Below are 55,507 nucleotides of genomic sequence, written 5' to 3'. Positions count from 1 at the left end.
CCGCCCAGATGCTGGGGACTGCCCTGCCCGATCCAGCTGCCCCAGCGCCGAGTACGCGGTGAACTGGCCCAACGTGCCCTGGAAGAAGGCCGCCGCCATCGGCGGTGCGGTGATGATCAGTGTGGTCAAGACCAAGCCCAATCCTCCCTGTTGTAGCGCCATGCTGCTGATGCCTTCGCCTGTGAAGCCATTCATCACCCACTTGGCAACGAAGGCGGCGCCTACTGCGCCGACAATCTTGGTCGCCAGGCTCACAGTGAAGATCAAGACAGACAACGAAAATACAGGGCACAGTCCATCCGGTCACGATGCGGTAGCCCTGGATGAGAGTTACAGTCATAGATCAACGCATCCAAGCCTGGAACCGAGGCCATCGAGATGGCCTCGGCGTGCGCTTTACTCCAGCGTACAAAGCAAAAACTCATTACATCGACATCGCAGGCGAAGCGACCTGTTGTGTCTGGGCCTGCGATTGCATCTGCGCTGTTTGACGCTGATTTTCTTCTGCGACCTGACGGCTGCTCTGTTCCAGCGGCTGGTTCTGCGCCTGATCGCGGTCCACGAACACACGCCGCATCGCTGGGTCGGTCATCTCACCCTGCACCGCGAAGAAGCCGTCACCGCTCTTGTTCGGCACTACATGGTCGATGCGCTGCAGACCGCTGACCTTGGCCTCGAATACAAGCTGCCCTGCTGCCTGTTCGAGTTCCTTGCGGCTGGCAAAGCCACCGCGCTCGCCCAGGGCCTCCAGCTTGCCTACTGCACCGACGAACATGCCATTGTCGGGGTGGCGAGGATCGGAGAGCAACGGAGAACCCGATGTGGCTGGTGCCGGAGCAACCTGAGCATTGCTCTGCTCGGGCTGTTTAGTCGTCTGCTGCGCCAATGCTTTCCCGAGTGCCGCCTGGGTCTGCCCTCCCACTACGCCATCGACCTGCAGACCATGTGTGCGTTGGAACTGCTCCACCGCAAACTTGGTATTGCCGCCAAAATCGCCATCGGCCTGCAGCGGCTTGCCGTCGCGGCCGGTTACACCGAGTTGAGCGAGTTGGCTTTGCAGTTGTTTCACGGACTCACCGCGCTCGCCGTGTTCCAGTTTGCCGTCATTGGACTTCGAAACTTGATGAGATGTCGAATCAGGCGTCACGCTGTGCTTGAGATCGACACCATCGCGTTTGACACTTTCGATCAGATCGGGAACGCGACGCTCCCAATTACCCGCATACTCCTCGCATTCTTTGGCTGCCTTTACGCTCCAGGGTTTGCTAGGTGTAACTCCGTTGACCACCCGCCGCGCGTTGTATACGTCATGGCTATCATTATCGATATATCGATCAAGAGGCTTACCTGTAAATAAGCCGTCGCGCATACCGACAACCAGAACCTTCGCAGCGATTTCTGGTTGCTTGGCCATGTCCGGGTTGCGGATCATTTCGCCATTCAAGTCGAGCAACTTGTCGAACTTTGCATAATTGTAGTCGTGCGTAAGATGCACGTAGCCACGGCCATAAAATTCTTCACCGCCGCTGTATCCGAGCTTGCGCGCTTGGCTGCGTCCGAAATCCTCTTCAGGCGCCTGAAAATTACGCGTCTCATGCTGAGCCGTCGCCAACATGTACGATATTTGCTTTGGATCAGTCACACCGTTCTCAAGAGCGGTTTTGACGATCAACCTAACAGAAGACTCCCGATCCACACCAAAGCCTTCGGTGCTTCGACCACGTCCATCACTCATAGCATTCTCCGTACGTGCATATCATTAGAATTTGTTGTTGCATCATCGGCATTGCAGACCCGAAGATGCGTTGCATGTACTCACTACAAATTACCAATCGCTTCCTAGTTGGACACCTCCTTCATTTCGCCATCTTGAAGCCGCTCGATCTTTTTCTTCGGATTGACCGGATCATTCGTGTCTTCGGTTAACCGCTCTATCAGCACTACCTCGTTATTTTTTAGCTCGTAGGTATCGAAGACGTGGATACAACATCCATCACCAGAAGTAGACGTCAGCATATTTCCTTTCACGGAGAATAGGCCGTTGGCCATTACCGTGATATCGGAAAGCGCCTGATTGAAGACAAGGCGTTTCTGCGCAGCATCGAAAAGATAAATACTGTAAGAGGGGCCGCCGTAATTACCCTCTTTTCCAGACCACACCACTACATCTTCGTGTCCATCGCCATTGATATCGGTCAGAATGATTGAGTGGCGATTTTTTTTGTAAGTGTCGTCTAGCGGACCATGGTAGAACGTGGAATTACTATCCACGTACAATGCTTCAGGCTCCAGTGCAATCGGCTTGGCTCCGGGAAATATCACCTCCACGACCGGCGAACGGTTACATAGCATGATCCCTGGGCCATCTTCGCTACAGCCCTGCGACTTGATTGAAATAGCAATGCCACTGATATCTGCGTTTATCTCACCCTGGTCATTGAGCTTGGCATTGACAGCAGATGGCATTTTCAATTCCTTTTGCGGCGAGGATTCAAGCTTTTTGCCAGTTTGATCTTGGGCGGATAATTTCGCTTCGTCAGCCTCTGCGGACGGAGTATTGCCAGGACTGCACGCTGTAATCGAGATGACGCAAGCTAAATACATCGCCCCCACGATCGTTCTTGCTAGTGCACGTTCCACCATAGAAAACCCTTCCAATTCAAATCAATATTAGAAAAATCAGAATTTCCTAAAGATGGGATCGCTGCAAGTTGACATTGCAATTTTACAACCCCCTCCCGAATTCTTCTCGCAAGTTTTCGTTGCTCTGGATTCCACATCATTCAAGGATGGGCCTCCAGTTATCGCCCCCTTACCACGACTAGAAGTCGGCGACGCAATGGCCGCACACTGATTATGAAAACTCAACGCGATAGTACATTGCATGCCAGCCAATTTTTGGCAGTTTTGCAGGGCGGCATCCTCAGCCTCTTCGCTAGTGAGACGCCCCTTAGTGTAACCAGCATCACCATTGTCAGCGATGGCAATGGCACCCCATGTTTTTATCCACTCACCCGTAGGCCGCGGCGGCGGAGCAGGAATGTCTCCTCTTGACGTCCCAGAATCAGGCCCACATTGTGGACTGCCAGGCGCAACACCAACTGGACACGCCGTTTGCGCAAACGCGAATACAGGAATAACCGCCAATGATAAAATAATTTTACGCATTTTAGCCCCGCTGCCTATCGACGTTATTAGCGTTGCCCATTTTACCGCTTGCGGTTTGGCTAGAATTGGACTCATCGCCCGAAACTCGGCCACTCACTTGAGGGACAGGAGTAATTTCAGAACGTTGATTATCCCTAGCCGGCGCCCCCGGCTCATAAGGCCGCCCAGATGCTGGGGACTGCCCTGCCCGATCCAGCTGCCCCAGCGCCGAGTACGCGGTGAACTGGCCCAGCGTGCCCTGGAAGAAGGCCGCCGCCATCGGCGGTGCGGTGATGATCAATGTGGTCATGACCAAACCCAATCCTCCCTGTTGTAGCGCCATGCTGCTGATGCCTTCGCCTGTGAAGCCATTCATCACCCACTTGGCAACGAAGGCGGCGCCTACTGCGCCGACAATCTTGGTCGCCAGGCTCACAGTGAAGGTCAAGACAGACAACGAAAATACAGTGCCCAATCCGTATAGCAGCCACTTGCTGAACAAGGACTTTGTTGCCTGAAACAGCAGACACAGGATGAACAGAGGCCCAAATCCCACAACCAGCGCCATTGCCAGTTTGTTGAGCAGCAACATCGAGCCGGCGACGACGCCTGGACCGGCCATTCCGAGGCCGGTAAACCACCGGGCCCGGTCTTTTTCGTCTTTGCTTTCCTCATCACCGCCCGTCTTGATCTGATCCAGCGCCGACATCGCCACCTGCATCAGCATCAAGTTCTTGTCGATTGCCTCGTACGGACTCTTCGAGCTGCCCGTCACCGTTTTGGTGATCGCCGCGCTGATCCCATCGGTCAGCGTCCAGTACAAGCGACCCGAGCCTTGCGCCATGCTGGTCGCCAACCCGATGATCAGCGCCGCGCGAAGCGCGGTGACCACCAAGCCCATCGCCGCCTCGCGCGACTGACCGGTCACGATGCGATAACCCTGGATAAAGATCCAAAGCGTCAACACCGTCAAGGACACGATACCCACCCAAGCCGTCGTTCGCTGCAACAGCTCCCATTGAAAGATCGCGATCTCGTCGCGCAGAAATCTGTTGATCAGACGAAAGAATTCGTAGTTGGCGATGTTCGTCAGAAAATCCATATGTCACCACATCCACTGGACGGCTGCGCCGTGGGACAGTCGCTGTCCCTAGGTTGAGTATGTTGCTTGTGCAGGTCTTCCAACCGCATCAGTTCTTGTCGATCTCCAGCGTTTCCATGTCGCCAGGCTTATCGGATTTGATGGCCTCAAGCGCACCCTTCATCACCGCGCCGGCGACGAGTGTCTGACCGATGCTCAACAGATCGGCTGGAATCCAGGATGGCAGCCACGAACCAGTTCCATCTCCCTTCGGCGGTTCCTTACCCGCCATGGCGGCTTTCGCAGCTCCGGTTTGCAGCTCGGTCAAGAACGCCAAGCGCTTTTCGTAAGCAAACATCGCCGACTCCATCTGCTGCCGGTCGATATCCATCATCGCCTTCAGCGCCAACAGCTTATTGGTGTTGCTTTCCAGCTCGCCAATCTTCTGGTCGCCGATCTTCTTGCGCTCTTCCTCGATCGTTCGCAGACGCTCCAGGCGTTTGGTCGTGATCTCGTACATCGCCACCATGTAGTTGTACTGGGAATTGCGCGTACGTTGGATCAGCTCACACGATTGCTTCTGCGAATCAGAGACAGGTGTACCGGAGGTGGACGCCGAGCAGGCGGCTACCCCCTGATCATCGGCAACCTTCTTCAAGGCCTCCTTCGGCTTCTCGACCTCCTTGCCGCTGGATTCCTTGCCGTCGCCATTCTTGATGGTCTGGTTCTTGCGGATCTGCTCGACTTTATCGTTGAGATCCTTGTCCACCACCTCCCACTGCGCACTGGCGGCTCCGGCCATGCAGAGCAGCACCAGTCCCGTGCACACGCGAGAAAAATGTCTGAACTTGATTGCCATGGTGTATTCGCCTCCTGACACAGATGAATATGGTGTTCGATGGATCCGCTTGCCGTGGGTGGTACTACGCATCTTCGACCTCCTTGTCCTTGACCGACTTGCGCTTGCCCGAGCCCTTGCGGTTGGCGTAGAAGTCCGCCAGCCACTGTTCGGGCGTCAGCTGGTCGACGGTGACGCCCAGCTTGCCGGCCTTGCCGGACAGGACCTGATGCATGATCTCGATATTGTCGGTGGACGAGGAAATCACCGAGAGCGCGTCGTCCATGCCGCGCAGGTTGAGCTGGCACACCGCCGACGCGTGGCCTTGCTTGACCAGGAAGCAGCGCGAGCGCTCGTCCAGCGAGACCACCACCTGGTACTCGGCGTCGGTCAGCTTGAGACCATCGATGTAGTCGTCGCGGCTGGCATTGGGGTTGGGCAGCAACACCATCGTGGCGGTCTGCTCGATCAGTGCCGCGGCGATGTCGCTGGCCAGCGCGTCTTCCGGGCTTTGCGTGGCGAAAATGCCCAGGCCGTTCTGCTTACGGATGGTCTTCTGCTTGTTCTTGGCGAACTCCTTCAGCCCGCCCTTGCCGTCGAGGATCTTCCAGAACTCGTCCATCACGTAGATCAGCGGGCGCCCGTCGATCAATGCTTCCAGCCGGTGCAGCAGGTAGTTGATCACCGGTACGCGCACTTCGGCGTTGTCGATCACGTCGGTGTAGTCGAAGCCGATGATGGAGGCGCGGGTCAGGTCGATCGTGTCGACCGGGTTGTCGAACACCCAACCCAGCGAATTGCCCGCCGTCCAGCGACGCAGCCGGGCATACAGGCCGTCGTCGCCCATGTTGGGCAGGCTCTTGCGGAAGTTGCTCATGCTGCGCAGGTGCATGGGCGTGTCCAGCATGCCCTCCACTGCACGGTAGATATCCTCTTCCTCGCGGGCGCTGTACTCGGCCTTGCCGCCCAGCACCTTGATCAACTCGGCCAGGAACTGCGTGTTGGCTTCGTTGCGCTCGCACTGGAACGGGTTGAACCCGGTCGGCACGCCGTTTTCCAGGGCCAGATAATTGCCGCCGCAGGCGCGCACGAAGATCTCCGCGCCGCGGTCCTTGTCGAAGAAGAAGATCGTCGGCACCGGATCGAACTTCTGCACCTGGCTCAACAGGAAGTTGATCAGCGCCGTCTTGCCGGTACCGGACTTGCCGATGACCATGGTATTGCCGATCGCCTTCTCGCCGAGCGAATTCTCGGCCGGGTGCGTGGCGTGGAAATTGAAGTAGTACGGCTGGCCGTTGGTGGTCTGTAGCGTGGTGACGCAATCGCCCCATGGATTGTTATGCGGCTTACCCTGGGCAAAATTGTGCAGCGGCGACAGGCCCAGGAAATTGAGCGAACTCAGATTGGCGATACGCGTGCGGAAGCGCCAGTTGCCCGGCAGCTGCGCGTAGAACGACGAGGCGATCGCCAGATCTTCCTTGGCCGAAACGAAACCGGCGTTGGACAGCTCGGCGCGGGTCGTCGCGATCTGACGCGCCAGCTTCTCCTGGCTGTCGGCGTAGACCGCCAGGGTGAAGTGGTATTCGCCCAGCACGAAATTGCCGGACGCCACGTCGTCCATGGCCAGATCCAGATCGCGGATCTGGCTGGACGACTTGTCGCCCGAGGAAATCATCATGCCCTTGGTGCGTTCCAGCACCTTCAGCGCATCGTGGCGGCCGACCGGGCTGAAGGAGTGGGTCATGACGTACTCGAAATCGAGGTACTTCAGGCCATTGAGAATGCCCGGATAGGTGCCGTCGGCATACTCCTTGATATTGAGGATCGCGCCGAAGTGATTGATGCCATCCGGGGTACGAATGACGAAGTCGCCCGTCTTGTTGGCGAACATGTGCTTGCTGACCGGCAGATACGCAGGCACCGGCGCCTGCAGCACGGGTACCGGCTCGTCGATGCGATTGAGCAGGTAGCCGAGAAACTCCAGGGTTTCGGAAAACACCACCCCGTTCTTGGCTTCGTACATGCCAAGGCGGTACGGCGAATAATCCTTGAGGACCGCTTCCACATTGGTGGCCAGTTCGACGACCTTGGCCACGGCCTGCTCTTCTTCGGCACGGATCTTGTCGGGGTTGGCGGACTTTTCGACCAGGCGGCGCCCGGTCACCACCGGCCGATAGATCATGCTGAAGTACAGTTCGTTCTGCATGATCTTCTGCGACGACAGCGCGGCGTAGTACTCGTCGGACAGCGTCTGATTGAAGGATTGCCTGAAACGCCCGCCGGTGCCGATCCTGCGCCTGCGGCGCACATCGTGGACCCAGAATGCGACGTTGGCGAAGTCCGGAGCGCGTAGCGTCTGCAACAGGCGGTTGAAGGTGTTGTGCCGTTGCTCGAGCTCGAACTCGTCGCGCCCCACGAACGGCAGGCCAGCCAGATGCCAGATCAGCAGGTAGTCGCCAGCGGTGGTCTTGACGACCGACGGCGCAACATGTGACGAGACGGAAACGAATTCGCTGATCGGGCTGTCTGGACTGAACATGGTGTTACCAGATTAAGAGGAAAGCATTACGTGGATAACCGCTACAAACACCGTCCCCACGCGCATCGCGCATGGGGACGGTTGAGAGCCCTTCAGCTGTTCATCGCGGTTTCCCGGGGGGGCCCTTGCGATACTCGTTGGGTGAGAACACCCACATGCCCGAATAACGTTCGCGGTTTCGTGCACGCATCCGGAACAGCCAACGCAACCCGAGCAACCTGAAAATCATCTCGTCGCGCTTGGCCATCTGTTGCATGACGAAGATGATGACGGGGATGCTCAACAGGAACCAGAGATTGAAGTACATGCTCGACAGCAAGCCACCGCCCGCACCGATGAAGAACGGGATGTAAGGCACCCCGAGAAACATGGCCGGGCGGGTGCAACCGCGGAAGAGCACATCTTTATGCATAGTATTGAGCGAACTGCACCAGCGAAGCGCCAATCCCGGAGCAGTCGCCGGCGGAATTCGCATCGTTGTTCTTGAGGATCATGTTGGCGATCTGCCCGGCCGCGCCGATCAATACACCGCCGATGAGGATGGGGGAAACCTCGGAAATGCGCTTGTGCGCGAAGGCGATCTGATAACCGGCGACGATGACGGCGATGGTGACCACGGCGATCGAGCCCATGTTCAGCAGCTTGGTCACGTTGTTCAGGAATCCACAGACGCGGGTGTCGGTACCACCCAAGTCGTTACCGCCAGTGGTCGCGCCAGCGCCGCCAGCCACCACCAACAACGAAGTGAACAGCAGCGCCTTCACTGCCTGCGTACCGATCATCTTGGCATCGGCAACCGTTTTCTTGTCGATTTCAAACTTCATGTCTAACTCCTTGGGAACAGAGGGGGTCCAGCAGCCAGCATCCTTGGCGATCTTCCTTCCTAAAAAACAAACGCAGTGTCGACCTGCGGGGCAGCTTGCGCAGCGGGCAATGCCGGAACGGCGCCCGCGGGTCGATCATTCGAAACTTGCGCCTGCGGCGCAACGGCCGGCATCGCCACGCCGCGCCCCTGCCCCGTCGCCTTCACCACGTACAGCTCGTCGTCCGATGCGGGCGCGGTGGGTACCGCGCGCACGGGCGCAGAGGATGGCGCAGGAGGCAGCGATAGCATAGGTGCCGACGGTGAAGCCGTTGTGGTGCGCGCACCGGCCAAATCCTGAATACGACGGGCAACGATGGCGTCCGCCAGTTCGGCAGCCGCCTGCTTCACCGGATTGGCCGGCCGGAGCTGAACCTGGCGGGTCGGGACCACCGCAATGGGCTCCGCGCCCGCCGCTGCCGCCACCGACTGGCGGATGGAGGCGTAGATCTTCTGCACGTAGCCGTGCTTGAAACCGGTTTCGAAATTGCCGGAGTAGTAGCAACTGAACGACTTGCCCCAGTTGGCGCCAGACCGCGAATGGCACTCGGCGAGAATCCGCGAGGCGGCAACCAGATTGGGACACTTGTCGAACGCCATTTCGTAGCTGGTCAGGCCGTACTTCTGCAGGTTGTAGCGATTGACCTGGCCCAGGCCCAGCGAGAAGTTGTAGCCCTTCTGCTCGAGCATCTTGGCGGTGGCGACAGCCTCGGCCAGACCGCGCGGCTCACGCACCAGCCGCCCCCCGACCACGCCGATGGCATAGGGATTGCGCGAGGACTCGACCCGGACGACGTGCTGCATCACCTCGCCGGGGACGGCGAGTCCAGAGCACCCCATCAGTTCCATGCCAGGCAACATGTCATTTCTCCTCCAGACCAGATCACCGCACTTGCAAATGCCGACTCAACCGCCGCGCAAGGTTCGCAGGGGATCGAAGTCGATTCCCGTGATGAACCGCCGCCCGGCATGCGCCTTGATGTGGACCACGATGTCGATGGTCATTCGCAGCAGGCGCTTGATCACCTCGAATTCCAGGCCAGAGCCCTCGCTCGACGCCTTCACCATCAGCGCCAGCTGATCCCAGGTCTGCTCGACACTGCCGGCGTGGCAACTGGTGATCGAGCCGGGGTGGCCGGATGCGCAATTGCGGATGAAATAGAACGATTCATCGCCCCGCAACTCGGCCAGGATGATGCGATCGGGCTTCATGCGCAGGCAGGCCTCCATACAACTCTTGGCGGTGACGTTGCTGGTGCTCTGTCCGCCCTTCGAGTACAGCAGGTGCACGGAGTTCGGCTGACTGATGAACAGCTCGCGCGCGTCCTCGATGGTCACCAGGCGCTCTTCGCTGGGGATATGGTTGACCAAAGCCTTCATGAAGGTGGTTTTGCCGCTGCCGGTCGCGCCGGCCACCACGACGTTCTTCTTGTACAACACCGATTTCTTGAAGAACTCCGCGTAATCGCGCTTGCGACGCAGTTCGAGCAACTCCTGATCGTGATCGCTGACGTCTGCCGACTGTTCCAGCACCTCATCGAAGAACCCGTCGTGCTTGTACTGCTCGAGCGACTTGGTGTGCTTGGAGGGAAGCCGGATGGTGATCGACACCTTGCCGGCATCGCAGGCCGGCGGCATCACGAACTGCGCACGCTGCCCGGTCGGGAAGGTCAACGACACCACCGGGTCCGCATCGGTGATGCGTTGACCGGTGTTGCTCTCATTGACCACCGCGGTGCAGAACTGCCGCGCACGGTCGTACGTCAACGACGGCACATCGACCCGCTGCCAGCCGTGGATGGTTTCCAGATACAGCTCGCCAGGCCGATTGATACAGATTTCGGTCACGTCAGGCGAGTTCAGGTAATCCAGGATTCCCAGCACCGAGTACTGGTAATCCAGGAAGTCGTTCGAAATACGCGCTGTCGGAGAATCGTCGATCGTCATGGCGGTCACTGCATTCACTTCGGCAGGACAGCCGAGAAATCGACGTCCTTGGCAACGTAGACGTTCAGCACCGTGCCTTGATTGATCGTCAAGGTGGCAGGGCGACGTCCGGACTGTTCCACGGCCTGCTCCGCAAGCTGCTGCATGCTGCGCGCGGTATTACTTTCGAAGGGCCGCTGGGTGACGATTCCCGACCCCACGCCAATCGTGGTGGTTTCCGGGCCGTATTCCGCCGCTGCGTACTTGAAGGCATCGCTCAGCAGGCTGATGAACAGCGCCGATGCGATCTTGTTGCCCCAATGCGCATTGTACTGGCCAGGATGACCGGCGCTGCCCAGCGTGTCGATACCGGGGCCTTCCAGCGTGACATCCAGCCCGGTCGGCGTGGTCACACGATCCCACACCACCTGCATCCGCCGGCTGGTCGGTTCGGCTGCGCCATACTGGCCGAGCATCTTCGATCCCTTGGGCAGGAGCAGATTGTGTCCGTTGATCGAATACACCGGCTCGGTGACGATGCACGAGGTGTATCCACCGAAATCGGAAATGATCCGTGTCTCGAGGATGCAACGGATGTAGGTGCCGCGCACCATCAAGCCGTCCGGGTTGCTGATGGGCTTGGCCAGCAGCACCTGGCTTTCATCCTGGGCAGCCGCCGGCTGTGCACCGGGCTGACCAGGCATGCCGGGGACACCGGCACCGGTGTTGGCGGACTGCTCGGCCAGGATGCGGCGCTCCAGCAAGGTCGGACCACGCGGGCGCTCTGGTGCAGAGCTGCCCTCGTCCTCCTCGTCGGTGGGCATCGGCGGCAACGGTGGCAGGCTCGGTTGCTGTGCCAACGGCACCGGCGGCTCTTCCACGGGCGCGGTCATGTTCTGCGGCAGCGCTGGCGCCACCACGGTTTCGGTACGCGGCTTCGGCGGGGCGTCATCGTCCCCGCTCTGCGTCGCCAGCCAGAAGATCACGAGGATCAACAGGGCTGCGATGCCCGCCAGGAAGACCAGCGCCTTGCGGTTGAGACGCTTGATGTCGCTGGAACGCAACACCGGCTCGTTGGCGTCGAGGTCTGGCTCGGCGCTCGCCTGCTGCCGCGCGAAATACGGATTATTGCGCTCGTTGTAGTCGCCGTTGCGCTGTTCCTCCCCGCGGTTGCTCGGGGAGTGCTCATCTGGGCTGTTTGGAATATTCGAGTTCACTTTTGCTTGTTCCTTCGCAGACCGACGACGTTATCGCCATGGCGAACCACCAGGAAAGGATAGGTCCCGTGCACGATCAGGGTGTTGCCTTCCACCGTCGTATTGACGAGGAAATCCTCTGCGTGTTCCTTCTCGCGGCCGAACACCGCAGGGAAGTTACCGGTGGGGAAGCGCGTCAGGTCCATGTTGATGTAGGTGAACTTTCCGTCGTCGTAAACCCGGCTTGGAATCAACCAGGACTTCTTGGTACGCGTCGCGTAGTCGTAATCGTAGTAATAGCGGCGATCCTTCAGGATCTTTGCATTCAATAGCGGGCCGGTCTTGGAAGTATCCGCATCGGCGACGTTGTTGAAGCTGGTGTCCTTCGGATAGCTGAACACCACTTTGTACTGGACACCGGCCTGTTTGGCCTGCTCGAGCCGCTGCCAGTCGGTTGCGACGACCTTGAGCTCGAGAATGTAGGAATGCGTGGCGGTACGAATCATCATGTTCGTATCGACATCGACATTCTTCGGCTTCAGATAGAACACATTCTCGCGCCGGGTGAGTTCCCAGCCGCCGGTGAAGCCGGTGCTGTAGTCGAGAATCTTTTCGTTCGGGCTCAGCTCGATCTGGGTGGTGATACCCAGGCCGGTGCGCACCTGGTAAATGCGATCGGGCGCGTACTCGTATTCCTGGACCACCTGAGCGGCCGCGGAGAAGGTGCATAGTGCAAGTGGTAGCGCTGAAAACAACGCAGCCCTGTACCGATTAAAGAGTTTCATCGACCGCTTGCTCCATTGACATTGTTCGGCGTCCCTTGGGGTTGGATCGCGGGCTGCATTTGCGGCTGGCCCGCCGGCTGCATCTGATCGGGGAAGGCAGGCTGCGCCGATTGCGGCGGGATGCCGCCTTGCGGCTGCATCCCTGGCTGCAACGGAACACCGCCCTGCGGCGCGACGCCGTTCATGGCGGCGGCATTGGGATCGATCACTCCCGCCTGCGGCTGGACGACCGCCTGCGGCTGGGAGTTGATGGCCGTCCCTGCCGCGGGAGCCACCGGCAACGCGGAATAGTCGTTGTCGACGCGATAATCGGTGACCCGGAAACCCAGTGGATTTTCGACGCGCAGGCTGTCGCTCATCTCGAGATTGTCCTGATAGACGAACCCCAGGGTGGCGATCTTGTTGTCCAGCAGTGTGGAGACCGTCGAGTTCTTGTCGTAGACCGTCCGCTGGAAACGGACGGTCGCCCCGGTGTAGGGCTTGCCGTTCCCGCCGATCAGCGTGATGCTGAGGATGTTGACACGGATGGCGCGCAGCCTGCCGTATGTCGTCAAGGGCCGCTGCGGATTATTGGCCGAGTGCAGTGCGCGATACTCGCTTACGACGTTGGTTGCGCCCATGGCCGAAACGGTGTTCCAGTCGCGCTGGCCGATGATGGAAAGATCGAACGATTCGCGCGCGATGATGAAGCGGGCGATGTTGCTGCGCGCGAGCGCTTCGCTCGTGCTGACCGTGCGTCCACCGAAATTCGCCTCGAGCTTGGCGATCGTGCTGGTTCCGGAGTACGCGTCCGCCATCACCAGATAAGGCACTTTCTCCTTCAGCGGCAGCATGTAGTAGTAGCCGCCAGCCGTCATGACCGTAACGACCATCGACAGCGTGGCCACGATCCAGGCACGCTTTTCACTGCGGCGCGCGAGGTCGGCAATGCTCACCTCGTAGTTCACCGCCTTCTGCACGGCCGCGCCCACTTGAGCAGACCCGTCCTTTTCACTGACCTTCTTACGCAACATATCTAGATCCGTCACAGTGGGGCCTTGTCAGGCCTAGAACCATCGCCGCGACCAAACGCGGATACTTGAAACACGCCGAGCGCTTCGCGGCCGGGCGACAGTTGGCGCCCGCGTGCGTTGCGCCCGTTACTTGGCCCCAGACGACACCGGCACCGGCTGCACCAACAGTTTGTTCGCGGCAACGGAGACCGAAACACCTTGAGCGGCATAGACAGCGCTCAACTCGGTGGCGGCTTGCTGGACGCTGGTGGTGCTGATGTTCGACACCGGCCCGATCAAGGTGTAGTCCGACGGAAGGTTGTAGGCCAGCTGCATATTGGAATCTGCTGCCCAACGCTCCAGCATGGTCTTCAGGGTGCCGTCCATCGGGGTGGCCTGATAGGTGTAGGAGGTGTAGAGCGGAATTTCGATGGGTGCTTCATCGAAGTGATTGACATGCCTCCAACGCCCGCCGAAATCCGGGGCAGGCTTGGTCGCGCAGGCGCCCGCCAACGCGGCAATGGCTAACACCAACGAAAGCTTGAGCACATACATCGGATTCACTCTGACCTCTCCAACTCATGAAAAACGGGCTTGAACCACGGACAGCACCAGACTCCGCTCACCCAGAGGTGACGGAGCAAAAGAGCCGCTGAAATTTCGTTGCGCGCGGGCGCATGCGATCGGCACACCGCAGGGGCGCATCGCACTTGAACACCGAAAAAGATGAATACGTCATGAAACCATCCATAGCCTGACTCCTGATACGGCCCCGTCCGGCGCCGCTCCCCCTGAACAAACTCTGATTACCCGCAGTCGCCGAAACTTTGCTCCCTGCGCCAACCTGAGTCAACAATTACGGCGCTTCCCCGCATTATTTATGCGAACACCATCACGTTTTGATGGAAAGCGTTTTCACTTCCGTCTTTGGCAGAAGACGTGCCGTGAAGTGACGATCTTCGTAGTAGCGGATCTTGTCGCACTTCACCGGGTGCGGAATGCCCTCGTACAGGAACACTTCCTTGTCGCTGCCCATCGCCTTGAGTTCCTGGGGAAGCATCAGCGCCCGGCGTTCTTCGGAGATGCTGCGCGTGGTCTCGCGACCGCGGGTGATGTTCTTCTTCTTGATGGTCGTGTAACCCAGCATTTCAGAGTAGTCGTTCGCATCCTGCTGCTCGCGTGGGGCGTAGAGGATCTGCAGGGCGTGATTGGTGATGATGGTGCGCGACAGGTCCTTGCCGTAGGTCGCATCCAGCTGCGCCATGCTCTGGATGATCGGCAGCAAGCGGATGTTGTAGCCGGCCATGTAGGCCACCGCGGTGGCGATGATGTCCACCTTGCCGATCGAGGTGAATTCGTCCATCAACAGCAAGCATTGGTACTTCAGCTCGGGATTGGACTTGGGCAGCTCGCGGGTGTTGAGGTTGATGATCTGACTGAAGAGCAGATTGATGATCAGGCGGCTTTCGGCCAGCTTGTTGGGCTGGATGCCGATGTAGATCGTCATCTTCTTCTTGCGCAGATCGGTCAGCAGGAAATCATCGGCACTGGTCGCAGCGTCCAGTACCGGGTTGATCCATGCATTGAGCGGCTCTTTCAAGGTTCCCATGATCGACGCAAAGGTCTCATCGGCCTGTGACAGCATGTTGGCAAATGCCGAGCGCGCGTTGCCGCTGAGGAACCGCCGTTCGGACAGCGACTTCAGGTACTTCTTGAGGTCGGTGCCATCACCCGACGACAGGCGATAGATACCCCCCAGCGTGGGCGCGCCCGCGCCGCCCGGAAACCCGAGCTCCAGTTCCTCATCCCGGTTCTCGAACAGGTAGAGGGCAAAGGCCATGAATGCGTTGCGCGCCTGGCTGACCCAGAACTTCTGGTCGTCCGAGCCATCCGGGTACAGCATCGCAGCGATGCTCATCAGATCCGAGACGCGAAATGCCGGATCGTTGGACACGTAAGTCAGCGGGTTCCAGCGATGGGTCCGCCGATCTTCCGCGAACGGATTGAACAGGAACACCTCGTGCCCCTGGCTGGCACGCCAGCCGCTGGTGAGATCGAAATTTTCCTGCTTGATGTCCAGAACGACCACCGACTCCTGATACTCGAGCAGGTTCGGGATGACCACGCCCACACCCTTACCCGAACGCGTTGGCGCCGCGAGGATCACGAACTGCTGCCCACTCAGGCGCACCAGCTTGCCGTTGAACTTGCCCACGACGATACCGTTGCCGCTGGGCTTGAACAGGCCGTGCTTGGACAGATCGCCAGCGCCGGCGAAACGCGCATCGCCGTGCAGCGCGCGCGCCTTCGGCTTGACGATCAGCGCAACCGCGATCAGCCAGACGAGTGCAGGCACGCCGAAGCCAATGATGCCTGCCATCTTGATCTTGGTGGCATAGGGCGCGACCTGCGGCAGGCCGAGCGCGGCGAAGTAACGGTAGTACGTATCCCAGGCATACAGGCCCTGGTCCATCCGCAACAGCAGCAAGGTCAGGTAGCCCGACAGCAGGTATCCGGCGAGCAAGGCCACCAGCGTCGCTGGCACGATCATTTTGAGCTTGGACATTCGCCCGTCTCCTTAGGCTTCTATCTCAATGGCGATCTAACGACGAACGCCCGGCTTGTGTTCGATCGGATCGGCGCGGCGGCCTCCGCTCTCGCTTTCGACCAGCGAGTCGACCCATAGCCTGGCCTGGTCCAATGAGAGGTCCGGCGTGATCCGCGTTCCGGCATCGGTCACCACCGCATACGCCACGACCGCATCGGGTGCGTACACCTCATCACGCGTGATCGCCACGACCCGATACCCGCCCCTGCTCAGCACGGTGTGCTGATACTCGTCCATCGCCAGCCTTCCTTTCCGTCAGCGCGCTGGCGATGCTAAAGCAAGACGTGTGAGGGAGAAAGCAGTTTCAGCAGCTGCACGGCCAGGATCAGCCGAGGTGGCGGAAGCCATGGTGTGTAGCGCTGCAGTCGATGCGATTCGTGCCCAAGAGCAGGCGGCGACCATCGCGCCCCGGCTGCGCCGGCCCCTGCGCGGGAGGTACCGAGACCACTCGGCCGCCATGCCGCGGACACGCAGGAGCGCGATGCAACGCTGGACCTGTCGTCCCTTGGCAAAGCCCGCGAAGCAGTGGAGTTGATCGTGGAAGACTTCACCCAGGACCTGTCGCAGGCTACGGGAGCCGGGGTCAGAACGGGGTGAGTCGATGCCGATGCGGGAAATCGCATATCGGCTGAAAATACTGCGCCACTTGCGTTGCAAGTGGTGGGCGGTACAGGGTTCGAACCTGTGACCCCTACCATGTCAAGGTAGTGCTCTACCGCTGAGCTAACCGCCCGGTGCCTGCGACTGCGTTGCGCTGTGCAGGGCGCGCATTCTAGCGCAGGGTACGAACGACCACAAGCCCTCTGCCAAGCAGGCACACCTCCCTGCCCTACCCCAGGCTGGCGGCCTTCAGTTTCTGGATCTGGTCGCGGATCTGCGCTGCCGCCTCGAACTCCAGATCCTTGGCATGCTGATACATCTGCTGCTCCAGGCTCTTGAGCTTGCCAGCGATCTCCGCCGGCTTCATGGCGCGATAGTCGGGTGCCTCCTCGGCGACCTGGCGCGATTTCGACCGCCCCTTGCCGGCCTTCTTCTCTGCTGCATCTTCGCGCGCGCCTTCCATGATGTCTTCGATCGGACGCGCCACCGACTTGGGCGTGATGCCGTGTTCGAGGTTGTACTCGACCTGCTTCTCGCGACGGCGATCGGTTTCGTCGATCGCCGCCTGCATCGAACGGGTGATCTTGTCGGCATACAGGATCGCCTTGCCACGCAGATTGCGCGCGGCGCGGCCGATGGTCTGGATCAGTGAGCCGGTCGAACGCAGGAAGCCTTCCTTGTCCGCATCCAGGATCGCCACCAGCGATACCTCCGGCATATCCAGACCTTCGCGCAGCAGGTTGATGCCGACCAGCACGTCGAACTTGCCCAGGCGCAGGTCGCGAATGATTTCCACACGCTCGACCGTGTCGATGTCCGAGTGCAGGTAGCGCACGCGAATGCCGTGCTCGCCCAGATACTCGGTGAGGTTCTCGGCCATGCGCTTGGTCAACGTGGTCACCAGCACGCGATCGCCCAGCTTGATGCGTTCGTTCACCTCGGACATCAGGTCGTCGACCTGAGTGGCGACCGGGCGAATCTCGACCACCGGATCGATCAGGCCGGTAGGGCGCACCACCAGCTCGGTGACCTCGCCTGCCGATTCACGCATCTCGTACGGGCCTGGCGTTGCCGAGACATAGATGCTGCGCGGCGAGCGCGCTTCCCACTCCTCGAAGCGCAGCGGTCGGTTGTCCAGCGCCGACGGCAGCCGGAAACCGAATTCCACCAGCGTTTCCTTGCGCGAGCGATCGCCTTTGTACATCGCGCCAATCTGCGGGATGGTCACGTGGGATTCGTCGATGACCAGGAGCGCATCCGGTGGCAGGTAGTCGAACAGGGTCGGCGGCGGCTCCCCGGGCGCCTTGCCGGTGAGATGCCGCGAGTAGTTCTCGATGCCGTTGCAGAAGCCGACTTCGGCCATCATCTCCAGATCGAACTGGGTGCGCTGCGCCAGTCGCTGCGCTTCCACCAGCTTGTTCTGGGAATACAGCTGCTCCAGCCGCTCCTTCAACTCGTCCTTGATGGTATCGACAGCGCTGAGCGTGCGCTCGCGTGTCGTGGCGTAGTGCGTTTTCGGATACACGGTGTAACGCTGCAGCTTGCGCAGGGTCTCGCCGGTCAACGGATCGAACAAGGTGAGTTGCTCCACATCGCCGTCGAACAGCTCGATGCGTAGCGCCTCGGTATCGGACTCGGCCGGAAACACATCGACCACTTCGCCGCGCACGCGGAACGCGCCACGGGTGAGTTCGAATTCATTGCGGGTGTATTGCAAATCAGTGAGATGCCGGATCAGCTGGCGCTGGTCGATATGCTCGCCGATCGACAGGATCAGGCGCAGCGACAGATAGTCCTCCGGCGCGCCCAGACCATAGATCGCCGACACAGTGGCAACCACCAGCGAGTCGCGACGCGACAGCAGGGTCTTGGTCGCCGACAGGCGCATCTGCTCGATGTGCTCGTTGATCGAACTGTCCTTCTCGATGAAGGTGTCCGACGACGGTACGTAGGCCTCGGGCTGGTAATAGTCGTAGTAACTGACGAAGTACTCGACCGCATTGTTCGGGAAGAACGACTTGAACTCGCCGTACAACTGCGCCGCCAGCGTCTTGTTGGGCGCCATCACCAGGGTCGGCTTCTGCACCTGCTGGACCACATTGGCAATGGTGTAGGTCTTGCCCGAGCCCGTTACACCCAACAAGGTCTGCTTGGCCAGCCCAGCCTCGAAGTTGGCCACCAGCTTCTCGATGGCAGCGGGCTGGTCGCCGGCTGGAGAGTAAGAGGATACGAGCTCAAAGCGGTCGGTCATGGAGCAGATCTCGGGGGGAAGGCGGTACGAAATCCCGCAGGTCGTTGCCGGTAAAAACCTGACGTTTGCTTCAGTGAAGCAGACGTTTCCTGGCATGCGACCAACACGGAGACTGCTCGCTCGACCTCAAGGAGAAGCGCGATGGGAGCAGTCACTCATTCGAGCGTCAGAGGGTACACCGCAGTGCAGCTGCTGGTCGTGATGGCAATCATCGCCATCACGTCGGCCATCGGCCTGCCGAGCTTCCAAAGCGTTCTAGAGTGGCAGCGAGCGACGACCCGCGTACATCTGTTGACAAGCCATCTCGCGATGGCACGAAGTCTGGCTGTCACGCAGCGCATGCCTGTGAGCGTGTGCCCATCGGCCGATGGTTCGAGCTGCCGAACGGACGGCGACTGGAGCCGTGGCTGGCTCCTGTTCGAAGATCCGAGCCGCAGCGGGCAGCCAACGGATGCGTCATCGATCCTGAGGGTCGAACACTACGCAGCGACCGACGGTATCGAAGCCACGGCCACGCTTGGCAGACCTCTCGTGCGGTTCCTGCCCAGCGGGCTAAACAGCGGCACCAACATCACCATCAGCCTCTGCAGCAACGCCCGAAGGCTTGCCGACGTCGTGGTGAACAACGCGGGACGCACACGAACCGTGCGCTACCCCGCGCCCCCCAGCTGCCGATCACGCTGAAGCCAAAAAACGAAAAAACCGCGACATGTCGCGGCTTTTTCAACATCTTGGCGCCCGAAGTTGGACTCGAACCAACGACCCCCTGATTAACAGTTAGCGCTACTAAGCTTACTAATCAGCAATTTGCCTCACTTATTTTTCCCAGCGGCTGACGCCGCAGGCCTATTGCGCGCGTAGGCTTCCTGCCAATTTTCCCGACCCTTGCGGCCACCGGGCTCGCCCTAAATGGCTCAGGAATGCGTCCCCGGGCTGCCATCTCGGCTCGGATCCCGGCCTCATGGCGCACTGCCCACATGCCTGTGCCACGTCGCCCCTGGTCGAAGCTGCTGCAGCCACGCCGGACAAAGGGCGTGAAGAGTTCGCCAGGCGGCACCGGCATTTGGCGCTCCAGCAGCACGTACCAATCGCCAGTGAGTCTCTGCACCAACCTGGCCACCTCTTCACCCTCGAAGCAAGCGCTATCGGTGACCCCATCGCGCTTTGCCAAGGCCTGTCCCAGCGGAAGCCGGTTGGCAGCGCAGGCTCATCGCCGGCATCGATCGGGCTCATACGGCAGTGACCGACATATATATAAGGTGTGCTGCTGACCACTCTGCTTACTGGTCAACTGGCTTCCGCGCTAGAGCATGGCCACGGCCTGGTCTACTGTCCACCAGCGCTTCCCGCCCGCCGCGTCGACGGGATCGAGGTTTGCCTGCAGAGCATCGCTGGTCAGCGACATTGCAGGGACCCGGTCATAGCGAGTGGCGTGGCGCCCCTCCGTATCGCGCCCCAATCTCAATTTTTCAGATGACCACGGGAAAGAGGTAATCCAGGTAATCCAACTCCATAAACGCACACATTTCTATATTTATCAATTACTTATAGAAAAATATCAAAGGTAATTAAAGGGTAATTGAGAGGTAATGGGATTACCTTTTAGGAAGGTAATTTCACCGTCATAAAATACCCTTAAATTTCAATCACATAACTTTTCTATGGGGCGCCGATTACCTAAAATCACTCCAAAAGGTAATTCAAAATTTACTTTTGATATCAATCACTTATATCCACTTTTGGCTTGCGGATTACCGATTACTTGGTTCCGATGGTCATTTGCCGAAACGCACTCGGAAGGCCTGGCCCGGAACGAGGCTGCGCCCCGCCCGCTGAGCCTCACAGGCGCGCAGGGATCTGCAGGGAAGAGACGTCCCCGTGACTTCCACGGATCGCTAGCTGCAGCGGGGCCTAGGCCCACCGTGCAGGGGTGCAGCGAAAACCGTGCATGAAGGCCGCAGGCGTGGCGGGGCGACGATTGCGCGCGCCAGGGCCGGCGCTGCCCAGATGCGTCGGGGTTTTCCTACTGCAGCAGTCGACGAAGACGGGCAAGATGGGAAGCCGCGTCCCGTTCTAACAGGGGCCGCAGCATGCCCAGCATTCGCCGCCGGCCCCGCCTCCACAGTTGGCGGTCAAGCGCAGAGGCGGGCATTTGACGGGGAGGCAGCGAAGCGACTCGCTCGTGGACGCCTATCCCATGCGTGTTGGATTGTTGAGAGTAAGCACCTATGAAAGACGCAAAAGAAGCCCACGGAATACTTGACAATGCACCTCAGGAAGGTGAGTTCTACATCCTTAGGCCTGATGTGCGCGGTGGCGGGTCTGTACATGGGGTGGTCTTCGAAAACGAGAAGGCGCTCCGTCCAGCAGGTAGGGGAATCATTCGGCCGACGGACGGTGGGTTCCCACCTCTCAAAGAAGCTCCACGCCTTCGATATGACGAAAGCCGAGGGCGGATGCCGAATGATCTGCAAGGTGGCTTCAGTGGGTACTGGCTGACCTCGGACCCATTGAAAAAATTGCTTGAATCGATCGATTCTGAAGGATTCGAGTTCGTACCCTGCGATTTTATTTTGGAAGACGGATCGCAAGGCCCAGCACATTATTTGTGTGATGTTGCCAGAGTGATTGATGCGATCGACGAGCATGCATCAACGGTCAAGGTTCTAACGGAGGGATACTCGAAAGGCAAATACTTCGATCTGACTGGCGGCGCCAGCTTGGCTTTTAATAAAGAAGTCATTGCATCGGCCCACGTCTTTCGGACGCCTTACACGGCAGACGCTTTCTGCGATCGCTTTTTACGTGATGCGCTGATCGAAAATGGATTTGGAAGATCACCAAGGACACGTGGGGTCCGACTTATCGACGCTTCGGCTTACTGATTGCCTATTGCGAACGAAGAGCAAAAAAGCATGCCTGCCAGTCAAGTCATTCTTCATAGCCACCATGTAATCGAGCAAGATATTTTCAGTAATAATCTCTTGCTCAAGAAACTGATTGAACATGGCATGATTGATGAACATTCATCCGCAAATCGCTTATATTTACCAGTAGACGGAAAACTGGCCGACGCACTTGAAACATCGCCTCATCGGGGGCGGACTCGAAGTTCTTATACAGATGGCATATCAGACTTTCTGAATAGACTTGAGGGAAGTGACATCGGCCAGGCAGCTTTGGACGATGATCCAGTAGCACTGAGAAAAATTGCCACTCAAGTGCACGACCTGCGAGACACGCTAAAGGTCGCCCTCATCAATGGCGACGCATTTGCAACTACTCCGGATCGCCTGACCAAGGCCGAGACCAACGCACAAAACCGCAGCACCCTCTCCGAGATTGATCAATACCGCGCTGCCCACGCCGACCAGGTGAAGACGCTGCGCGCCATGAGCAATGTTGAATCCGAATGGGCTGCGATCACCCACTCCGAGCAGCGGATCGCAAAAGTGATCGATGTCGCACGCACAACGGGGCGCAATTTGGTTGGGGTACCACGTGAACCCAATGTCCTCGCCCGCGAAATCGCCGGCCGCGAGGAATTTCGCATGGCCATCGCGCACGCCGAGGACGCCGGCCGTGTGAGGTTATCCGAGTCCAATGCGGCATTGGTCCAGCAGGTACTGGACGACACGCCGACAACCATCGGCGGTGCTGCGCGCAGCATCCGTCAAGGCGCGGGCGCTACACCGCATCCGTCGTACACACCGCTATCGCAACGCGGCTTCGCCACAGCAGAGCTACTGGCCGGCGATCTGTCCGCAAGCCAGGCGCTGCGCACCGCCGGCCTGCTCGCCACCGCCGCCGACACCGTGGTGACAGGCCAACGCGCCACGCACTTGCTCGGCCAGGACAACCCGCTGGCCGCGCAATCGGAGCTGGCGCATTTCGCCGGGCGCAATGTCGGTGGCTGGGCCGGCGGCACGACGGCCGCCTACGCGCTGGGAAGCTCGGGCGCCGGGCCGATGGTACTGATCGCCGCCGATGCTTACTTCATGAGCGTGGCCGGCGAGAAGGCCGCCGCGCTGCTCGACAACCGCGCCATCTATACCCAGACCGATCGCGATGGCACGCAGTGGTCGTTCGATGGCCGCGCCTGGGCGCGCGAGGGCAAGGCCGACACCACTGCCGATGGCGTGGACAACCCCACCGCCACGCCGATCGTCGCCAGCTACGCCAAGGCCCGCGAACTCAACTTCCAAGCGACCAATGTCGCTGCAGCACTGGCGCTGAAAGACGCACCCGATCCGGTCGATCCCTATCGACAGCCGGCCAACGCTACCGATCGCCCCAGCCTGAGCCCTGCCGACTGGAAGCGCGACCCAGCAAACGGCCAGTGGCACCGCCTGGTCAAGACCGAGATCTCCGGCGGGAATGATCGCGGCAGCTACGTGCAGGAAACCGCCTTGCCACCACGCGCGGCGGAACTGGAGGCGCAGGCGCAGGCCACCATCGCCCGCAACATCGCCAACAGTCCCGGTGCGATCGCCGCGCGCTATGAACTGGCCTACCACCGCAGCGGCTGGGCCGCCGAGGGCTTGCCGATGTCGCCGGCGGTCCAGCAGGCATTGCCGGATCAGGATGCCTTGACCGCCTCGAACGGCCAGCGGTACTACCGCAACATGGAGGGCCAGTGGACCGGCCACGGCACTCCGCCCGATGCCAACCGGGTGCTGGAGCTGGAGACCACGCGCGCGATGCTGCAGCCGGCGCTCGCCGAGCAGGCCCAGGCGATTGCCGCCATCCAGCAATCGCCGCCGTCGCCGCAGGACGTGCAGCGCGAGCAGACGCTGTACCAGTACCGCATCGTGGGCACGGAACTGCAGCCGCAATGGCGCGAAGCGATCGAGCTGGCGACCCAGCGCACCCGCGAAGCGCAAGGACTCGCAGGCGATGGCGCCATGCAGCTGCAGCGCGGGCCAGGCGGTCAGTACGGCGCCGACAGCCCGATCGCCCATCTGCAGCGAGGTGCCGATGGCGTGGAGCGCATTGCAGCAGTTACCGGCACCGAGGACATCCGTCAGGCGCTGCAGGAGCTGCAGGCACGTCAGCAGCCGGCCGCGTCGATGCAGCATCTGGCCTTCGCGCCGCCTTCGCCCGAAGGCTCCACAGATGCGGACACGTCCGGGTCACCGCCCTCCAATCAGCATGCGCTCGATGTGCAGGCCCAGGGCCAGGCCGCCAGCGCCGCGCAGGAGCACCAGCAGCGGCAGCAGGAGGAGCGGCAGGCGCAAGACCAGCAGTTGGCACGGGCGCAGGCGCACGCGCTGCAGGACCAGGCCTCACGTGAGGACCGGACGCAGACGAGCCAAGCAATGCAGGCGCATGCCGTGCTGGAAGCGCGGCAGCAAGCGCAGCGTCTGGAGCAAGAAGAACGCCAAGCGCAGGACACTCACCAACGCGAGCAGGAGCAGCGGCAGGCACACGACACGCGGCAGCGCGAACAAGCAAAACAGCAAAGTGAGCAGCAGGCGCGCCAGGCCCTGGACGCCCAACACAGCGAACAACACCGCCTACAGGTGCAAGAAGCGCAGCTGGCAGAGCAGACGCCGGTGCAGCAGGGCCAGGATGCTCCGGGGCGCGAACAAGCAGCTGAGCGCACCGCCGATGGCATTGCCCATGCGCCACCAACTCTCCACGCCCAGGACACTGCGCAACGCGAGGCGGAACAGCGCCCTGACCAAGACCCCGGTGCACACCAGCCCCAGCAGCAGGCCGCCCAGCATGAGCAGGCGCAGGCAGCAGAGGTGGCGCGGCAAACGCAGCACACGGTGGACCACCAGGCACAGGTTGAGCGCGCACACCAGGCCGACCAGCAAGCAGCGATCACGCAAGCGTCTGCGGCAATTAGGCAACAGGAAGTGGAAACGCGCGGCCAACAGACCTTCGTGCAGTCAGCAACCGCGCGCGACGAGACGCCAGCACCAGGCGCGGAGGTACCTGCCGACGCGCGCACAGCTCAGTCGATGGAGGCACCGTCGATACGATTGTTCGCTATACCGGTCGTTGCGGACCGCCTCGATGAGGAAAACGCGCCCACACCACAACTCCCGGTGCCGAACGCGCATGCAGCGCCACCCACAGCGGCCCTCGTCACCGATGCAGCCGGACCGGCCCATGGCGCGCCCACCCCAGAGCCTCCCGCCGATCACTCAGAACATGCCGCCACATCGAACCGCCCCACGTCGGTATCGGACGCGCGGAAGCAAGCGCCGGAGCAAGCCGACCGCGCCAACGTTGCGGCTACAGATCCCGATTCATGGGCAGAGATAGCGCGCTCTGCGCGTGCGCTCCGCATCCAGGCCGAACAGGATCTCGACATAGAAAACCGCATCGCAGATGCACGGCAAGCGCGCATGGCTCGCGGTGAGCCGCCGTTTACCGAGCGGGAATTGCGCGATGGTTACGACCCCGATGGTCCCTCGGCAATGAGACGACCACCGAGCATCTTGGCAGGCACCGCCTTGCAGCAACGCCTGGGTGCACCACCGGCGCAAACCGATGTTGCGCAGGACGATCGACCGCCGCCCAAGCGCAAGAGCATCACCGGCGATCCGGACGTGGATGATCTGCTCTACGCGCTGGACTCCAAGAACGATCTGGCTATCGAACAAGCCCTGAAGCGTGTCGGCAATAGCGCCCACAGCGCGGCGTTGGCACAGCAAGGTCATGAGCATCTGGACGCCAAGGCCCAGCAGGAAGCCCAGGAACAGGTGACGACGCGCCAGGCGTTGGGAATGGACGTGGCAGCAGAGGTGCAGACCAGCCGTGGGCCGGTAATGGTGCTGACGCTGCCGCAGTTCGCCAACGGGCCAATGATGCAAGGCGCAGGCCCGCCAGGTGATGGAGGGGGTGGCGACGGAGGCGGAAGTGGCGGCGGCGGTGGTGGTGGTGGTGGCGGATAGCCAGAACGCAACAAACGCATTGAACCTACAAGAGAGCACGATGGACATGCAGGACACCTCAACGCTGCCGGGCGGCGGTGAATCGCACCAGGCGATGACGGACTCGATCAAGGCCATGACGGCAGTCATCGCGGCGATGCAGCGGCGAGAGCAAACCCTTGAGGATCTCGTACGTCATCAAATGCAGCTTCTACAGGTGGCAGTGAACAGCGCCGATCGACGCGTCACCCGGGTGGTGGAGAGCGCGCTTCCCCGGCTAACGCAGTTGAGCAACCAGGCATTGACGCAAACGCTGGAACCGGGGGCCGAGCGATTCAACAAGAAGATGGTCCAAGCGGAAAGGACGCTTGAGCAGGCGACGGCGCGCTATGCACGGGCGCAGCAATCGCTGGAAGCCACCGTCACCCGGCGCAGCTGGGCCGGCCTCGCCGCGCTGTTGGTCGGCACGCTCCTGTGCCTGGCTGCAGTCGGCTACGCCGTCCAGGGCGCCAGGCCAGTGCTGGCAGAAGCTTCGCAGCGCCGCGCGGAGATCGCCTTTCTGGACCGTGTGGCACGCGCGGACCTGTTTCCCTGCGGCGAGGACAGGCTCTGCGTCACGCTTGACAAGGCAGGGCCGCGCTACGGCAAGCGCGGGCAGTATCGCGTTGTGGCCTTGCGCCAACCACCCGCACAATGAAAGCCGAACCGCCACGCAGGCAGCTCGGCTTCATGACCTACAGGGCGGTCAGCCGATCGCGCGTGACCGCTGCGTACTGATCGGTCATCTCGATGCCGACAGCCTGAAAGCCCTCCAGCTGGGCAGCGACCAACGTGGTACCGGATCCGGCGAACGGATCCAGCACGCGCCCGCCTGACTCGCAGATCCGCACCAGCTGCCGCATCAATTCGGTGGGCTTACCGGTCAGGTGATGCTTGTCGGCCTTGCGCACCGACTCACGGATGACGCCGGGCAACACGGGTGCGCGGCGATCCAGCGGCATGTTGCCCTTGCTGCCCCATACGATGTATTCGGCCTGGTTGCGGAAGCGGCCCAGCTGCGGCCGCACGCCTTCGGTCTTGTCCCAGACGGTGATGCCGCGCCAGGTGAAGCCCGCGATCTGCAGCGCGTCGGTGGTTAACGGCAGCTGCCGCCAGTCGGTGAACAGCAGCACCGGCGCGCCTTCCTTGAGTACGCGCGCGCACTCGGACAACCACAGGTGCATCCACTTCAGATGCGAGCGTTGGTCGCGTTCGTCGCCAACGAAGTCGGCATGTCCGCCATCCCGGCAGTACTTGGTCGACGGCGGCCGTGCCCGGGCAGCAGCGGTCAGACCGCCACTCGCATACGGCGGATCAGTGATCAGTGCGTCGAACGAGTTCGCTTCGAGCGTGGGCAGGATGGTCAGGGCGTCGCCCTGCAGGAGCTGGTTTTTCATGGTGAGAGCCTTCTTGGATTCGCTCGCGGCGATCGGAGGTGAGGCTCTCGGCCTTCAGGTGATTGAGCGTGCCGCAACGCGGGCACTTGATCTGGATTTCATCGAAGGCGCCGGCCTTGCACAGCAGGCGGGCGCATTCGCCACAGCGGAGGTTCTTGAGCATTGCGTGGTCTTGCAGGGGGAAAGGATTACGCAGCCGCTGGCGGCGCGTAGGGGGTGAAGGCGATCACCTCATCGCCCACCCAGTCGTTGATCTTCAGCATGCGCGCCTGCAGCGGTTCCAGCTCGTTGGCGGCCCACACGGCAGCGGCCTCACGGATTGAGCCGAAGCCGCCGGCGTTCTGCGGCACGATGCCCATCAGTTGAGGCGGGATCCGCAGCGCAGCCAGCATGTCGTCGCGGGTGATGCCCTTGATGCCGCTGAACTCATCCTTGGCCGCCACCTCGCTGACCGGGATCAGCTTCAGTCCATCCTTGTTGCCGCCCGGCGAGTACAGGAACAGGTTGCGGAAGTTGCCCGGCCCCTTGGCGCCCTTCATGGCGGTGCGCAGCGCATCCACATCTTCCTGGCTCTGCTGCGGGTCGGTCAGGTACAGGATGAAGCCGGCATGCGAGCCGTTGTTGTAATACTTGCGGCGGAACAGCGTGGCCGACTCGTTGAGCAGCGCCGACTGCATCGCCGGCATCCACTCGGGCAGGCCGTAGAGCTCCTGATCGACATCGGCTTCGCGCAGCTGGAACACGCTGCCCGGCTCGAACACGTGCTCGTCGTGCCAGGTGCGGACCTGGAAGTACTCGCCCTCGGCAACGCCGCGCCGCACATACTTGGACAGTGGCGCAACCAGCGACAACGGGCCGCCCAGGCGATTGCGGCGGCGCTCAAGGTAGCCATTGCCCAGGGTGATCCAGTCCAGCGCCAGCTGCTCGAAGGCCTCCCGCGTCAGCAGCCGGTGCGGCTTGAAGGTGCGCGCCAGCATGTTGCGCTTGAAGATCAGCCCAGACTGCAGGAACGGATTGCTGCGTGTGGTCTTGGACAGGCCGTCCAGCGCCACCGGCGGCTCGTACCAGCGCCCGTTCTGCCAGCACTCCAGATAGTCCAGCACGCCGCGCCCATCAAGCACCGGCGTCGGGTCGCCAAAGGTGAAGGCCTCGGCGCGTGCGGGCACGGCAGGCGCTGCAGGCGTGGTGGCGGGCAGCTGGTCGGTCAACATCAAGAGATCTCCATGAAGCCGGAGTTGCGCGCGGTGCGCCCTTCCAGCGGTTCGTTCTGCAGGGCGTGGAATAGCGCCCACGCCAGGTCCGCGTGGCCGGTCTCTTCCGAGCGACCCGCGGTGAAGGTGGATTGCCGGCCGCTGGCCGTCATGGTCTTGCGGATGGCCATCAACGACTGCGCCACGTCGATCCAGCCGGCATCGAACTCCAGCCGGCCGTTGTGGATCACGTCGAACGCCTTGAGCACCAGGCGGGTTTTGACCTCGGGCGAGTAGCTGAAGGTGACCAGATTCGGGAAGAACTGCTTCACCAACTGCGCCACGCCGCTGCCCATGCCGGTGGTGTCGATGCCGATGTAGGTCACCCAGTAGCGGCGCGTGATGCGCTCGATCTCGGCCGCCTGCTTGGCAAAATCCATGCCCCGAAACTGGATCCGCTCCAGCAGACGGAACTTGCCGCCCGGCTGCTGCGGAGGCGCCACCACGACCAGGCCGGCGGTGTCGCCGGTCTCGGCCGGGTCATAACCGATCCACACCGCGCGATCGCCGTAGGGGCGCAGGGCGAAGGGCTTGTAGTCCTGGCCCCACTCGACCCAGCTGTCGACCATGCACGGCTGCAGCATCGCCAGCGGGAAGATGCTGGCACCGTCATCGACGAAGTCGCACATCAACAGGTTGGCGAAGGCGTCCGGGCTGTATTCCTCGCGCAGCTCGTCGATGTCGAACAGGTCGCAGCCCCGCCGCTGGGCGTCGAGGATGTTGACGATCTGACGCCACGCCCGGTCCTGGCAGCGGCGGCCACCGGCCAGCGCCTCGTGCGAGACATCGATCTGGATGCGCTGGGCAGCCGGCTTGCCCTTGTTGCGGCGCTCGCCGGTCCAGAAGGTGTAGGCCTCGTGCGCCATGCTCGACGGCGTGCTGAAGTAGGTCTTGCGCCACTTCTTGTGCATCGCCATGCCGCTGGCGACCTTGTTCAACTCATTGAATCCGTAGGTCCAGAAGAATTCGTCGAAGTAGAAATTGCCGTGGTAGCCCTGCGCGGTGCGCGCATTGGTGCCCAGGAAGAACAACTCGGCGCCGTTGGGGAACACGATGGTGTCGCCGCCGGACAGTGTCTCGTCGATCGTCTCGCGCACGAACTGCTGCATGTAGCCGCGGAACAGGTGCGCCTGCGCCTTGGAGGCGCTGAGGAAGATCTGATTGCGCCCGGTGGTGAGCGCATCGATTAGCGCCTCGCGGGCGAAGTAGTACGTGGCACCGATCTGGCGCGACTTCAGGATGATGCGTGTGCGCTCGTTGCCGGCCCGGTACCAATCGCGCTGATAGTCGAAGCAACCGTCGACGAATGCCGTGGTGAGCTGCTCGACCTGCTCTTCGGTGAACTCGTTGCGCTTGGGCTTCTTTTTGGGCGCAGCGTTGCGGTTCGCCACGGCCGGATTCAAGTCGGCTTCGTTGCCGCCGCCCTGGTAGCGCTGGATGCGCGCCTGGCGCTCCAGCTGCCGGTGCAGCAGATCAATTTCCTTGAAGTCGCCGCCGGATTTTTCCGGCTTCATGATCAGTACGACCAGGCGTGCTTCCAGTGCTCCGCCGATGCGCTCGACGTTATCTGCGCGATCCCACTCGTCACGCGACTTCCAGCTGTGTACAGTCTTCTCGTTCTCGCCGATGGCCTGCGCAATTTCAGTCACGCGCCACCCCATCCAGTACAGGAATTTCGCCTGCCTGCGGGTGTCCATCGGGAGTTGAGTGGCGACGCTGCTCATGCAATCAGAGTGACGCGCGCGATCTATTCCCGACAGCTGCGGGACGCGTAACGCCCTGAATTACAGGCCTTTTGCGTTGCTGCGTCTTGCGCAGCGTTTGACCATGCACTCATCGCATCGCAAACGCATCCAGCGCAGAGGACCCGCATGTCGGCAAAGGCCAAGAAGTTCCGTTCCAACTGGTTCCGCGTGGCCGTCGAAGGCGCCACCACCGATGGCCGCACGATTCAGCGCAGCTGGATCGACGACATGGCCGCAACCTACAACCGCGAGACCTACAGCGCCCGCATCTGGATCGAGCACATGCGCAGCCTGCTGCCGGACTCGCCGTTCCGCGCGTATGGCGATGTCATCGCCGTGAAGGCCGAAGAGGTCGAGATCGACGGCACCAAGCGCTTGGCGCTGTTCGCCCAGATCGAGCCGACCTCCGACCTGATCACCATCAACAAGGCCAAGCAGAAGCTCTACACCAGCATCGAGGTGCAGGAGAAGTTCGCCAACACCGGCAGGGCGTATCTCGTTGGCCTGGCCGTGACCGACTCGCCGGCCAGCCTGGGCACCTCGATGCTCAGTTTCGCCAGCCAGAACCCCGAGGCCAACCCGCTGGCCGATCGCAAGCAGTCACCCGGCAACCTGTTCACCGTCGCCGAGGAAACCGCGCTGGAGTTCAGCGAGGTCAGCGACGGGCCGGTGGCCGGCCTGCTGAGCCGGATCCGCGCCGCCCTCAAGAGCGAGGACGCCACCAGCATCACCGCCGAGCAGTTTGCAGACCTCGGCCAAGGCATCGAAGAGATCGCCGAGCACGTGCGCGTCCAGGACGAGCGCTTCAACCGCCTGCAGGCCGAGCACGCGCGGCTGGCGAACGACCTTGCGCAGTTGCGCGAGTCGCTCTCGCAACAGCCTGACCCCGCGCAGCCCGCACGCCCGGTGGTCACCGGTGGCGGCGCCGCCGTGCTGACCGACTGCTGATCCCACACACCACACACGCCGCCAGCGCCCCACCTTCGGAGCCACCATGCAAAACGCCACCCGCCTGCAGTTCAATCAGTTCGCCGAGCAGATCGCCCAGCTCAACGGCGTCGCCTCGCCATTCCACTCCTTCGCTGTCGATCCGACCGTGCAGCAGAAGCTGGAATCGCGTATGCAGGAATCGAGCGAGTTCCTGTCCAAGATCAACATCATCCCGGTGGACGAGCTGTCCGGGCAGAAGGTGGGCATCGGCGTTACCGGCAGCATCGCCAGCCGCACCGACACCGGCGCCGGCAAGACCCGCACCCCGCGCAATGTCGCCGCGCTCGACAAGAACGAGTACGTCGCCAAGAAGACCGACTTCGACACCGCCATCCACTATGCGCTGCTCGATACCTGGGCCAAGTTCCCGGACTTCCAGACGCGCCTGCGCGATGCCATCGTCAAGCGCCAGGCGTTGGACCGCCTGCAGATCGGCTTCAACGGCACACACGCCGCTGCCGATACCGACCGCGCCGCGTTCCCGCTACTGGAAGACGTCAACATTGGTTGGCTGCAGCAGTACCGCAACAACGCTGCGCAGCGCGTGCTTGCGAGCGGCAAGGCCGCCGGCAAGGTGGTCATCGGCGGCGCCGCTGCTGGCGCTGACTACGGCAACCTCGACGCGCTGGTGTTCGACGTGGTGAGCAACCTGCTCGATCCGTGGCACCGCAAAGACCCGAGCCTGGTCGTGGTGCTGGGCCGCGACCTGATGCACGACAAGTATTTCCCGATGGTCAACAAGGAACAGCCGGCGAGCGAGAAGATCGCCACCGACCTGATCTTGAGCCAGCGCCGCGTCGGCGGCCTGCAAGTCGCCGAGGTGCCGTACCTGCCGGACGGCGCGCTGATGGTGACCTCGCTGGCGAACCTGTCGATCTACTACCAGACCGGCGGCCGTCGCCGTTACATCAAGGAAGCGCCGGAGCGCGATCGCATCGAGAACTACGAGTCCTCCAACGATGCCTATGTGGTCGAAGACTACGGCCTGGGCTGTGTGGTGGAGAACATCGAGATCGAGGCCTAAGCCATGGCTGACAGTCCCGCCAAGCGTCACCACAGCCGCGTGCTTGCCGAACTGGAAGCGGCCCAACGCGCACCGCACCAGCTCATGGCCGGCGCCACCGCCTACGAACAGCACATGGCGCAGCTGCAAAGCGATCGCCTGCGCCTGAAGCAGATCCAGTCCGACCAGGGCAAGGCCGCGCTCAAGGTGCAACTGCTGCCCGGCTACGCGCCGTATCTGGCCGGCGTGCTGGCCGGTGGCCAGGGCGCACAGGACGAGATCGTCACCACGTGCATGGTGTGGCGGATCGATGCCGGCGACTATGCCGGCGCGCTGGAGCTGGGCGCCTATGTGCTCAAGCACGGCCTGCAGATGCCGGACCGCTTCACCCGCACCGTGGGCTGCGTACTGGCCGAAGAGATCGCCGAGGCCGCGCTGTCGGCGCAGAAGACCGGCCAGGCGTTCGATGCGGCCGTGCTGGCTGATACCGCCACGCTGACGGCCGAGCAGGACATGCCCGACGAGGTGCGCGCCAAGCTGCACCTGGCACTGGCCCGGGCGCGCCTGGCGGGCATCGCCGACGAGACGCCCGCCGACCAGGCGCAGCCGATCGTCGCCGCCGCTGTCGCCGATCTGCAGCGCGCCATCGCACTGCACGGCAGCTGCGGCGGCAAGAAGGATCTGGAGCGCGCCGAGCGGCTCCTGAAGAAGTTCAGCGCTGAGCCTGCGGGCACCAGCGCATAACCGAGCGTCCCCGCGACCCTCGCCGGCTCGGGGCCGATCCACAGCACTCCATCGCTGCGGTGACGCCCCGACCACCGGCGATCTATTCCGAGCCATCCATGAGCGGATTCACTGCCACCGGCACCACCAGCGCCGCGCCTGATGCGATCGCCAATGCGCCGTTCTGGCCGGCGATCGCACCGGCCGGGGTGCGGGCGAGCATGCGTCTGGATGGCACAGTCACCGACGCCCGGCTGCGCCACGCGATCGTCGCCGCCATGCTGGCGGTCAACGATGAGCTGCAGGCTTGGGCGGATATGCACCAGGCGGCTGGGTACGCGGCGTTGAGCGATGTGCCCAGCACCACCGTCGACGGCGTCTCGCGCCGGGTGCAGCTGTACTTGCGCGCGGTCGCCTGCGCCACCGCCGTCGAGGTGGCCGAGCGCTACCGCAGCTTCGACGCCACCGACAGCGCCAACCAGCGCGCTGACGACCTGTCGCCCAGCATCACCGAGCTGCGCCGCGATCAGCGCTGGGCCGTGCGCGACCTGCAGAACCTGCCGCGCAGCACCGTGGAGCTCATCTGATGCGCGTGCACGCCGTGCAAGGCGACACCGTCGACCTGCTGTGCTGGCGCCATCTGGGCAGCACGGCCGGTCTGGTCGAGCGCACCTACCTCCTCAATCCCGGCCTGGCCGAACTGGGCGCCGTGCTGCCGCACGGCACCCCAGTGGAGTTGCCCGAGGTAACCACCACTACGGCGGCAATGACGCCGCTCGTGCAGCTATGGGACTGACCTGATGACCGAACCCACCTCCGTATCGAGCGGCTTTTTGATCGCCACCGGTGTGGGCCTGGCCTCCGTGCTGCCTGGCATCGACGGCGATGCGTTGATCGGCGCCTTCGCCGGCGGCGCGCTGTTCGTGGTGTCTGCCGCCAAGCAACCGCTGTTGGCGCGGCTGATCTATTTCCCGGTGAGCGTGATCGCCGGCTACCAGCTGGCGCCGGAGCTCCTGCGCTGGCTGCCAATCAAGTCCAGCGGCGTGGCCGCCTTCGCCAGCGCGGCGTGCGCCATCACCGTCACGCTGGGCCTGATCGAAAAGAGCAAGTCGTTCGACTTTTCCTTCCTACGTCGTGGAGGTCCGCCCAGTGCATAGCCTGGTCACCGTCCTGACGTTGATGGCCTCGCTGGCCATCTGCGTCCGCCTGCTCACCTACCACCGCCCGTCCGATGCCCGGCATCGCCGCGGCGCTGGCTGGTGCGCGTGGCTACTGATCGCCAGCACCGGCGGCCAGGCGCTGCACATCCTGCTGGCCGGCGCCGGCTCCCACGTCAGCCCGTGGCACCTGGGCACGTTGACCGTGCTGGCAGTGCTCACCTACCGCGCCCAGGGCAATGTGGCGCGCATCCTGAAGGTCGATTGATGTTCACCGATACCCAACTCGCCTCGATCATGCAGTGCCCGGCACAGCGCGCCCAGCGCTGGCACGGCCCGCTGCTCGCCGCCGCCAACCGCTTCGGCATCACCACCAAACGTCGCGCCGCGCATTGGCTCGGCCAGGTCGGCCACGAAAGCCTGAGCCTGTCCCGCATGGAAGAAGGCTTGCACTACACCACCAGCGCTCGGTTGCTGGAAGTCTTCGGCTCCCGCATCACGCCGGCACAAGCGCCGCAGTTCCTGCGCAATCCGGTCGGCCTAGCCAACTTCGTCTACGCCGACCGCCTGGGCAACGGCGACGCCGCCAGCGGCGACGGCCACCGCTACCGGGGCCGTGGCCCGATGCAGCACACCTTCCGTGGCAACTACCGCCGTATCGGTGAGCTGATCGGCCTGCCCGTCGAAGAGCAACCGGATCTGCTGCTGCAGGTGGAGCCGAGCGCACTGGCTGCGGCGGCGTACTGGCACGACAACGGCCTCAACACGCTGGCCGATGCAGGCGACGTGCTGGGCCTGGGCCGCAAGATCAACCTGGGCAACGTGCGCACCAAGCGCTTGCCCGAAGGCCACAGCGACCGCGTCACGCGCACCAAGCGCGCCCTGCAGATCCTGGGCGTGAGCTGATGATCACGCGCCTGATCATCCTGCTGGCGCTGATTGCGATACTCGTCGGTGGCTGCGTGTGGCAGGAGCGGCGCGTCAGCGCCGCGCAGGCAGAACGCGATGGCGCGCTGCAGGCCAAGCGCCGGGCCGAGGCAGAACGCGACAGCGCCAAGACCTCCACCACCGTCGTCACCCAGTACGTCGATCGCGTGCAAGTCGTGCGCGAAGCAGGCGCCACCATCACCCGCGAGATCCCGATCTATGTCACCCAGAAAGCCGATGCTGCTTGCGCTATCCCTGCTGGCTTTGTGCGGCTGCACGACGCCGCCGCCACGGGCAACCCTGCCGGGCCGCCCACCGGAGATCCTGATGCGCCGGCCGCCGGCATTACGCTCTCTGCCGTCGCCGGCACTGTCGCCGACAACTACACCAGCTGCCACGCCACCGCCGCGCAGCTGAGCGCGCTGCAAGACTGGGTCAACCTACATGCGGCCGAGCCGGCGCCATGATCAAACCCGCCAGCCTGCGTGCGCATCTGGTCGCGGCATTGCCGGATCTGGCACGCGATGCCGACCGGCTGCTGGTATTCATCGACGCCGGCAGCCTGGTCAGCACGTTCCAGCCAGGGCTGTCGTTCGAGTATCAGTACACGCTCAATCTGATCCTGACCGACTTTGCCGGCCACCCGGACAGCGTGATGCTGCCGTTGCTGGAGTGGGTGCAGGTCAACCAGTCCGAATTGCTGTCCAATCCGGCGCGACGCGGCGAGATTGCCTTCGAGGCGGACATCCTCGCCAACGATGCTGTGGACCTATCGATCAAGTTGCCGCTGACCGAGCGCGTCGTGGTGACCGCGAAGGATGGAGGCGGCTACGACATGACCCATGCGCCTGAGCCGCAGATCGATCCGTCATGGATGAGCTGACTGCCCTGGAGGACTGGGCCGCGCCCTTGCTGGCGCGTCTGCAGGAAGGCGAGCGCCGCAAGCTCGCGCGCAGGATTGGCACCGCCCTGCGGCGATCGCAGAGCCAGCGCATTGGTCGACAACAGGCACCTGACGGGACACCCTACGCACCGCGCAAGGAGCCGCTGCGCGACAAGGCTGGCAGAGTCAAACGCAAGAAGATGTTTGCCAAGCTGCGGCAAGCCAAGTTCCTCAAGGTGAGCGCCAGCCCCAACGAGGTCAGCGTGGGATTCATGGGCCGCGTGTCACGCATTGCGCGAGTGCATCAAGATGGCCTAAGTGAACAGGTGCGGCGAGGCGGTCCCGTGGCACGATACGAGAGACGTGTGCTGTTGGGGCTCTCCGAACAAGATCGGCAACTCATCCACGACCAACTCTTGAGCCATTTAGGCTAGAACGAGTTCGTAGAGACGCTATGAGAGCGTCCCCAATCAGGTACGCCCATTGAGGGCGCTCCCGCGGAGTGCTACGGTGGCATCGCGTTATTACTTGTCGAGAGCAGGCGACGTGTCGATACATTGTTCCGATACAACAACAGCCGCTTTTCATCACCGCGCGATTCAAACGTCAGCCCATTAGAGGGGTATCAGATGTATTGTCGAGGTACAGCTACAAGACAAGAGATCGTCAAAAACTACGAAGTCCAGCCCGTCGCACACGTACAACTACTGGCGGGGCAGATCAAGAAAAGCTGCACTGGAGACGAACTCACCAAGGCCTACTACTGTTTTTACTACAAGTCCCGCCAAGACTCCGATACTGGAATCATTACTTGCGGCGAACATGCAGCGGAGCATTTCCTGCAACTTATCGGTCACGCAGGGCTGCCTTTATTCAATCCGTTGGTCTCACAAGGCGGAGCTGGAGGCACAAGCACCAACGGGACACCACAGGGCCCACAGAAAAAATGGGATGTTGCGGCCAAGCAACTACACGACTCGATTAATCTTTTGGTTGTGTGCTGGTCATCCCCGCCAGGCCCACCGCTTTTCGACATCAAAAGTAAGCTGGAGAGGTACTCGGACAGGCCTCCGCTGTCCTACCAAGTAAAGGCGATCAACACGATCATAGGTAAGGATGCAAAAAAAAGAACCATGGCCCAGATGGTTAGCGAGCTCGCCAAAGAAAATTCCTTGAAGCCTTACAGCTTCAGTCATCTTGATGCGATTCTTGCGACAGAGGGTGTGGCTTCCAATTTCACCTAGTCGCCGCCATGTTGGGCTCATCGATCAATTACTCTTGATCAACTCACTTGGCAGTCATAGCGGCAGCTCTTGGATATAAGGTGCACTCGCATGGCCGAACAGTACTTGTACCTGCTTCTCAACAAAGAAGCGACCGCCTTTAAGATTGGCGTGGCATTTCAACCGCTGACCCGGGGAGCGCAGCTTCCCCAGTCCATCGACTCGGAGAAGAGCCTTCAAATACCGATGGCGGGCGGGTCGGCCATCAAGGTCGAAAAAGTACTGCATTACCTCTTTCAAAGCCAGTCCTTCGAGATGCCCCGCGGCGATGGCTATACAGAGTGGTTTGTCATGGACGCGCTTGGCGATGTACTCAAATTTATCGACGAGCAGAAAGATCGCCTTGGGATTGGCGTGCCGGAACCAATTCCGCCGAAGGTCTATGCGCCACGACAGCCTAAGCTGCAGGACTTGAGTCTTCTAGAACGCCGCAGGATGCGAAAGGAGGCACAAGAGCAACGCTATCTCACGCACAGAGAAGCAGCGATGGTGAACAACCTCAAGGCAGTCGAGAGCCTGACGCTGTTGACAGAGGAATGGACCAGGCAATCAGCAGTCATCGGCACCTTGATCGGCGACGCTTACAACAGCTCAACCGCCCACGTATATCTGAAAGACGCCTCCGACGAGCTCTTGGACGGAATCCGCTGGCTCATGCCAAGCAGCCTGGTCATATGCGGCCCCAAATCATCCGGCAGCTTCAGTATATTCAGTAGCACGTACCATGATGCAGCCGTGGCCACGGAAGTGACCATGCCAGCTAGCCTCTTGGTGAAAGACCAAAGAACAGACGAAGATGTTCCAGGGATAGATGAACTCAGGACCGCCTTAAACAGACATCTGACACCGGCAGCTGGTGAGAAGAAAATTTCGTTACTGCGCCTTAAAGGGCAGCTGGATAACAGCCGCCAACGCTTCCACGACGAATTTTGGACGCATTGGCGGGAGAACTCCGGCGGGATCTTTTAATTCGGTCCGACGCGGCCAGGGATCTTCCTGGCATTCGAAGCTGTAGCGGGAAGCAGCACAGCGCACTTGAATTGGCTTTACGGCGGGAACCGCCGAACGTAGTCGGAAACTCCTTCTGCGTTCGGCAATGGCTTCCTTCACTGCTGTAGACCTGTCCAAACTTAAAGCGCCTGACCTGATCGAAGCACTGGACTTCGAGACGATCTTTGCCGAGGCGTTGGCCCAGTTCCGACGCCTGATGCCTGAGTTCTCAGCGCTCACGGAGGCCGACCCGGTCTACAAGCTCCTGCAGCTATTCGCTGCACGCGAGCTGCTGCTGCGCCAGCGTGCCAACGACAAGGCCCAGCAGACCATGCTGGCCTTCGCCACCGGCGCCAACCTCGACCACCTGGGCGCGCTGTTCGGTGTCGCGCGCCTGGTACTCGATCCTGGCCAGCCGGATGTCGGTATCCCGCCGGCCCACGAGTCGGACGTGGACTTCCGCCGCCGCATCCAACTAGCGCCGGAGGGCTTCAGCGTAGCCGGCCCCGAGGGCGCCTACATCTATCACGCGCTCAGCGCGGCGGCCGATGTCATGGACGCCAGTGCCACCAGCCCTGCGCCTGGGCAGGTGCTGGTCACCGTGCAATCGCGCAAGGGCGATGGCACCGCACCGCAAGAGCTGCTTGATGAGGTGACCGCCGTCCTTACCGATGCCAATGTGCGTCCCTTGACCGACGAGGTGGCTGTGCAAAGCGCGCAGATCGTCCTGTACGCCATTCGCGGGCGCGTCTACACCTACGCCGGCCCAGATTCGGCGGTGGTCATGCGCGAAGCGCTGCGCAGCCTGCTGGCCTATCTCGCAGAGGCACACCGCATCGGCCGCGACGTGCCCGAGTCCGCGATCAAGGCCAAGTTATTCGTCGATGGCGTGCAGCGTGTTGAGCTGGACTCGCCGGCTGCCGACGTCCGGATCAGCCGCACGCAGGCTGCGTACTGCATCTCGATCGACATCGTGCACGCCGGCATCGATGAGTAGTTCACCGCTACCGCCAAATGCCACGCCGATGGAGCGTGCCCTGGCCGCCGTCACCGGGCGCCTGGCGGCAATCCCGTTGCCGTATCCGGACCTGTGGAACCCGGACACGTGCCCGGCGAGCCATTTGCCGTGGCTGGCCTGGACGCTCTCGGTCGATGACTGGAAGGCCGACTGGAGCGATGCGGTCAAGCGCTCGCGCCTGCGCAGCGCCATGGCGATCCAGCGCCGCAAGGGCACCGCCAACAGCGTGCGGATGGTGGTCGAGTCCTTCGGCGGCGCGGTGGCCATCCGCGAGTGGTGGCAACAAGAGCCGCGTGGCGAGCCGCACACCTTCGAGTTGGCATTGACCCTCACCGGCGCCGATGGGCGAAGCGCCAGCGCCCGGTTCGTTGAGGAAGTCATTGCCGAAGTCGAGCGCACCAAGCCCGTGCGGGCGCATTTCAGCTTCACCCAAGGATTTCAGGCCGAGGCCCGACTCAACGTCGTGGCACGCGGCAGAGCCACCGTCTTCGTTCGCCTGCAGGGCGATGCGAGCTAGAGAGCATAGATGCCAGGACTCAAAATCAAGATCACCGCCGCCGGCCGCCAGGCGCTGGTCAACGCCGACCAAACCGGCACCCGCGCGGTCACCATTGCTGCGGTGGGGCTGGCTAGCGCCCCATTCGCGGCTCAGGTCGACCTCATCGCGCTGCCTTCCGAGATCAAGCGCCTGACCACAATCGGGGGCTTGGTCACAGCCAAGGACACGATTCACGTCTCGGTGCGCGACGAATCGAGTACCGCTTACAGCTGTTACGGCTTCGGCCTGTACCTGGCCGACGGCACGCTGTTCGCCGCGTACGGCCAGCCCGCATTGATGGTGGAGAAGTCCGGCGCCGCCTCGGTGCTGCTGGCGATCGACGTGGTGCTGGCCGACGTGGATACCGCCCAGATCACATTTGGCGATACCAACTTCACTGACCCGGCGGCGACCGTCGACGTACCGGGCGTGGTGCGCCTGGCTACCGACGCCCAGGCCATCGCAGGCATCGACAGGGAGCGGGCGGTGTCGCCGGCCAACTTGCTTGCGTCACTGGACCAGCGCCTGGGCGAAATGGGGCCGACCGAATTCATCAAGGGACTGTTGTCGCGTGCCAATGCGGCGGCCGCGCGCAGTGTTTTGGGAATTCGCTCCGCTGCGTTGAACGACGCCGGCCACGGCAATGGCCTGGATGCGGATACCCTGGATGGGCGCCAGGGTGAGTGGTATCGCGACTTCCGTAACATGCTCAACGTGCCGCAATCGTTCCTACTACCGGGCCAGATCGTGGTCATGGCCTCGCTGTATCCGCCGAGCGGCTTACTGGTCTGCGATGGGGCGGCAATCTCACGCACCAGATATGCGGCCCTGTTTGCCGCCATCGGTACCGTCTACGGCGCAGGCGACGGCAGCACCACCTTCAACGTGCCCAAGATCAAAGACGGCACCGTCATTACCCACACCAGCGTCGCTGCCTCGGTGGGATCGTATGGTGCAGGCCAGGTCATTTCCCATGCCCACGGCGCCAGCGCGGCGGCCGTGGGCGACCACGCGCACTACATCGCGCTGTACGGCGCTGGAAATCACTCCCACGGCGCGAGCGCGAGCGCCTCCGGTGACCATTTCCACGGCGCGTGGACCGACACCCAGGGCTGGCATGGGCACAGCGGCAGCACCAGCGCCTCTGGCGACCACCAACATCCGGGCGTAATTCCGTCAGGCGCCGTGAACGGATACGGCGTGTTCCGCGAACGCGACAACGATGCGGCGCCTTCGGACGGTTGGACCGGCGCTGCCGGTAACCATGCCCACTCGTTCGGAACGGATGGCGCAGGCAACCATGCCCACAACATAGGCATGAACGGCGCGGGCAACCACAGCCACAGCATTGGCATCGGCGAAGGAGGCAATCACGCCCATGATGTTGACCATCGCGGTGCCGGCGCCCACAACCACGCAATCACCGTCAACGCCGCCGGTGGCGCGGACAACCTGCCGGCCGGTCTACGCATGACCTACTGCATCGCCTACTGAGATTGACTATGACCAATACCCTCCCGCCCACCAGCACCGCCTACGCCTTCGACGCCACCACCGGCGAATTCATTGGCCCGGTGACCGTCTACCTCTCCGAAATGGAGGGACGCTACCCACTGCCTCCCAACACGGTAGCCATTGCGCCAGCTCCGACTGCAGCTCTGTATCAGCGGCACCGTCTGTCGACAGCGACCGGAAGCTGGGAGGTGGTCCCAGACTATCGCGGCGTCATGCTCTACAGCACCGACACCGCCGCACCCGTCGCCAACACGCTGGCATTGGGTGATGCGTTGCCACAGAGCTGCACCACCTCGCAGCCGATCGCCTTTCTTCCCAGCGACTTCCGCCGTAACGTATGGGACGATGCACGCGCCAGCTGGCGCGCAGATCCCGATTACAGTGCGACCCTGGTCTGGGAGAAGGCCACCGGCGCGATCGCACCACGCCTGGCCGCCGGCATCGCATTGCCCGGGCAGCTGACCACCGTTGCACCGCCCATGACGGTTGACGGGACGTTGCAATGGGACGAAGCAGCGCAGAGTTGGATCGTGCAGCCACGCGCGTCCGACGTTGCCGAAATGTAGCCCCAAGCGGTACGTCTCATCTGTCGTGCCTAGAGCCGTGCAGCCGCCCACCATGGCTGCATGGGCAACGCATCTTCCGCATTGAGTAATGCCATTCGCCTCGGCGCCGTCGCCGAGGTGAATCTGGCCCACGCGCGATGCCGCGTGCAGGTCGGCGAGATGCTGACCGACTATCTGCCCTGGGTCGTCACGCTCGCCGGCACCACCATCATCTGGTCGGCGCCGGCAATCGGCGAACAAGTCGTGGTGCTGTCGCCGGCCGGCGACCTGGCCGATGGGCTGGTGCTACGCGGCCTGTACTCCGACCAATTCGCAGCGCCTGCTGCATCCGACACGCTGCACGTGCTGCGCTTTGCCGATGGCGCGCAGATCCACTACAACACCGATGCGCACGTGCTGCAGGCCACGCTGCCCAGCGGCGGCACGGCGACCATCACGGCCGATGGCGGCATCACGCTCAACGGGCCGCTGACCGTCAACGGCGAGACGACGCTCAACGGTGATGCCATGATCGCCGGCACTGCGACTGCGACCACCGATGTCGTAGGCGGCGGGATCAGCCTCAAGAACCACAAGACCACCGGCGTGACCGCCGGCAGCGCACTCAGTGGCGGCCCGCAGTGATCGGCGTCGATGCCACCACCGGCCGCGTGATCCAGGGCGAGCAACACCTCGCCCAGTCGATCGCCTGCATCCTCACCACGCCCATCGGCACGCGCGAGCAACGCCGCGACTTCGGCTCGCTGCTGCCCGAACTGATTGACCAACCCTTCAACGGCGCCACGCGCACGCTGCTCTACGGCGCGACCGCGACCGCCTTGATGCGCTGGGAGCCGCGTCTGCGCCTGACGCGCGTCGATCTGGTCGTCGGCGAAGTACCCGGCAGCTTCGTGCTGACCCTTGAGGGCGACCGCACCGACGTCGCCCCCGCCAATGCGCGCTCGCGCCTGACCATCCCGCTCCGCTTCCGCACGTCCTGATTGAGGAATCCATGTCCACTGCCTACCACCACGGCGTTCGCGTCATCGAAGTCAGCGCCGGCACGCGCACCATCCGCACCGTCTCCACCGCTGTCGTCGGCCTGGTCGCCACGGCCGCCGATGCGGACGCCACCATCTTCCCGCTCAACAAGGCGGTGCTGATCACCGATGTCCTCGGTGCGATCGCCAGCGCCGGCACCCAGGGCACCTTGCGAGCGGCGCTGCAGGGCATTGCCGACCAGACCAACCCGGTGACCATCGTGGTGCGTGTGGCCGAAAACGCGGATGCAGCCAAGACCACCGCAAACGTGATCGGCGAGCCCAAGTCCAACGGTTACACCGGCTTGTATGCGCTGCTCGCCGCGCAGGCGCAGCTGGGCGTGCGTCCGCGCATTCTGGGCGCGCCCGGGCTGGACACGCTGCCGGTCGCAAAGGCGCTGGCCACCATCGCCAAGAAGCTGCGCGCGATGGCCTATGTGCGCCCGGTCGCCGAGACCGTCGCCGAGGCGGTCACCTACCGTGGGCAGTTCAGCGACCGCGAGCTGATGTTGATCTGGCCGGACTTCCTGGCCTTCAATACCGCCACCAGCACCACCACGGCAGCGTATGCCACTGCGCGTGCACTCGGCCTGCGCGCCAAGATCGACACCGAGCAGGGCTGGCACAAGAGCCTGTCCAACGTGCCGGTGGCTGGTGTCACCGGCATCTCGAAGGATGTGCACTGGGATCTGCAGGATCCGGCCACCGATGCCGGCGTCCTCAACGAGGGCGACATCACCACGCTGGTGACGTTCAACGGGCAACGCTTCTGGGGATCGCGCACGTGCGCCGAAGACAGCATGTTTGCGTTCGAGACGGCCACACGTACCGCACAGATCCTGGCCGACACCATCGCCGAGGGTGTGGCGTTCTACGTCGACAAGCCGATGCACCCCTCGTTGGTCAAAGACCTGATCGAAACGATCAACGCCAAGTTCCGCGACCTGAAGTCGTCCGGCTACCTGATCGATGCCAACGCCTGGTACGACGGCACCGTCAACAGCGCCACCACGCTCGCCGACGGCGCGCTGCGCATCGACTACGACTACACCCCGGTACCGCCGCTGGAGAACCTGCAGCTGTACCAGAAGATCACCACCAGCTACCTGGCCGACTTCGCCGAGCGCGTCAACGCCTGACGCACCTGACTCAGATTCCCGGAGAACCCCATGGCGTTACCCAAGAAACTCAAAGCGCTCAACCTGTTCAACGACGGTGAGAGCTATCTCGGCCAAGTGGTCGAAGTGAAGCTGCCCACGCTGTCCCGCAAGATGGAGGAATATCGCGGTGGCGGTATGAATGGCCCGGTCGACATCGACTTCGGTCAGGAGAAGATCGAGCTCGAATGGAAGTGTGGTGGCCTGATGCGCAGCGTGCTGAACCAGTACGGCGCCACCACGCACAACGCCGTGCAGCTGCGCTTTGCCGGCGCCTATCAACGCGATGACAGCGGCGATGTGGATGCGGTGGAAGTGGTCGTGCGTGGCCGTCATAAGGAGATTGATCCGGGTAACGCCAAGCCCGGCGACGACAACGAATTTTCGGTCAAGACCTCGGCCAGCTACTACAAGCTCAGCATCAACGGCGCACCCGTGATCGAGATCGATCTGATGAACATGATCGAGATCGTCAACGGCGTAGACCTGCTCGCCCCGCACCGCCGTGCTATCGGCGCCTGACCCTTCTGGCCTGGCGCCGCCAGGCCTCAGCCCTGAGACCTTCCGATGACCCCGACCTTTTCCCCAGCCATTCCCCTCGACCAGCCGATCGTGCGCGGCGAGCAGACCATCACCGACCTCAAGGTGCGCAAGCCCGGCGCAGGCGAACTGCGTGGCCTCAAGCTCACCGACGTGCTGCAGCTGGATGTCACCGCAATGGCAGCACTGCTGCCGCGCATTTCCTCGCCCACGCTGACCACCGCCGACGTCAATGCGATGGATCCAGCCGACCTGCTCGCGGTCGGCCAGGAGGTGCAGGTTTTTTTCTTGCCGAAGGCGCAGAGGGAAGCGGACTTCCCGACTGCGTAGAGGACGCGATGGCCGACATCGCGGCCATCTTCCACTGGCCGCCATCGGAGATGGACGGCTGGTCGCTACACGAACTCTCGGCGTGGCGCGAGCGTGCCCGCCTGCGAAGCGGAGCCGAATGATGCGCCACCCCAAGAACGAGGCCGCCTAGATGGCGGCCTCCGACAATCTGCGCCTGCAGGTCATCCTGGCCGCTGTCGACCGCGCCACCGGCCCGTTCCGGCGTGTTCTGAGCGGTAGCCGTGGCGTTGCCACTGCACTGCGGAGCCAGCGCGATGCGCTGCGCCAGCTCAACAGCCAGCACCGCGACATCGGCGCCTACCGCGAACAGGTGGCCATGGCACAGCGCGCCAAGGCCGCGCTCGATGCGCAGCGCCAGTCAGTGCGCACGCTCGCCCAGCAGATGAAGACCACCGGCGCGCCCACGGCCGCGATGACGGCCGAGTTCGAGCGCGCCGTGCGCACCGCCCGCGAGCTGAAGGCCGCCCACGGTGCACAGGAGGCCGGCCTGCAGCGGCTGCGCGGCCGTCTGGAGACGGCCGGGATCAGTACGCGTGAGCTGGTCACGCACGAGCGCCGCCTGCGTAGCGAGATCGAGAGCACCAACACCGCCATGCGCGCCCAGCAGCAGCGCCTGGCGGCGATCGACACCGCGCAACGTCGCAGCGCCCGGATGCAGAGCGCCGGCCTGCAGGCAAGTGCCTACGGCGCCGGCATGGCCTTTGCCGGGCAGCGCGCCCTGCGCGCCTCGGCACTGCCGATCAGCGATGCGATGGCGTTCGAGTCGGCCATGGCCGATGTGCGCAAGGTCGTGGACTTCAAGACGCCGCAGCAATTCGCGCAGATGGGACGCGATGTCGAGAACCTCTCGATGCGCCTGCCCATGCTGCCGGCCGAGATCGCCAAGATCGTGGCGGCTGCCGGCCAGGCCGCCATCCCGCGCCAGGAGCTGGTCCACTTCGCCGAGGACGCGGCCAAGATGGGCGTGGCCTTCGACAGCAGCGCCGAGGAAGCCGGCCAGACCATGGCCACCTGGCGCACCGCCTTCCGCATGGGCCAGGCCGAGGTGGTCGTGCTGGCCGACAAGATCAACTATCTCGGCAACACGGGGCCGGCCAGCGTCAACAAGATCAGCGCCGTGGTGAACCGCATCGGCGCCCTGGGCGAGGTCGCCGGCCTGCAGAGCGGACCACTGGCCGCCCTGGGCGCCACGGTCGCCGGCATGGGTATTGAGTCGGAAGTCTCGGCAACCGGCATCAAGAACATGCTGCTCACCCTGGCCTCGGGCGAGTCGGCCACCAAGAGCCAGCACGAGGCCTTCGACAAGCTGGGCATCAAAGCCACGGCCATGGCCCAAGTGATGCAGACCGATGCCAGCGGGGCGATCATGTCCGTGCTGCAGAAGCTGCGCGCACTGCCCAAGGCCGAGCAGGCCGCGACCATGACACAGCTGTTCGGGCGCGAGTCTATCGGCGCGATTGCACCACTGCTGACCAATCTGGAGCTGCTGCAGGGCAACTTCGCCAAAGTCGCCGATGCGCAGCGCTACGGCGGCTCGATGTCGGCCGAGTACGCCTCGCGGGTGGCCACCTCGGCCAACTCGCTGCAGCTGCTGAAAAACACCGCCGTGGTGGTGTCCCAGTCGATTGGCCAGACCCTGCTGCCGCAGTTCAAGGCGCTGACCGAGCGCACGGCTGCGGTGGTCGGCCAGGTCACGACATGGATCCGCGCCAATCCGGTGCTGGTGGGTGCGATCGCCAAGACGGCGATCGCTGGCGCCGCGCTGGTCACAATCCTGGGCGGCCTGCTGGTGGCCGGCGGCGTGGCCGCGATGGCCTTCTCGCAGATCCACGGCGCCGTGGCGCTGCTGTCGGGCGGCGGCGGCTTTGGCGCGCTGCTGCGCCAAGGGCTGGCGTTCGGTGGCCGCGTGCTGCCGATGCTGGCCAACGGCGCGCGCCTGCTGCTGCCGCTGCTCGGAGGCGTCAGTCTGCCGGTGCTGGCGATTGGCGCGGCCGTCGCGGCCGTAGCGCTGCTGGTGTGGAAGTACTGGGGCCCCATCAAGGCCTTCGCCATCGGCGTGTGGCAAGGCATCGTCGATGTGGCCGCGCCGGTGCTGGCCGAACTGCAGGCCGCGCTCGCACCGCTGGGCCCGGTGTGGGACATGCTGGCCAGCGCGATGGGCCAGGCCTGGGCGTGGGTCAAGCAGCTGCTGACGCCGTTCGAGGCGACCACAGCGCAGTTGCACGGTGCAACGCAGGCCGGGCGTGGCTTCGGGCAGATCATCGGTGCGGTGCTGGTCAGCCAGCTGCAGCTGGCGGTGAAAGCGATCGGTTGGCTCGTCCAGGCGTTTGTGTTCGTGTTGCCGGTAATCAAGCAGATCCTCGGTGGCGTGTGGCAAACCGTCCAGGGCACGTGGTCGCTGATCGTGGGCGTGTTCACAGGCAACGGCGATCGCATCCGCCAGGGGCTGCTGCAGCTGTGGGCGGGCATCAACCTGCAGTTGGCCAACTGGCCGGCCCGGATGCTGCAGGCCGGCGCCGACATGATCAACGGCCTTGTCCAGGGCATCCGCTCCAAGCTCGGCGCGGCCAGCAGCGCGATCGCCAGTGTCGGTACCGGTGTGGTCGACCGCTTCAAGGGCCTATTGGGTATCCACAGTCCCTCGCGCGTCTTCGCCCAGCTGGGCGACTTCACCATGCAGGGCCTCACCGTGGGCCTGCAGCGTGGCCAGGGCGCGCCCGTGCAAGCGGTGACGGCGCTCGGTGACCGCATGCGCGCCGTGGGCGCCGGTCTGGCCTTGGCGACGGCCACAGCGCCGGTGGCGGCGATCGACAGCCGCGCGCCGCTGTCGGCCCCTACGCGCGCCGCCAGCGCGCCTGCAGGCGGCAACAGCTACGTCATCCACGTCCACGCCGCACCGGGCATGGATGCGGCCGCACTGGCGCGCGAAGTCGCCCGCCAACTTGAAGAGCGTGATCGGCGCACGGCGGCCACCCGCCGCTCCAGCCTGCGCGACGACTGAGGATCCACCCCGATGATGATGTCCTACGGCACGTTCGTGTTTGCCCTCGATAGCGCCGCCTATCTGCAGCTGCAGCGGCAGATGAGCTGGCGCCACGCCACCACTGAGCGCGTCGGCGCGCGCGCGGCCAGCCAATTCCTGGGCCCTGGCGATGAGACCATAGAGCTGTCCGGGTTGATTGCGCCGGACCTCACCGGCACACGCGGATCGTTGACCACGCTGCGCAGGCTGGCAGCGGCCGGCGAGCCGCTGCCGCTGGTGGATGGCACGGGCTGGGTCTATGGCGCTTATCTGCTGCTCACCGTCAACGAGACGGCGTCGCTGTTTTTCCCAAACGGCACGCCGCGCCGCATCGAGTTCCAACTGAGCCTGCGCCGCGCCGACTACTTTCCGCCGGAGGCGATCGTCGCATGAGCTACCCGATTCCGCAGTGGCGCGTAGTGCTCGATGGCACCGACCTCACCGAACGTATCGCGCCGCGCCTGCGCGATCTCACCCTCACCGAATGCCGGGGCGGCGATGCAGACCAACTAGACCTGAGCATCCACGACCACGACGGCAAGATGGCGCTGCCCAAACGCGGGGTGCGCCTGGCCGTCGCGCTGGGCTGGAAAGCCACCGGCCTGGTCGACAAAGGCAGCTTCCTCGTTGACGAAGTGGAGTACAGCGGCGCGCCCGACATCATCACCGTCCGTGCGCGCAGCGCAGACCTCACGGCCGGCATGCGCACGCGGCGCGAACGCAGCTGGCACGACACCACGCTGAGCGCTGTACTCAAAGCACTCGCGGGCGAGCACGGGCTGACACCGCGCGTGGCTGATGCGCTGGCAGGCATCACGCTGCCGCACCTCGACCAGGCCAACGAGAGCGACGTGAACCTGCTCACGCGCCTCGGGCAACGCTTCAATGCCGTGGCATCGGTCAAGGCCGGAGCGCTGCTGTTTGCGCCGATCGGCGCAGGCACCACGGCAACCGGCAAGCCGCTGCCCACGGGCACTCTGACGCGCCGCGACGGCGACCAACACCGCTACTCGGTGGCCGACCGCGATGCCTACACCGGCGTGCGCGCGTACTGGATGGACAAGGCCAAGGTGAAGCGGCAATCGGTGCTGGTGGGTACGGACGACAATGCAAAGCAGTTGCGCGAGTCGTATGCGGACCAAGCCACGGCGCGCCAGCATGCACACGCGGAGCTGGAGCGGGTCAAGCGCGGTCTGGCGAAGTTTGAGTGCACCCTGGCGCTCGGACGGGCGGATCTGTTTCCAGAGCAACGCATCAAGGTGAGCGGCTTCAAACCGGAGATCGATGGGCAATCGTGGCTGATTGCAAGAACCACCCACACGGTCAGTGGTTCCGGCGGCTTCACCACCGCTCTCGAATTGGAAGCTGCCACGTAGGCGCTCGCACCCGGGCCGCTTACCCGGTGGCGGCTTGCCGGACATGACACATCAACAGCGAGCCATTACTCAGCACCCGATACAGTCCTAGCTCGCTTTGGGCATGTGCAACAGCCTGCGCATACGTGGAGTACCCTGACGCTGATAGCTGGTGCCGGCGCAGTGTCAGGCCACCACTTTTTGATACCAGAATTTCCGGCAAGAACATCACGCCAGCCGTCGTGGCATGCGCGGTCAATACGTAATCGCCAACCTGTCGAATCATGCAGGCATCCATGCGTCGTTGCGTCGATGTGCGCGCATTCTAAGGTAGCGCACGCTCCCGCGCATTGGCGCATCCCTTACAGCATCTGCGGGAATTTCCTGATAGCCGGTTAGATGCGGCTGACGTAGTTTGCATCGTGGATGTCAGGTCATCTCGCGCTGCCAGGACGGTGGCGACTGGATCGCATGGAGCAACGCGCCGACACCTCGAAAGCCGCCGGCACACACCGGCGGCTTTTTCTTTGACGCCAGTTTCGGTTTGCGCTTCAGAAGCTAAACGTCCGACACGGGTCGCCGATAACGCTCTCTTTTGCGAGGACCAGCTGTCCTATCTGGACCTTGATCACGACTTCTTTTTTTTCCGACCGCCCATGTTGATCTGCATATGTCGCTGATCTAAGGGGCCGTTGTTGGAGATCACCGGACCCACTGTGCTGTTGTTGAAGTTCAACGTCGGCGCTGCGCTCGGCACGCTCGGCGATGCACCTGCTTTCAATCCTAATGCCGCGAGTGCAACGCTGCGCGCACTGGCTGACGCAGTCCTGAGCGCTGACAGAACCCGTGCGTCTTCAGGATCCATCTGGGCGTGGTGTCCAGACAGCACATACATGACATCCACACCGCGATCCAGAGCGGCCAGCAGATACGCTCCGCCCGGCAGGTTGATGTCTTTCTCGAAATTCATCTGCGCATAGCGCGTGACACCCAGTTGGGTCGCCAGCTCGTCTTGCGTCAGGTCGAGCCGCTTACGCTCATCCTTCAGGCGCTTCCCGACAGTCATACAGGCATTTCCTTACTTGACAATGTTGAGTTAAGTCCACAGAATTCCCAAAAGTAAACGGAACCGCCACATGTCCCGTAAGAGCCAAATGCAGCAGTTCACGCCTCGCAGCCCACAACAGGCGCGACAGTGGCTTGAAGCGAACGGCATGACGGTCTCGGCATTCGCACGACAGCACGGTGTGGATCGGTCAGTCGTTCATGACCTGCTCCGCGGCCGATCTCAGGGCAAATACGGCGAGTCGCACAAGGCGGCAGTCGCATTGGGGCTCAAGGCACCACCCAATAGTGCCACACAAATCCCAACCGCCAAGAGTTCTAAGGGGTGAGCATGCTCGGCAGGAAGAAGGTGGTTTTCAGCTGTGAGTCGTGCGGCAGCAGGCTGATCAAGCGCACTAGCTCGCTGGCGCACAAGTACCTGCGGCACGATTCGTATGTCTGCGAAAACCCGATGTGTGGCGCGACATACACCGGCCACTCGGAGCTCACCGGTATCGCCAGTCCGAGCGGCGTGCCGACCGCACACAGTGAGCTGCCGCCCACACCCGCATTTGAACGCGCCCTGGCGCTCCAGGCTTACCGCGAGTCGCTCGGCGATCGCCAGCTGGATCTGATCACCACCGGCGGGGAGCCGGTCTTCCCGCTCATCTGAGGCATTCCTATGCGAAACACCCTTGATTGGGCGGCACTGCCGCCCACGGCGAAGCTTTGCCTGCAGGTTGCACTCCTGCACGGCGGTCTGATGCACACCGAATGCGGGTACATCGGCCGCAATGCGCCCGCAGACACGCAGCAGCGTTTCGGTGCCGTGGTCGTCGCCCAGCTCATGCAGCAGGGCCTGGCCACTGCGGATTGCGGCGATGAGCGCCAGGTCGCACTGACCAACTCGGCCCTGGTGTTGTTCCACGCCAATGCGTCGGCCGGGGTGAACGCATGAGAGCGCCCTGTGATTGGTTCAGCGCGCAGGAGCCGCGCTTTGTCGATGCCGCCGCCCATGCGCCGCAGCGGGTGCGCCCGTCTGCCAAGCACGCCGAGGCACACGCCCTGGCTGCTGCTGTCGAGGCTCATCGCGTGGCGGGCGGCACCTACGTCGTACTCGACGGTACCCCGGCTGTGCCTGCGCCCCGGCGCCGGCCGGGCGCGTAAGGACTCCCATGCAAGAGGATCTGCGGCAACAGGTGCTGACCCGTCTGGAACGGGACTACGGGCTCAAGCACCGTAGCGGCACGCACTACATGCGCGGCGGCAAGTGCCCGTCCTGCAGCAAGAAGGAGCTCTACACCCACCACCTCAAACCGTGGGTAGTGAAGTGCGGCCGGCAATCCAAGTGCGGCCGCGAGCTGCACGTCAAAGACCTCTACGATGACCTGTTCGACGACTGGTCCAAGCGGTTCCAGCCGACACCGACCGCGCCCAACGCGGCAGCAGACGCATATCTGGAGTTTGCGCGCGGCTTCGACCTGGCGCCCCTCAAAGGCCTCTACACCCAGGACAGCCACTACGATCGGAAGATCGGCGCCGGCACGGCCACGGTGCGCTTTGCCCTGGTGAAGGGCGGTTGGTGGGAGCGGCTGATCGATCGCCCGCACCGGTTTGGCAAGCAGAAGGCCCGATTCGCCCCAGGCCAGAGCTATGCCGGCATGTGGTGGGCCGCGCCGGCCGCCATGACCGCCATGCAGACCGCGCGCGAAGTGTGGATCGTGGAGGGCATCTTCGATGCCATCGCACTTCTGCAGCACGGCATCTGCGCGGTGTCGGCGATGTCATCCAACGCCTATCCGGAAGACTCGCTGCGCGAGTTGGCCAAGGCACGCGCCGCCGACCTGCCCACGCTCGTCTGGGGACTGGACAACGAGCCAGGCGCGCACGGCTACACGCACCGCCACATCAAGCGCGCAGCGGCGCTGGGCTTCAAGTCGCAAGCAGCGCAGATCGTCCAGCGCGACGGCAAGAAGACCGACTGGAACGACCTGCACCTGCGTGCCCTGGCATCCGAGGATGCCGAGCAATGGAACAACGACCTCACCGAGGCGCGCTACCAGGGCGACTTGCTGACCGCCCGATCGGCCGTGGACAAGGGCCTGCTGATGTTCGAACACGACGGCCGCTCCGAGTTCTGGCTGGAATTCGGCTCGCGCCTGTTCTGGTTCGACTTCGACGTGCAGCGCTTCGAGAAGTTGCGCCGCGAGAAGCTCGGCGACCACGACACGGACGGCGATGACGAACTGGAAGCGGAGGATCTGCGCAAGCTCAAGCGTGCCGCCTGTGCAGTCCAGCGCATCGCCGGCTGCTACCCGCAGGCGCTGTACTTCCAGCGCCACGAAGTAACCGACGAGAGCTGGTACTACTTCCGCGTCGACTTTCCGGACGACAAGCCCAGCGTCAAAGGCACCTTCACCGGTGGCCACGTCGCAAGCGCCTCCGAGTTCAAGAAGCGCCTCATCTCGTTGGCGCCTGGCGCACTGTTCACCGGTAGCGGCCACCAGCTGGATCGGCTGATCGAGGAACAGACCGAGACCATCAAGACCGTGGAGGCCATCGACTTCGTGGGCTACAGCAAGGACCACCATGCCTATCTGCTAGGCGATATCGCCGTGCGCGATGGCGAGCTGGTGGCTGCTAATGAAGAGGACTATTTCGAGTTCGACAAACTGCGGCTCAAGACCACGCAGAAGTCGATCCGGCTGGACATCCAGCGCGACGCAGAGGCGTTCCGTACGGACTGGCTGCCCTGGCTGTGGCTGTGTTTCGGCACGCATGGCATGGTGGCGCTCACGTTCTGGTTTGGCTCGCTGTTCGCTGAGCAGATCCGCGCTGCGCACAAGAGCTTCCCGTTCCTCGAAGCGACCGGCGAAGCGGGCGCGGGTAAGACCACGCTCCTGACCTTCCTGTGGAAGCTGCTGGCCAGGTCCGACTATGAGGGCTTCGACCCGGCCAAGTCGTCCAAGGCCGGCCGCGCGCGCGCCATGGGCCAGGTATCCGGCATGCCCGTCGTGCTGCTGGAAGCCGATCGCAGTGAGCCGGACAAGGCGCATGCCAAGACGTTCGAGTGGGACGAGCTCAAGGACTTCTTCGGCGGCGGCACCCTGGCGACACGCGGCGTGCGCAACGGCGGCAACGAGACCTACGAACCACCATTCCGCGGCACGATTGTGATCAGCCAGAACGCCGCTGTAGACGCCTCCGAGGCGATCCTGACCCGCATCGTCAAGCTGCACTTCAAGCGGCCGAACGTCACAACGGAAAGTCGCATCGCGGCCGACAACCTCAACGCCCTGCAGGTCGAAGAGCTGAGTTACTTCTTGGTGCGTGCGGTGCGCCAGGAGCGCGCCATCCTGGACCTGTTCGCCGAACGGGTGAAGATGTTCGAGGGCAAGCTGCGCGCGCAGCCGGAGCTGCGCCTGGAGCGCGTCATCAAGAACCACGCGCAGATGCTGGCGCTGTTCGACTGCCTGCGGCTTGTTCTCACCATCTCCGACGAGATGGTCGAGAAAACGCGCCTGGCGTTGCTGGACATGGCCCTGGAGCGTCAGAAGGCGATCAGCGCCGACCACGCGCTGGTGAACGAGTTCTGGGAGGTCTACGAGTACCTCGAGGCGACCGGCCACGGGAAAGCCGTGGTCAACCACAGCCGCGACGCGCAGCGTATCGCCATCAACCTCAACCACTTCGCCGCACGCGCGGCGCAGTTCAGCCAGGGCGTGCCGGATCTGAAGGTGCTGCGGGCGCTACTGAGCGACTCGCGCCGGCACAAGTTCATCGGCGCCAATGTGGCCGTCAACAGCGCGATCCTCAAGGACGAACTGACCGGCGCGGGCACTACCGTCAAATGCTGGGTGTTCACGAAATGACTGGATCCGCACTGCGCGTTGCCAACCTGCAGGTCCGGCGCGATGCCGCTGGCCGTTACTGCCTCAACGATCTGCACCAAGCGGCAGGTGGACGGGAACGCCACAGTCCCAACCGCTTCACACGGACCAACACATTCCAGCTGCTGGTCACTGAGCTAACGCCAGAAATGGCGTTTGCCCCCGTCGATTCGATCCGGGGCGGCATCGCGCCGGGTACCTACGTCGCCAAAGAGATGGTTTACGCCTACGCGATGTGGATCTCGCCACGCTTCCACATCGAGGTCATCCGCGCTTATGACGCCCTGGTAGGCGCTGATCCGGGCAGCAAGGTCCGCGTGCCGGCTGCTGATGCAGCGCTTCATCGAGCTCGCATGCAAGCGGTCACCCAGCTTTACCGCGCCAGCCACCCGGCCGAGCAGCTGGCCCTGCATGCGCAGGCTACGCAGCTTTCTCTGGCACTGGATCTGCCACGGCCCGAGCTGCCTGCAGCGGCGGTGGCACTGCAGAGCAGCCAGAAAACACTGGCAACGTTCTGGCTGGCAGTCGATACAGCCCTGGCCGCCGGCCAGTTGCACAACCATGCGCGCCGCGCAGATGTGTTGGCGCTCAACCTGCCCCAGGTCCGGCAATGCGCTGGCCGGCGCGGCATCACGTTGCCCGAGTCCACCGCACTCACGGGCGCGCTACGTGCCTGCGCGCGGCTGCTACACGTCAATCGTGCTTATAACAGCCCGGCTACGGGACGGGCGATCAAGTGCTGGGTGTTCGCGAAATGAGCGCTCTGGCCCATGTTGGAAATTTTAGGAATTTTTCGTTGACAGCGCGCCAGGGACGGAGCAACTATTACCGCGTCACCGCACAATCGGCGACCGGGATTGGCGTCCCGAATCCACACGGCGCAACGGCGCCCATCGAACGATGCATGGCGCTTTTTTCTCGCCTGACATTCGCTCGGGCGCGTGCCTGCCAGTTCTATGGCGGGCGGTGCGAGGGGGCCGCGAGGCCCGCCGGTTCCGTGTGTCCGGTACGCCAACCCGCATCGTCCGCCACCCCGATTGGCGTCGGGGCGGCGGATTCCAATCAACACACGGAGTTCCGCATGTCCTACGACGCCCAAGAAGCGCCGGCCGCTGCCGCGCGCCAGATCGCCCACTATTTCGGCCTGATCGCCAACACCCTCGACTGGAACCACACCGCCTGGCTTGCCCTGCAGGCGAAGCTGCAGGCCAGCGGCAAGACGCCTGAAGCGCTGACCCTAGCCGACGTTGCTGCGGCCATTGCAACGATCAACGCCGAGCAGGCCGAGGTGCGCCAATGAGCCGCCGCGCCCTGATTGTTAGCGCCGATGTAAAACTGACCCACAGCGCCGAAGTAAAAGTGACCCACCTGGGCCACGATGGTGGCCTTTTGA

The 55,507-nt window shown here is 62.9% G+C and carries 59 protein-coding genes, 1 tRNA gene and 1 pseudogene (1 of these 61 cut by a window edge); 36 read left to right on the top strand and 25 right to left on the bottom strand.

Annotation, left to right across the window (positions count from 1 at the left end; translation table 11 throughout):
- The 19 genes and pseudogenes from LL964_RS09430 to uvrB all read right to left on the bottom strand — a co-directional run.
- A pseudogene (locus LL964_RS09430) lies at positions 1 to 297 on the bottom strand (type IV secretion system protein); its annotated part reaches 141 nt to the left of the window's first position; the annotation flags it as partial.
- A 127-nt stretch (positions 298 to 424) separates the two neighbouring features.
- Complete coding sequence (locus LL964_RS09425) at positions 425 to 1,735, bottom strand: peptidoglycan-binding domain-containing protein (RefSeq protein WP_167395335.1); 1,311 nt, start codon at positions 1,733 to 1,735, stop codon at positions 425 to 427.
- Positions 1,736 to 1,839: 104 nt separating this feature from the next.
- Positions 1,840 to 2,643 carry an FG-GAP repeat protein gene (locus LL964_RS09420; protein WP_228329414.1) on the bottom strand — a complete coding sequence of 268 codons (804 nt, stop codon included), beginning with the start codon at positions 2,641 to 2,643 and terminating at the stop codon, positions 1,840 to 1,842.
- Between the two features lie 36 nt (positions 2,644 to 2,679).
- Positions 2,680 to 3,168 (bottom strand): DUF4189 domain-containing protein, encoded by a 489-nt coding sequence (locus LL964_RS09415; protein ID WP_104587576.1) that lies wholly within the window; start codon positions 3,166 to 3,168, stop codon positions 2,680 to 2,682.
- Position 3,169: 1 nt separating this feature from the next.
- A complete protein-coding gene (locus tag LL964_RS09410) occupies positions 3,170 to 4,249 on the bottom strand; it encodes a TrbL/VirB6 family protein (protein WP_104587577.1) in 1,080 nt (359 codons plus the stop codon).
- Positions 4,250 to 4,337: 88 nt separating this feature from the next.
- Positions 4,338 to 5,087 carry a hypothetical protein gene (locus LL964_RS09405; protein WP_104587578.1) on the bottom strand — a complete coding sequence of 250 codons (750 nt, stop codon included), beginning with the start codon at positions 5,085 to 5,087 and terminating at the stop codon, positions 4,338 to 4,340.
- Between the two features lie 64 nt (positions 5,088 to 5,151).
- Complete coding sequence (locus LL964_RS09400) at positions 5,152 to 7,605, bottom strand: VirB4 family type IV secretion/conjugal transfer ATPase (RefSeq protein ID WP_104587579.1); 2,454 nt, start codon at positions 7,603 to 7,605, stop codon at positions 5,152 to 5,154.
- Positions 7,606 to 7,705: 100 nt separating this feature from the next.
- Positions 7,706 to 8,017, bottom strand: coding sequence for a VirB3 family type IV secretion system protein (locus LL964_RS09395; protein ID WP_104587580.1), 312 nt, complete (start codon positions 8,015 to 8,017; stop codon positions 7,706 to 7,708).
- Positions 8,010 to 8,429, bottom strand: coding sequence for a TrbC/VirB2 family protein (locus tag LL964_RS09390; RefSeq protein WP_104587581.1), 420 nt, complete (start codon positions 8,427 to 8,429; stop codon positions 8,010 to 8,012). Before LL964_RS09390 ends, LL964_RS09395 begins: the two co-directional genes overlap by 8 nt.
- Positions 8,430 to 8,488: 59 nt before the next feature.
- Positions 8,489 to 9,316 (bottom strand): lytic transglycosylase domain-containing protein, encoded by an 828-nt coding sequence (locus LL964_RS09385; RefSeq protein WP_167395342.1) that lies wholly within the window; start codon positions 9,314 to 9,316, stop codon positions 8,489 to 8,491.
- A gap of 57 nt (positions 9,317 to 9,373) precedes the next feature.
- Positions 9,374 to 10,423 (bottom strand): P-type DNA transfer ATPase VirB11, encoded by a 1,050-nt coding sequence (gene virB11, locus LL964_RS09380; RefSeq protein ID WP_208621446.1) that lies wholly within the window; start codon positions 10,421 to 10,423, stop codon positions 9,374 to 9,376.
- A gap of 5 nt (positions 10,424 to 10,428) precedes the next feature.
- Positions 10,429 to 11,610: a TraB/TrbI/VirB10 family type IV secretion system protein gene (locus LL964_RS09375; RefSeq protein ID WP_104587584.1), complete on the bottom strand. Its 1,182-nt coding sequence runs from the start codon at positions 11,608 to 11,610 to the stop codon at positions 10,429 to 10,431.
- On the bottom strand, positions 11,607 to 12,374 hold the full coding sequence (locus LL964_RS09370; RefSeq protein WP_104587585.1) for a TrbG/VirB9 family P-type conjugative transfer protein: 768 nt from the start codon (positions 12,372 to 12,374) through the stop codon (positions 11,607 to 11,609). The genes LL964_RS09375 and LL964_RS09370 overlap by 4 nt, the downstream gene beginning before the upstream one ends.
- Positions 12,371 to 13,387: a VirB8 family type IV secretion system protein gene (locus LL964_RS09365; protein WP_167395337.1), complete on the bottom strand. Its 1,017-nt coding sequence runs from the start codon at positions 13,385 to 13,387 to the stop codon at positions 12,371 to 12,373. Before LL964_RS09365 ends, LL964_RS09370 begins: the two co-directional genes overlap by 4 nt.
- Positions 13,388 to 13,513: 126 nt before the next feature.
- The gene (locus LL964_RS09360) at positions 13,514 to 13,921 is read right to left on the bottom strand and encodes a TcpQ domain-containing protein (RefSeq protein ID WP_104587587.1); all 408 of its coding nucleotides are present in this window, start codon (positions 13,919 to 13,921) and stop codon (positions 13,514 to 13,516) included.
- 337 nt (positions 13,922 to 14,258) lie between these two features.
- Positions 14,259 to 15,932, bottom strand: coding sequence for a type IV secretory system conjugative DNA transfer family protein (locus LL964_RS09355; protein ID WP_104587588.1), 1,674 nt, complete (start codon positions 15,930 to 15,932; stop codon positions 14,259 to 14,261).
- A 36-nt stretch (positions 15,933 to 15,968) separates the two neighbouring features.
- A complete protein-coding gene (locus LL964_RS09350; protein ID WP_104587589.1) occupies positions 15,969 to 16,211 on the bottom strand; it encodes a hypothetical protein in 243 nt (80 codons plus the stop codon).
- A 421-nt stretch (positions 16,212 to 16,632) separates the two neighbouring features.
- A tRNA-Val gene (locus LL964_RS09345) sits at positions 16,633 to 16,707 on the bottom strand.
- Between the two features lie 96 nt (positions 16,708 to 16,803).
- A complete protein-coding gene (gene uvrB, locus LL964_RS09340; RefSeq protein ID WP_104587590.1) occupies positions 16,804 to 18,825 on the bottom strand; it encodes an excinuclease ABC subunit UvrB in 2,022 nt (673 codons plus the stop codon).
- Positions 18,826 to 18,966: 141 nt separating this feature from the next.
- Here uvrB and LL964_RS09335 point away from each other — a divergent pair, with 141 nt between their 5' ends.
- The 4 genes from LL964_RS09335 (at position 18,967) to LL964_RS09320 (ending at position 26,409) form a co-directional block, all read left to right on the top strand.
- Positions 18,967 to 19,509 (top strand): GspH/FimT family pseudopilin, encoded by a 543-nt coding sequence (locus LL964_RS09335; RefSeq protein ID WP_104587591.1) that lies wholly within the window; start codon positions 18,967 to 18,969, stop codon positions 19,507 to 19,509.
- A gap of 1,544 nt (positions 19,510 to 21,053) precedes the next feature.
- On the top strand, positions 21,054 to 21,710 hold the full coding sequence (locus LL964_RS09330) for a DUF1629 domain-containing protein (RefSeq protein WP_104587592.1): 657 nt from the start codon (positions 21,054 to 21,056) through the stop codon (positions 21,708 to 21,710).
- A gap of 315 nt (positions 21,711 to 22,025) precedes the next feature.
- Complete coding sequence (locus LL964_RS09325; protein WP_167395343.1) at positions 22,026 to 25,733, top strand: hypothetical protein; 3,708 nt, start codon at positions 22,026 to 22,028, stop codon at positions 25,731 to 25,733.
- Positions 25,672 to 26,409, top strand: a complete 738-nt coding sequence (locus LL964_RS09320) for a hypothetical protein (protein ID WP_104587593.1) — start codon at positions 25,672 to 25,674, stop codon at positions 26,407 to 26,409. The genes LL964_RS09325 and LL964_RS09320 overlap by 62 nt, the downstream gene beginning before the upstream one ends.
- Positions 26,410 to 26,446: 37 nt before the next feature.
- Here the strand turns inward: LL964_RS09320 and LL964_RS09315 are convergent, their stop codons facing one another.
- Genes LL964_RS09315 through LL964_RS09300 form a run of 4 tightly spaced genes read right to left on the bottom strand, consistent with a single transcriptional unit; the run spans position 26,447 to position 30,122 of the window.
- Positions 26,447 to 27,148, bottom strand: a complete 702-nt coding sequence (locus tag LL964_RS09315) for a DNA-methyltransferase (RefSeq protein WP_104587594.1) — start codon at positions 27,146 to 27,148, stop codon at positions 26,447 to 26,449.
- A complete protein-coding gene (locus LL964_RS09310) occupies positions 27,066 to 27,311 on the bottom strand; it encodes a Com family DNA-binding transcriptional regulator (protein ID WP_104587595.1) in 246 nt (81 codons plus the stop codon). The genes LL964_RS09315 and LL964_RS09310 overlap by 83 nt, the downstream gene beginning before the upstream one ends.
- Positions 27,312 to 27,336: 25 nt before the next feature.
- Complete coding sequence (locus LL964_RS09305) at positions 27,337 to 28,359, bottom strand: phage portal protein (protein WP_104587596.1); 1,023 nt, start codon at positions 28,357 to 28,359, stop codon at positions 27,337 to 27,339.
- Complete coding sequence (locus LL964_RS09300) at positions 28,359 to 30,122, bottom strand: terminase ATPase subunit family protein (protein WP_104587597.1); 1,764 nt, start codon at positions 30,120 to 30,122, stop codon at positions 28,359 to 28,361. Before LL964_RS09300 ends, LL964_RS09305 begins: the two co-directional genes overlap by 1 nt.
- 147 nt (positions 30,123 to 30,269) lie before the next feature.
- Between LL964_RS09300 and LL964_RS09295 the strand changes: the two genes are divergently transcribed.
- The 26 genes from LL964_RS09295 to LL964_RS09170 all read left to right on the top strand — a co-directional run bounded on the left by LL964_RS09295 (position 30,270) and on the right by LL964_RS09170 (position 49,201).
- Complete coding sequence (locus tag LL964_RS09295; RefSeq protein ID WP_104587598.1) at positions 30,270 to 31,091, top strand: GPO family capsid scaffolding protein; 822 nt, start codon at positions 30,270 to 30,272, stop codon at positions 31,089 to 31,091.
- A 46-nt stretch (positions 31,092 to 31,137) separates the two neighbouring features.
- The gene (locus LL964_RS09290) at positions 31,138 to 32,157 is read left to right on the top strand and encodes a phage major capsid protein, P2 family (protein ID WP_104587599.1); all 1,020 of its coding nucleotides are present in this window, start codon (positions 31,138 to 31,140) and stop codon (positions 32,155 to 32,157) included.
- 3 nt (positions 32,158 to 32,160) lie between these two features.
- A complete protein-coding gene (gene gpM, locus LL964_RS09285; RefSeq protein WP_104587600.1) occupies positions 32,161 to 32,880 on the top strand; it encodes a phage terminase small subunit in 720 nt (239 codons plus the stop codon).
- 98 nt (positions 32,881 to 32,978) lie between these two features.
- The gene (locus tag LL964_RS09280) at positions 32,979 to 33,446 is read left to right on the top strand and encodes a head completion/stabilization protein (RefSeq protein ID WP_104587601.1); all 468 of its coding nucleotides are present in this window, start codon (positions 32,979 to 32,981) and stop codon (positions 33,444 to 33,446) included.
- Positions 33,446 to 33,655 (top strand): tail protein X, encoded by a 210-nt coding sequence (locus tag LL964_RS09275; protein WP_104587602.1) that lies wholly within the window; start codon positions 33,446 to 33,448, stop codon positions 33,653 to 33,655. Before LL964_RS09280 ends, LL964_RS09275 begins: the two co-directional genes overlap by 1 nt.
- 4 nt (positions 33,656 to 33,659) lie before the next feature.
- Positions 33,660 to 34,016, top strand: a complete 357-nt coding sequence (locus LL964_RS09270; RefSeq protein ID WP_005917737.1) for a phage holin family protein — start codon at positions 33,660 to 33,662, stop codon at positions 34,014 to 34,016.
- On the top strand, positions 34,009 to 34,284 hold the full coding sequence (locus tag LL964_RS09265) for a phage holin family protein (protein WP_017167622.1): 276 nt from the start codon (positions 34,009 to 34,011) through the stop codon (positions 34,282 to 34,284). Before LL964_RS09270 ends, LL964_RS09265 begins: the two co-directional genes overlap by 8 nt.
- Entirely contained in the window at positions 34,284 to 34,922 is a 639-nt protein-coding gene (locus tag LL964_RS09260) for a glycoside hydrolase family 19 protein (RefSeq protein WP_167395338.1), read from the top strand. Before LL964_RS09265 ends, LL964_RS09260 begins: the two co-directional genes overlap by 1 nt.
- Complete coding sequence (locus LL964_RS09255; protein WP_104587604.1) at positions 34,922 to 35,410, top strand: hypothetical protein; 489 nt, start codon at positions 34,922 to 34,924, stop codon at positions 35,408 to 35,410. Before LL964_RS09260 ends, LL964_RS09255 begins: the two co-directional genes overlap by 1 nt.
- On the top strand, positions 35,407 to 35,826 hold the full coding sequence (locus LL964_RS09250) for a phage tail protein (RefSeq protein ID WP_104587605.1): 420 nt from the start codon (positions 35,407 to 35,409) through the stop codon (positions 35,824 to 35,826). The genes LL964_RS09255 and LL964_RS09250 overlap by 4 nt, the downstream gene beginning before the upstream one ends.
- Positions 35,814 to 36,260 (top strand): phage virion morphogenesis protein, encoded by a 447-nt coding sequence (locus LL964_RS09245; RefSeq protein WP_104587606.1) that lies wholly within the window; start codon positions 35,814 to 35,816, stop codon positions 36,258 to 36,260. The genes LL964_RS09250 and LL964_RS09245 overlap by 13 nt, the downstream gene beginning before the upstream one ends.
- A 123-nt stretch (positions 36,261 to 36,383) precedes the next feature.
- Positions 36,384 to 37,070, top strand: a complete 687-nt coding sequence (locus LL964_RS09240; RefSeq protein WP_208621447.1) for a hypothetical protein — start codon at positions 36,384 to 36,386, stop codon at positions 37,068 to 37,070.
- Positions 37,071 to 37,160: 90 nt separating this feature from the next.
- Complete coding sequence (locus LL964_RS09235) at positions 37,161 to 38,078, top strand: GIY-YIG nuclease family protein (RefSeq protein WP_104587607.1); 918 nt, start codon at positions 37,161 to 37,163, stop codon at positions 38,076 to 38,078.
- 127 nt (positions 38,079 to 38,205) lie between these two features.
- Entirely contained in the window at positions 38,206 to 39,096 is an 891-nt protein-coding gene (locus LL964_RS09230; RefSeq protein WP_104587608.1) for a baseplate assembly protein, read from the top strand.
- Positions 39,089 to 39,634 (top strand): phage tail protein I, encoded by a 546-nt coding sequence (locus LL964_RS09225; protein WP_104587609.1) that lies wholly within the window; start codon positions 39,089 to 39,091, stop codon positions 39,632 to 39,634. Before LL964_RS09230 ends, LL964_RS09225 begins: the two co-directional genes overlap by 8 nt.
- Before the next feature lie 9 nt (positions 39,635 to 39,643).
- A complete protein-coding gene (locus tag LL964_RS09220; protein ID WP_104587610.1) occupies positions 39,644 to 41,149 on the top strand; it encodes a tail fiber protein in 1,506 nt (501 codons plus the stop codon).
- Positions 41,150 to 41,157: 8 nt separating this feature from the next.
- The gene (locus LL964_RS09215; RefSeq protein WP_104587611.1) at positions 41,158 to 41,736 is read left to right on the top strand and encodes a phage tail protein; all 579 of its coding nucleotides are present in this window, start codon (positions 41,158 to 41,160) and stop codon (positions 41,734 to 41,736) included.
- Between the two features lie 60 nt (positions 41,737 to 41,796).
- Positions 41,797 to 42,360: a phage baseplate assembly protein V gene (locus tag LL964_RS09210; RefSeq protein ID WP_104587612.1), complete on the top strand. Its 564-nt coding sequence runs from the start codon at positions 41,797 to 41,799 to the stop codon at positions 42,358 to 42,360.
- Positions 42,357 to 42,716 carry a GPW/gp25 family protein gene (locus LL964_RS09205; RefSeq protein ID WP_104587613.1) on the top strand — a complete coding sequence of 120 codons (360 nt, stop codon included), beginning with the start codon at positions 42,357 to 42,359 and terminating at the stop codon, positions 42,714 to 42,716. The genes LL964_RS09210 and LL964_RS09205 overlap by 4 nt, the downstream gene beginning before the upstream one ends.
- A gap of 11 nt (positions 42,717 to 42,727) precedes the next feature.
- Entirely contained in the window at positions 42,728 to 43,894 is a 1,167-nt protein-coding gene (locus LL964_RS09200; RefSeq protein WP_104587614.1) for a phage tail sheath subtilisin-like domain-containing protein, read from the top strand.
- Positions 43,895 to 43,924: 30 nt separating this feature from the next.
- Positions 43,925 to 44,434, top strand: coding sequence for a phage major tail tube protein (locus tag LL964_RS09195; protein ID WP_104587615.1), 510 nt, complete (start codon positions 43,925 to 43,927; stop codon positions 44,432 to 44,434).
- 45 nt (positions 44,435 to 44,479) lie between these two features.
- Entirely contained in the window at positions 44,480 to 44,782 is a 303-nt protein-coding gene (locus LL964_RS09190; RefSeq protein ID WP_104587616.1) for a phage tail assembly protein, read from the top strand.
- An 8-nt stretch (positions 44,783 to 44,790) separates the two neighbouring features.
- Positions 44,791 to 44,904 (top strand): GpE family phage tail protein, encoded by a 114-nt coding sequence (locus LL964_RS09185; protein WP_104587617.1) that lies wholly within the window; start codon positions 44,791 to 44,793, stop codon positions 44,902 to 44,904.
- A 29-nt stretch (positions 44,905 to 44,933) separates the two neighbouring features.
- On the top strand, positions 44,934 to 47,804 hold the full coding sequence (locus LL964_RS09180; RefSeq protein WP_104587618.1) for a phage tail tape measure protein: 2,871 nt from the start codon (positions 44,934 to 44,936) through the stop codon (positions 47,802 to 47,804).
- A gap of 12 nt (positions 47,805 to 47,816) precedes the next feature.
- Complete coding sequence (locus LL964_RS09175; RefSeq protein ID WP_104587619.1) at positions 47,817 to 48,218, top strand: phage tail protein; 402 nt, start codon at positions 47,817 to 47,819, stop codon at positions 48,216 to 48,218.
- Entirely contained in the window at positions 48,215 to 49,201 is a 987-nt protein-coding gene (locus LL964_RS09170) for a phage late control D family protein (RefSeq protein WP_104587620.1), read from the top strand. Before LL964_RS09175 ends, LL964_RS09170 begins: the two co-directional genes overlap by 4 nt.
- A 19-nt stretch (positions 49,202 to 49,220) precedes the next feature.
- Here the strand turns inward: LL964_RS09170 and LL964_RS09165 are convergent, their stop codons facing one another.
- Together LL964_RS09165 and LL964_RS09160 are read right to left on the bottom strand one after the other, a co-directional pair.
- Positions 49,221 to 49,466 (bottom strand): hypothetical protein, encoded by a 246-nt coding sequence (locus tag LL964_RS09165; protein ID WP_228329412.1) that lies wholly within the window; start codon positions 49,464 to 49,466, stop codon positions 49,221 to 49,223.
- A 342-nt stretch (positions 49,467 to 49,808) separates the two neighbouring features.
- Positions 49,809 to 50,246 carry a helix-turn-helix domain-containing protein gene (locus LL964_RS09160; protein ID WP_104587622.1) on the bottom strand — a complete coding sequence of 146 codons (438 nt, stop codon included), beginning with the start codon at positions 50,244 to 50,246 and terminating at the stop codon, positions 49,809 to 49,811.
- 70 nt (positions 50,247 to 50,316) lie between these two features.
- On the opposite strand from LL964_RS09160, the gene LL964_RS09155 reads away from it, so the two are divergent.
- From LL964_RS09155 to LL964_RS09130, 6 genes are all read left to right on the top strand, one after another.
- Entirely contained in the window at positions 50,317 to 50,574 is a 258-nt protein-coding gene (locus tag LL964_RS09155) for a DNA-binding protein (RefSeq protein ID WP_104587623.1), read from the top strand.
- A gap of 2 nt (positions 50,575 to 50,576) precedes the next feature.
- Positions 50,577 to 50,897 carry an ogr/Delta-like zinc finger family protein gene (locus LL964_RS09150; protein WP_104587624.1) on the top strand — a complete coding sequence of 107 codons (321 nt, stop codon included), beginning with the start codon at positions 50,577 to 50,579 and terminating at the stop codon, positions 50,895 to 50,897.
- A 9-nt stretch (positions 50,898 to 50,906) separates the two neighbouring features.
- Entirely contained in the window at positions 50,907 to 51,182 is a 276-nt protein-coding gene (locus LL964_RS09145) for a hypothetical protein (protein WP_104587625.1), read from the top strand.
- Positions 51,183 to 51,399: 217 nt separating this feature from the next.
- Entirely contained in the window at positions 51,400 to 54,096 is a 2,697-nt protein-coding gene (locus LL964_RS09140) for a toprim domain-containing protein (RefSeq protein ID WP_167395339.1), read from the top strand.
- Entirely contained in the window at positions 54,093 to 54,872 is a 780-nt protein-coding gene (locus LL964_RS09135; protein WP_208621448.1) for a KilA-N domain-containing protein, read from the top strand. Before LL964_RS09140 ends, LL964_RS09135 begins: the two co-directional genes overlap by 4 nt.
- 323 nt (positions 54,873 to 55,195) lie before the next feature.
- Entirely contained in the window at positions 55,196 to 55,414 is a 219-nt protein-coding gene (locus tag LL964_RS09130) for a hypothetical protein (protein WP_104587628.1), read from the top strand.
- Positions 55,415 to 55,507 lie beyond the last annotated feature (93 nt).

Origin of the sequence: Xanthomonas melonis (genome assembly GCF_020783655.1) — a bacterium.
In the GTDB taxonomy this organism is placed as follows: Bacteria; Pseudomonadota; Gammaproteobacteria; order Xanthomonadales; family Xanthomonadaceae; genus Xanthomonas; species Xanthomonas melonis.
The sequence above is the reverse complement of the archived record's forward strand: the minus strand, read 5'-3'. Positions and strand labels throughout refer to the sequence as shown.

Excerpts from the sequence above, each read along its gene's own strand:
- LL964_RS09245 (WP_104587606.1), top strand. The coding sequence starts at position 35,814 with ATGGATGAGCTGACTGCCCTGGAGGACTGGGCCGCGCCCTTGCTGGCG.
- LL964_RS09425 (WP_167395335.1), bottom strand. The coding sequence starts at position 1,735 with ATGAGTGATGGACGTGGTCGAAGCACCGAAGGCTTTGGTGTGGATCGG.
- LL964_RS09320 (WP_104587593.1), top strand. The coding sequence starts at position 25,672 with ATGGAGGGGGTGGCGACGGAGGCGGAAGTGGCGGCGGCGGTGGTGGTG.
- LL964_RS09255 (WP_104587604.1), top strand. The coding sequence starts at position 34,922 with ATGATCACGCGCCTGATCATCCTGCTGGCGCTGATTGCGATACTCGTC.
- LL964_RS09335 (WP_104587591.1), top strand. The coding sequence starts at position 18,967 with ATGGGAGCAGTCACTCATTCGAGCGTCAGAGGGTACACCGCAGTGCAG.
- LL964_RS09235 (WP_104587607.1), top strand. The coding sequence starts at position 37,161 with ATGGCCGAACAGTACTTGTACCTGCTTCTCAACAAAGAAGCGACCGCC.
- LL964_RS09275 (WP_104587602.1), top strand. The coding sequence starts at position 33,446 with ATGCGCGTGCACGCCGTGCAAGGCGACACCGTCGACCTGCTGTGCTGG.
- LL964_RS09155 (WP_104587623.1), top strand. The coding sequence starts at position 50,317 with ATGTCCCGTAAGAGCCAAATGCAGCAGTTCACGCCTCGCAGCCCACAA.
- LL964_RS09360 (WP_104587587.1), bottom strand. The coding sequence starts at position 13,921 with ATGTATGTGCTCAAGCTTTCGTTGGTGTTAGCCATTGCCGCGTTGGCG.
- LL964_RS09225 (WP_104587609.1), top strand. The coding sequence starts at position 39,089 with ATGAGTAGTTCACCGCTACCGCCAAATGCCACGCCGATGGAGCGTGCC.
- LL964_RS09195 (WP_104587615.1), top strand. The coding sequence starts at position 43,925 with ATGGCGTTACCCAAGAAACTCAAAGCGCTCAACCTGTTCAACGACGGT.
- LL964_RS09260 (WP_167395338.1), top strand. The coding sequence starts at position 34,284 with ATGTTCACCGATACCCAACTCGCCTCGATCATGCAGTGCCCGGCACAG.
- LL964_RS09270 (WP_005917737.1), top strand. The coding sequence starts at position 33,660 with ATGACCGAACCCACCTCCGTATCGAGCGGCTTTTTGATCGCCACCGGT.
- LL964_RS09165 (WP_228329412.1), bottom strand. The coding sequence starts at position 49,466 with ATGATTCGACAGGTTGGCGATTACGTATTGACCGCGCATGCCACGACG.
- LL964_RS09130 (WP_104587628.1), top strand. The coding sequence starts at position 55,196 with ATGTCCTACGACGCCCAAGAAGCGCCGGCCGCTGCCGCGCGCCAGATC.
- LL964_RS09250 (WP_104587605.1), top strand. The coding sequence starts at position 35,407 with ATGATCAAACCCGCCAGCCTGCGTGCGCATCTGGTCGCGGCATTGCCG.
- LL964_RS09315 (WP_104587594.1), bottom strand. The coding sequence starts at position 27,148 with ATGAAAAACCAGCTCCTGCAGGGCGACGCCCTGACCATCCTGCCCACG.
- LL964_RS09395 (WP_104587580.1), bottom strand. The coding sequence starts at position 8,017 with ATGCATAAAGATGTGCTCTTCCGCGGTTGCACCCGCCCGGCCATGTTT.
- LL964_RS09410 (WP_104587577.1), bottom strand. The coding sequence starts at position 4,249 with ATGGATTTTCTGACGAACATCGCCAACTACGAATTCTTTCGTCTGATC.
- LL964_RS09390 (WP_104587581.1), bottom strand. The coding sequence starts at position 8,429 with ATGAAGTTTGAAATCGACAAGAAAACGGTTGCCGATGCCAAGATGATC.
- LL964_RS09290 (WP_104587599.1), top strand. The coding sequence starts at position 31,138 with ATGCAAAACGCCACCCGCCTGCAGTTCAATCAGTTCGCCGAGCAGATC.
- LL964_RS09420 (WP_228329414.1), bottom strand. The coding sequence starts at position 2,643 with ATGGTGGAACGTGCACTAGCAAGAACGATCGTGGGGGCGATGTATTTA.
- LL964_RS09215 (WP_104587611.1), top strand. The coding sequence starts at position 41,158 with ATGACCAATACCCTCCCGCCCACCAGCACCGCCTACGCCTTCGACGCC.
- LL964_RS09200 (WP_104587614.1), top strand. The coding sequence starts at position 42,728 with ATGTCCACTGCCTACCACCACGGCGTTCGCGTCATCGAAGTCAGCGCC.
- LL964_RS09300 (WP_104587597.1), bottom strand. The coding sequence starts at position 30,122 with ATGAGCAGCGTCGCCACTCAACTCCCGATGGACACCCGCAGGCAGGCG.
- gpM (WP_104587600.1), top strand. The coding sequence starts at position 32,161 with ATGGCTGACAGTCCCGCCAAGCGTCACCACAGCCGCGTGCTTGCCGAA.
- LL964_RS09350 (WP_104587589.1), bottom strand. The coding sequence starts at position 16,211 with ATGGACGAGTATCAGCACACCGTGCTGAGCAGGGGCGGGTATCGGGTC.
- LL964_RS09180 (WP_104587618.1), top strand. The coding sequence starts at position 44,934 with ATGGCGGCCTCCGACAATCTGCGCCTGCAGGTCATCCTGGCCGCTGTC.
- LL964_RS09170 (WP_104587620.1), top strand. The coding sequence starts at position 48,215 with ATGAGCTACCCGATTCCGCAGTGGCGCGTAGTGCTCGATGGCACCGAC.
- LL964_RS09190 (WP_104587616.1), top strand. The coding sequence starts at position 44,480 with ATGACCCCGACCTTTTCCCCAGCCATTCCCCTCGACCAGCCGATCGTG.
- LL964_RS09210 (WP_104587612.1), top strand. The coding sequence starts at position 41,797 with ATGGGCAACGCATCTTCCGCATTGAGTAATGCCATTCGCCTCGGCGCC.
- LL964_RS09185 (WP_104587617.1), top strand. The coding sequence starts at position 44,791 with ATGGCCGACATCGCGGCCATCTTCCACTGGCCGCCATCGGAGATGGAC.
- LL964_RS09305 (WP_104587596.1), bottom strand. The coding sequence starts at position 28,359 with ATGTTGACCGACCAGCTGCCCGCCACCACGCCTGCAGCGCCTGCCGTG.
- LL964_RS09140 (WP_167395339.1), top strand. The coding sequence starts at position 51,400 with ATGCAAGAGGATCTGCGGCAACAGGTGCTGACCCGTCTGGAACGGGAC.
- LL964_RS09280 (WP_104587601.1), top strand. The coding sequence starts at position 32,979 with ATGAGCGGATTCACTGCCACCGGCACCACCAGCGCCGCGCCTGATGCG.
- LL964_RS09385 (WP_167395342.1), bottom strand. The coding sequence starts at position 9,316 with ATGGAACTGATGGGGTGCTCTGGACTCGCCGTCCCCGGCGAGGTGATG.
- LL964_RS09310 (WP_104587595.1), bottom strand. The coding sequence starts at position 27,311 with ATGCTCAAGAACCTCCGCTGTGGCGAATGCGCCCGCCTGCTGTGCAAG.
- LL964_RS09150 (WP_104587624.1), top strand. The coding sequence starts at position 50,577 with ATGCTCGGCAGGAAGAAGGTGGTTTTCAGCTGTGAGTCGTGCGGCAGC.
- LL964_RS09365 (WP_167395337.1), bottom strand. The coding sequence starts at position 13,387 with ATGTTGCGTAAGAAGGTCAGTGAAAAGGACGGGTCTGCTCAAGTGGGC.
- LL964_RS09370 (WP_104587585.1), bottom strand. The coding sequence starts at position 12,374 with ATGAAACTCTTTAATCGGTACAGGGCTGCGTTGTTTTCAGCGCTACCA.
- LL964_RS09400 (WP_104587579.1), bottom strand. The coding sequence starts at position 7,605 with ATGTTCAGTCCAGACAGCCCGATCAGCGAATTCGTTTCCGTCTCGTCA.
- LL964_RS09355 (WP_104587588.1), bottom strand. The coding sequence starts at position 15,932 with ATGTCCAAGCTCAAAATGATCGTGCCAGCGACGCTGGTGGCCTTGCTC.
- LL964_RS09135 (WP_208621448.1), top strand. The coding sequence starts at position 54,093 with ATGACTGGATCCGCACTGCGCGTTGCCAACCTGCAGGTCCGGCGCGAT.
- LL964_RS09330 (WP_104587592.1), top strand. The coding sequence starts at position 21,054 with ATGAAAGACGCAAAAGAAGCCCACGGAATACTTGACAATGCACCTCAG.
- uvrB (WP_104587590.1), bottom strand. The coding sequence starts at position 18,825 with ATGACCGACCGCTTTGAGCTCGTATCCTCTTACTCTCCAGCCGGCGAC.
- LL964_RS09295 (WP_104587598.1), top strand. The coding sequence starts at position 30,270 with ATGTCGGCAAAGGCCAAGAAGTTCCGTTCCAACTGGTTCCGCGTGGCC.
- LL964_RS09230 (WP_104587608.1), top strand. The coding sequence starts at position 38,206 with ATGGCTTCCTTCACTGCTGTAGACCTGTCCAAACTTAAAGCGCCTGAC.
- LL964_RS09175 (WP_104587619.1), top strand. The coding sequence starts at position 47,817 with ATGATGATGTCCTACGGCACGTTCGTGTTTGCCCTCGATAGCGCCGCC.
- LL964_RS09145 (WP_104587625.1), top strand. The coding sequence starts at position 50,907 with ATGCGAAACACCCTTGATTGGGCGGCACTGCCGCCCACGGCGAAGCTT.
- LL964_RS09405 (WP_104587578.1), bottom strand. The coding sequence starts at position 5,087 with ATGGCAATCAAGTTCAGACATTTTTCTCGCGTGTGCACGGGACTGGTG.
- LL964_RS09415 (WP_104587576.1), bottom strand. The coding sequence starts at position 3,168 with ATGCGTAAAATTATTTTATCATTGGCGGTTATTCCTGTATTCGCGTTT.
- LL964_RS09220 (WP_104587610.1), top strand. The coding sequence starts at position 39,644 with ATGCCAGGACTCAAAATCAAGATCACCGCCGCCGGCCGCCAGGCGCTG.
- LL964_RS09160 (WP_104587622.1), bottom strand. The coding sequence starts at position 50,246 with ATGACTGTCGGGAAGCGCCTGAAGGATGAGCGTAAGCGGCTCGACCTG.